The organism is Tenacibaculum sp. 1B UA (assembly GCF_033978845.1).
Taxonomy (GTDB): domain Bacteria; phylum Bacteroidota; class Bacteroidia; order Flavobacteriales; family Flavobacteriaceae; genus Polaribacter.
Genome location: NZ_JAKVUA010000005.1, coordinates 1 through 57,671 on the forward strand (window position 1 = coordinate 1; position 57,671 = coordinate 57,671).

The 57,671-nt window shown below is 31.6% G+C and carries 51 protein-coding genes, 1 tRNA gene and 1 other RNA gene (1 of these 53 running past the window's edge); 26 read left to right on the forward strand and 27 right to left on the reverse strand.

Features of this window, described 5'->3' with window-relative positions:
• Positions 1–114 precede the first annotated feature (114 nt).
• On the forward strand, positions 115–693 hold the full coding sequence (locus MK851_RS05840; RefSeq protein WP_320242275.1) for a YdeI/OmpD-associated family protein: 579 nt from the start codon (positions 115–117) through the stop codon (positions 691–693).
• A gap of 71 nt (positions 694–764) precedes the next feature.
• Here MK851_RS05840 and MK851_RS05845 read toward each other — a convergent pair whose 3' ends face one another.
• Positions 765–1,217 (reverse strand): carboxymuconolactone decarboxylase family protein, encoded by a 453-nt coding sequence (locus MK851_RS05845; RefSeq protein WP_303507984.1) that lies wholly within the window; start codon positions 1,215–1,217, stop codon positions 765–767.
• Positions 1,218–1,346: 129 nt separating this feature from the next.
• Positions 1,347–2,327, reverse strand: a complete 981-nt coding sequence (locus MK851_RS05850; RefSeq protein WP_320242277.1) for a GlxA family transcriptional regulator — start codon at positions 2,325–2,327, stop codon at positions 1,347–1,349.
• Positions 2,328–2,462: 135 nt separating this feature from the next.
• On the opposite strand from MK851_RS05850, the gene MK851_RS05855 reads away from it, so the two are divergent.
• The 4 genes from MK851_RS05855 to MK851_RS05870 are packed head-to-tail and all read left to right on the forward strand — an operon-like array spanning position 2,463 to position 4,095.
• Complete coding sequence (locus MK851_RS05855) at positions 2,463–2,966, forward strand: DinB family protein (protein WP_320242279.1); 504 nt, start codon at positions 2,463–2,465, stop codon at positions 2,964–2,966.
• 5 nt (positions 2,967–2,971) lie between these two features.
• Positions 2,972–3,379: a VOC family protein gene (locus tag MK851_RS05860; protein WP_320242281.1), complete on the forward strand. Its 408-nt coding sequence runs from the start codon at positions 2,972–2,974 to the stop codon at positions 3,377–3,379.
• A gap of 44 nt (positions 3,380–3,423) precedes the next feature.
• A complete protein-coding gene (locus tag MK851_RS05865) occupies positions 3,424–3,846 on the forward strand; it encodes a VOC family protein (RefSeq protein ID WP_303507980.1) in 423 nt (140 codons plus the stop codon).
• Between the two features lie 15 nt (positions 3,847–3,861).
• The gene (locus MK851_RS05870; protein ID WP_303507979.1) at positions 3,862–4,095 is read left to right on the forward strand and encodes a hypothetical protein; all 234 of its coding nucleotides are present in this window, start codon (positions 3,862–3,864) and stop codon (positions 4,093–4,095) included.
• Between the two features lie 71 nt (positions 4,096–4,166).
• Here the strand turns inward: MK851_RS05870 and MK851_RS05875 are convergent.
• From MK851_RS05875 to MK851_RS05885, 3 genes are all read right to left on the reverse strand, one after another.
• Positions 4,167–4,240 (reverse strand) — tRNA-Arg (locus MK851_RS05875).
• Positions 4,241–4,316: 76 nt separating this feature from the next.
• The gene (locus MK851_RS05880; RefSeq protein WP_320242283.1) at positions 4,317–4,550 is read right to left on the reverse strand and encodes a putative signal transducing protein; all 234 of its coding nucleotides are present in this window, start codon (positions 4,548–4,550) and stop codon (positions 4,317–4,319) included.
• A gap of 12 nt (positions 4,551–4,562) precedes the next feature.
• On the reverse strand, positions 4,563–4,715 hold the full coding sequence (locus tag MK851_RS05885; RefSeq protein ID WP_320242285.1) for an SsrA-binding protein: 153 nt from the start codon (positions 4,713–4,715) through the stop codon (positions 4,563–4,565).
• 605 nt (positions 4,716–5,320) lie between these two features.
• On the opposite strand from MK851_RS05885, the gene MK851_RS05890 reads away from it, so the two are divergent.
• A complete protein-coding gene (locus MK851_RS05890; RefSeq protein WP_320242287.1) occupies positions 5,321–6,262 on the forward strand; it encodes a calcium/sodium antiporter in 942 nt (313 codons plus the stop codon).
• Positions 6,263–6,335: 73 nt separating this feature from the next.
• Here the strand turns inward: MK851_RS05890 and MK851_RS05895 are convergent, their stop codons facing one another.
• Entirely contained in the window at positions 6,336–7,346 is a 1,011-nt protein-coding gene (locus MK851_RS05895; protein ID WP_303507975.1) for a glutamine synthetase beta-grasp domain-containing protein, read from the reverse strand.
• 178 nt (positions 7,347–7,524) lie between these two features.
• Here MK851_RS05895 and MK851_RS05900 point away from each other — a divergent pair, with 178 nt between their 5' ends.
• The 8 genes from MK851_RS05900 to MK851_RS05935 all read left to right on the forward strand — a co-directional run bounded on the left by MK851_RS05900 (position 7,525) and on the right by MK851_RS05935 (position 16,894).
• Positions 7,525–9,708, forward strand: a complete 2,184-nt coding sequence (locus MK851_RS05900) for a glutamine synthetase III (RefSeq protein WP_320242290.1) — start codon at positions 7,525–7,527, stop codon at positions 9,706–9,708.
• Between the two features lie 409 nt (positions 9,709–10,117).
• Entirely contained in the window at positions 10,118–11,026 is a 909-nt protein-coding gene (locus MK851_RS05905) for a hypothetical protein (RefSeq protein ID WP_320242292.1), read from the forward strand.
• Between the two features lie 69 nt (positions 11,027–11,095).
• Complete coding sequence (locus MK851_RS05910; protein WP_320242295.1) at positions 11,096–11,551, forward strand: hypothetical protein; 456 nt, start codon at positions 11,096–11,098, stop codon at positions 11,549–11,551.
• A 3-nt stretch (positions 11,552–11,554) separates the two neighbouring features.
• Positions 11,555–12,292: a CsgE family curli-type amyloid fiber assembly protein gene (locus MK851_RS05915; protein WP_320242297.1), complete on the forward strand. Its 738-nt coding sequence runs from the start codon at positions 11,555–11,557 to the stop codon at positions 12,290–12,292.
• Positions 12,293–12,304: 12 nt separating this feature from the next.
• Positions 12,305–12,721, forward strand: coding sequence for a curli assembly protein CsgF (locus MK851_RS05920; RefSeq protein ID WP_115900361.1), 417 nt, complete (start codon positions 12,305–12,307; stop codon positions 12,719–12,721).
• A 31-nt stretch (positions 12,722–12,752) separates the two neighbouring features.
• Positions 12,753–14,099, forward strand: coding sequence for a CsgG/HfaB family protein (locus MK851_RS05925; RefSeq protein WP_320242301.1), 1,347 nt, complete (start codon positions 12,753–12,755; stop codon positions 14,097–14,099).
• Positions 14,100–14,110: 11 nt separating this feature from the next.
• Positions 14,111–15,610: a carboxypeptidase regulatory-like domain-containing protein gene (locus tag MK851_RS05930; protein ID WP_303507970.1), complete on the forward strand. Its 1,500-nt coding sequence runs from the start codon at positions 14,111–14,113 to the stop codon at positions 15,608–15,610.
• Between the two features lie 105 nt (positions 15,611–15,715).
• Positions 15,716–16,894, forward strand: a complete 1,179-nt coding sequence (locus MK851_RS05935) for an AIR synthase related protein (RefSeq protein WP_320242304.1) — start codon at positions 15,716–15,718, stop codon at positions 16,892–16,894.
• A 46-nt stretch (positions 16,895–16,940) separates the two neighbouring features.
• Here the strand turns inward: MK851_RS05935 and MK851_RS05940 are convergent, their stop codons facing one another.
• Entirely contained in the window at positions 16,941–17,372 is a 432-nt protein-coding gene (locus MK851_RS05940) for a hypothetical protein (RefSeq protein WP_320242306.1), read from the reverse strand.
• Positions 17,373–17,450: 78 nt separating this feature from the next.
• On the opposite strand from MK851_RS05940, the gene prfA reads away from it, so the two are divergent.
• Both prfA and rpsU read left to right on the forward strand, forming a co-directional pair.
• Entirely contained in the window at positions 17,451–18,527 is a 1,077-nt protein-coding gene (prfA, locus tag MK851_RS05945; RefSeq protein ID WP_115900368.1) for a peptide chain release factor 1, read from the forward strand.
• A gap of 301 nt (positions 18,528–18,828) precedes the next feature.
• Positions 18,829–19,017, forward strand: a complete 189-nt coding sequence (gene rpsU, locus MK851_RS05950) for a 30S ribosomal protein S21 (RefSeq protein WP_115900369.1) — start codon at positions 18,829–18,831, stop codon at positions 19,015–19,017.
• 89 nt (positions 19,018–19,106) lie between these two features.
• Here the strand turns inward: rpsU and MK851_RS05955 are convergent, their stop codons facing one another.
• From MK851_RS05955 to ssrA, 3 genes are all read right to left on the reverse strand, one after another.
• A complete protein-coding gene (locus MK851_RS05955; protein ID WP_320242310.1) occupies positions 19,107–19,556 on the reverse strand; it encodes an RBBP9/YdeN family alpha/beta hydrolase in 450 nt (149 codons plus the stop codon).
• A 202-nt stretch (positions 19,557–19,758) separates the two neighbouring features.
• Entirely contained in the window at positions 19,759–21,900 is a 2,142-nt protein-coding gene (locus MK851_RS05960) for a S46 family peptidase (RefSeq protein ID WP_320242312.1), read from the reverse strand.
• 257 nt (positions 21,901–22,157) lie between these two features.
• Positions 22,158–22,552, reverse strand: a transfer-messenger RNA (tmRNA) gene (gene ssrA / locus MK851_RS05965).
• Between the two features lie 230 nt (positions 22,553–22,782).
• Here ssrA and MK851_RS05970 point away from each other — a divergent pair.
• Positions 22,783–23,991 (forward strand): NAD(P)-dependent oxidoreductase, encoded by a 1,209-nt coding sequence (locus MK851_RS05970; RefSeq protein ID WP_320242314.1) that lies wholly within the window; start codon positions 22,783–22,785, stop codon positions 23,989–23,991.
• A gap of 40 nt (positions 23,992–24,031) precedes the next feature.
• Positions 24,032–24,253, forward strand: a complete 222-nt coding sequence (locus MK851_RS05975) for a DUF3820 family protein (protein WP_303507964.1) — start codon at positions 24,032–24,034, stop codon at positions 24,251–24,253.
• On the opposite strand, the gene MK851_RS15660 is transcribed toward MK851_RS05975, so the two are convergent.
• The 4 genes from MK851_RS15660 to MK851_RS05990 all read right to left on the reverse strand — a co-directional run bounded on the left by MK851_RS15660 (position 24,215) and on the right by MK851_RS05990 (position 27,047).
• Positions 24,215–24,607, reverse strand: coding sequence for a DUF2809 domain-containing protein (locus MK851_RS15660; protein WP_413788384.1), 393 nt, complete (start codon positions 24,605–24,607; stop codon positions 24,215–24,217). The two genes, MK851_RS05975 and MK851_RS15660, sit on opposite strands and share 39 nt — an antisense overlap.
• A 62-nt stretch (positions 24,608–24,669) precedes the next feature.
• Positions 24,670–26,052, reverse strand: a complete 1,383-nt coding sequence (creD, locus tag MK851_RS05980; protein ID WP_320242317.1) for a cell envelope integrity protein CreD — start codon at positions 26,050–26,052, stop codon at positions 24,670–24,672.
• A gap of 57 nt (positions 26,053–26,109) precedes the next feature.
• Entirely contained in the window at positions 26,110–26,406 is a 297-nt protein-coding gene (locus MK851_RS05985) for a transcriptional regulator (protein WP_320242319.1), read from the reverse strand.
• A gap of 32 nt (positions 26,407–26,438) precedes the next feature.
• Positions 26,439–27,047, reverse strand: a complete 609-nt coding sequence (locus MK851_RS05990) for a hypothetical protein (protein ID WP_303507961.1) — start codon at positions 27,045–27,047, stop codon at positions 26,439–26,441.
• A 78-nt stretch (positions 27,048–27,125) separates the two neighbouring features.
• Between MK851_RS05990 and MK851_RS05995 the strand changes: the two genes are divergently transcribed.
• Positions 27,126–27,494, forward strand: a complete 369-nt coding sequence (locus MK851_RS05995) for a DUF1801 domain-containing protein (RefSeq protein ID WP_320242321.1) — start codon at positions 27,126–27,128, stop codon at positions 27,492–27,494.
• Here the strand turns inward: MK851_RS05995 and MK851_RS06000 are convergent, their stop codons facing one another.
• On the reverse strand, positions 27,495–28,445 hold the full coding sequence (locus MK851_RS06000; RefSeq protein ID WP_320242323.1) for a transglutaminase domain-containing protein: 951 nt from the start codon (positions 28,443–28,445) through the stop codon (positions 27,495–27,497). It abuts the gene before it with no gap.
• Between the two features lie 39 nt (positions 28,446–28,484).
• Complete coding sequence (kdsA, locus tag MK851_RS06005; protein ID WP_303506835.1) at positions 28,485–29,303, reverse strand: 3-deoxy-8-phosphooctulonate synthase; 819 nt, start codon at positions 29,301–29,303, stop codon at positions 28,485–28,487.
• Positions 29,304–29,371: 68 nt separating this feature from the next.
• Between kdsA and MK851_RS06010 the strand changes: the two genes are divergently transcribed.
• From MK851_RS06010 to MK851_RS06020, 3 genes are all read left to right on the forward strand, one after another.
• On the forward strand, positions 29,372–30,370 hold the full coding sequence (locus MK851_RS06010) for a M28 family peptidase (RefSeq protein ID WP_115900395.1): 999 nt from the start codon (positions 29,372–29,374) through the stop codon (positions 30,368–30,370).
• A 170-nt stretch (positions 30,371–30,540) separates the two neighbouring features.
• Positions 30,541–32,025: a S8 family peptidase gene (locus MK851_RS06015; protein ID WP_320242328.1), complete on the forward strand. Its 1,485-nt coding sequence runs from the start codon at positions 30,541–30,543 to the stop codon at positions 32,023–32,025.
• A gap of 101 nt (positions 32,026–32,126) precedes the next feature.
• Positions 32,127–32,642 carry a DUF4136 domain-containing protein gene (locus MK851_RS06020; protein WP_320242330.1) on the forward strand — a complete coding sequence of 172 codons (516 nt, stop codon included), beginning with the start codon at positions 32,127–32,129 and terminating at the stop codon, positions 32,640–32,642.
• Between the two features lie 209 nt (positions 32,643–32,851).
• Here the strand turns inward: MK851_RS06020 and MK851_RS06025 are convergent, their stop codons facing one another.
• The 4 genes from MK851_RS06025 to MK851_RS06040 form a co-directional block, all read right to left on the reverse strand.
• Complete coding sequence (locus MK851_RS06025) at positions 32,852–33,925, reverse strand: phytase (protein WP_320242332.1); 1,074 nt, start codon at positions 33,923–33,925, stop codon at positions 32,852–32,854.
• A 2-nt stretch (positions 33,926–33,927) separates the two neighbouring features.
• A complete protein-coding gene (locus MK851_RS06030) occupies positions 33,928–36,675 on the reverse strand; it encodes a TonB-dependent receptor (RefSeq protein ID WP_320242334.1) in 2,748 nt (915 codons plus the stop codon).
• A gap of 273 nt (positions 36,676–36,948) precedes the next feature.
• Positions 36,949–37,422: a hypothetical protein gene (locus tag MK851_RS06035; protein WP_303506823.1), complete on the reverse strand. Its 474-nt coding sequence runs from the start codon at positions 37,420–37,422 to the stop codon at positions 36,949–36,951.
• A 42-nt stretch (positions 37,423–37,464) separates the two neighbouring features.
• On the reverse strand, positions 37,465–43,581 hold the full coding sequence (locus tag MK851_RS06040; protein WP_320242337.1) for an alpha-2-macroglobulin family protein: 6,117 nt from the start codon (positions 43,579–43,581) through the stop codon (positions 37,465–37,467).
• A gap of 197 nt (positions 43,582–43,778) precedes the next feature.
• Here MK851_RS06040 and MK851_RS06045 point away from each other — a divergent pair, with 197 nt between their 5' ends.
• Positions 43,779–45,134 carry a UDP-N-acetylmuramate--L-alanine ligase gene (locus tag MK851_RS06045; RefSeq protein WP_320242514.1) on the forward strand — a complete coding sequence of 452 codons (1,356 nt, stop codon included), beginning with the start codon at positions 43,779–43,781 and terminating at the stop codon, positions 45,132–45,134.
• Here MK851_RS06045 and MK851_RS06050 read toward each other — a convergent pair.
• The 7 genes from MK851_RS06050 to trkA all read right to left on the reverse strand — a co-directional run bounded on the left by MK851_RS06050 (position 45,115) and on the right by trkA (position 55,301).
• Positions 45,115–46,182 (reverse strand): nucleotidyltransferase family protein, encoded by a 1,068-nt coding sequence (locus tag MK851_RS06050; protein WP_320242339.1) that lies wholly within the window; start codon positions 46,180–46,182, stop codon positions 45,115–45,117. The two genes, MK851_RS06045 and MK851_RS06050, sit on opposite strands and share 20 nt — an antisense overlap.
• Positions 46,172–47,293, reverse strand: coding sequence for a hypothetical protein (locus MK851_RS06055; RefSeq protein WP_320242341.1), 1,122 nt, complete (start codon positions 47,291–47,293; stop codon positions 46,172–46,174). The genes MK851_RS06050 and MK851_RS06055 overlap by 11 nt, the downstream gene beginning before the upstream one ends.
• A 66-nt stretch (positions 47,294–47,359) precedes the next feature.
• Positions 47,360–47,539 (reverse strand): hypothetical protein, encoded by a 180-nt coding sequence (locus MK851_RS06060; RefSeq protein ID WP_303506816.1) that lies wholly within the window; start codon positions 47,537–47,539, stop codon positions 47,360–47,362.
• A 24-nt stretch (positions 47,540–47,563) separates the two neighbouring features.
• A complete protein-coding gene (locus tag MK851_RS06065; protein ID WP_320242343.1) occupies positions 47,564–51,502 on the reverse strand; it encodes a T9SS type A sorting domain-containing protein in 3,939 nt (1,312 codons plus the stop codon).
• 101 nt (positions 51,503–51,603) lie between these two features.
• Positions 51,604–52,173: a phage tail protein gene (locus MK851_RS06070; RefSeq protein ID WP_303506813.1), complete on the reverse strand. Its 570-nt coding sequence runs from the start codon at positions 52,171–52,173 to the stop codon at positions 51,604–51,606.
• Positions 52,174–52,455: 282 nt separating this feature from the next.
• The gene (locus MK851_RS06075) at positions 52,456–53,955 is read right to left on the reverse strand and encodes a TrkH family potassium uptake protein (protein WP_320242346.1); all 1,500 of its coding nucleotides are present in this window, start codon (positions 53,953–53,955) and stop codon (positions 52,456–52,458) included.
• The gene (trkA, locus tag MK851_RS06080; RefSeq protein WP_303506811.1) at positions 53,955–55,301 is read right to left on the reverse strand and encodes a Trk system potassium transporter TrkA; all 1,347 of its coding nucleotides are present in this window, start codon (positions 55,299–55,301) and stop codon (positions 53,955–53,957) included. The genes MK851_RS06075 and trkA overlap by 1 nt, the downstream gene beginning before the upstream one ends.
• Before the next feature lie 167 nt (positions 55,302–55,468).
• Here trkA and radC point away from each other — a divergent pair, with 167 nt between their 5' ends.
• The 3 genes in view from radC to MK851_RS06095 are tightly spaced (at most 29 nt apart) and all read left to right on the forward strand, a layout consistent with a single transcriptional unit that may run on beyond the window.
• Positions 55,469–56,155: a RadC family protein gene (gene radC, locus MK851_RS06085; protein WP_320242348.1), complete on the forward strand. Its 687-nt coding sequence runs from the start codon at positions 55,469–55,471 to the stop codon at positions 56,153–56,155.
• Between the two features lie 29 nt (positions 56,156–56,184).
• Positions 56,185–57,492 carry a polysaccharide deacetylase family protein gene (locus tag MK851_RS06090; protein ID WP_303506809.1) on the forward strand — a complete coding sequence of 436 codons (1,308 nt, stop codon included), beginning with the start codon at positions 56,185–56,187 and terminating at the stop codon, positions 57,490–57,492.
• Positions 57,485–57,671 carry the start of a YjjG family noncanonical pyrimidine nucleotidase gene (locus tag MK851_RS06095; RefSeq protein ID WP_303506808.1) on the forward strand. Its footprint extends 503 nt past the window's final position, so only the first 187 of its 690 coding nucleotides appear in the window; its start codon is at positions 57,485–57,487; the stop codon falls past the right edge of the window. The genes MK851_RS06090 and MK851_RS06095 overlap by 8 nt, the downstream gene beginning before the upstream one ends.

Here is a 57,671-nt window from a genome sequence, read left to right on the forward strand (position 1 = left end):
TAAATTCTTCATCAAATCTGACCTAAATAATAATTATTTATCGAAATTAGAGGTGTCCTAAAAAGGGGAAGCCTACAAAGTTATATATTTAAAGTGAACACAAATAAAGTTGCAATGGAAAAAGTAGATAAGTATATAGAAAACATAAAAAAATGGAAGGAAGAAACAATGTTGCTACGTCAAATTTGTTTGGACAGTGGTCTTGAAGAAGATTTTAAATGGAAGCATCCTTGTTATACTTTTCAAGGAAAAAATATTGTGTTAATTCATGGTTTTAAAGATTATTGTGCATTACTTTTTTATAAAGGAGCTCTGTTAAAAGATACTGACGGAATTTTAATTCAACAAACAGAAAATGTACAATCAGCTCGTCAAATTAGGTTTGCAAAGCCAGAAGAAATTATAGATTTAATATCAACTATCAAAGCATATATATTCGAAGCTATAGAGGTTGAAAAAGCAGGTTTAAAAGTAAAAACTAAGAAAACCTCAGAGTTTGAAATGGTAGATGAATTTAAAGAAGTATTACAAGAAAACCCAGACATACAAACAGTTTTTGAAGCGCTAACCCCAGGTAGACAAAGAGGGTACTTATTGTATTTTTCTCAAGCTAAACAATCAAAAACACGTTTGTCAAGAATAGAAAAGTCGATACCGAAAATGATTGAAGGAAAAGGACATAATGAAAGATAATAAAGCTACCTAAATTTAGGTAGCTTTATAGAAACTTAGATGAAAACTAGATAAATTAATATTATTGCGTATTACAAAACCTTAGAGATAGCATGAAACATTTGTGTTGATACTGCGATACGATTCCAAATATTAATTTCTCCTATTTGTATAATAATTTGTGCTATTTCATTATCACTAAAATAACTTTTAAGCTTTTGGAAGGTTTCCTCTGTTAATCCATTATTGCTTATTTGTGTTATTTCATCAGTAGCAGCTAATAAAGCTTTTTCCTCTTCAGAAAATAAAGGCGATTCTCTCCAAGCACTCAACGCAAAAATTCTGTTTTGTGCTTCTCCGTTTTTTAGAGCCTCCACAGTATGCATTTCTATACAGTAAGCACAAGTATTAATTTGTGAAGCTCTTATTTTAATAAGGTTTTTACTTTTTTTTGAAAGCGTTGTTGTTTCAAGGTATTTGTAAATTTCTAAGATTGCATTATAGGCATTAGGCTCTAGTTCTTGAATGTTTAGTCTTTGTTTCATAATTTTAAATTTTATAAACCAAAGGTATTATTCCTTGTAAAGTTAAAACTTAAGCCAGTTTAAGAAGCATAATACAATGTGGAATCATAAATTTTGTAGGTAGAAAGTATCAAGAACATTTTTAAAATTTTAAACATAAATTGCTTTGCGATATTTGTTAGCATATTCAGAAGGAGTCATGTTTGTAACCTTCTTAAAAACCTCTCTAAACCCTTTAGGGTCATTATAACCAACTTCGTACATTATTTCGTTAACCGTTTTATTACCTCTTTCAAATTCTTTTTTAGCAGCTTCTATTTTAACACGTTGTACATATTTCATTACAGTATTGGCAGTTGCTTTTTTAAAACGTCTTTCAAAAGTTCTACGACTTACAGCTATTTTTTTAGAAAGCTCATCAACAGTTATTTTTTGCTGATAATTTTGTTCAATATGTTCTTGAATTTTTAAAATATCTTTATCGTTATGAGATTTCTGACCTTTAAAAATAATAAAAGGAGACTGGCTATTACGGCTAATATCTATTTCAAAAATTTTAGACGAGAGTACAGCCATTTCACGTCCTGCAAACTTTTCAACCAAATAAAGATTTAAATTTAAAGAAGAATAAGCTCCACCACTTGTGTATAAGCCGTTTTCATCAGTAATAATTCTATTATCAACAAGATTAACATCAGGAAACATTTTTCTAAATTCATCAGTAGCCAACCAATGCGTTGCACAATCTTGACCGTTAAGCAATCCTGTGCTGGCTAATAAAAAAGCACCTATACAAAGACTTGCTACTTCAGCCCCGTTTGCATATTGTTTCTTAATCCAAGGAATAAAAGCACTGTTTTTTGAAATTATTTGAGCATAATCTCCATGAATGGCAGGAATAATAATCAAATCTGTTTTTTGTACATCAGTAATTGTTGTGTTAGGAATAATATTAAATACCCCGTTACTTAACCTAGCTTTTTTGTGTGTGCCAACAAGATGTGTTGTAAACATTGTTTGCTTGCCTGATTTTAATAAAGCATCATTAGCCATGGTGAACATCTTATAAGTAGCCTCTAAATTACTCAAACTAGAGTCACCTTCAGGTACAAGAATAGAAATATGTTTCATAAGTCATTTTTCAAGAGATTAAACCATTTCAAATATAAGATAAGCTATTGTCGCAATCAACCCGTGGTATTGTCGGGAACATACCTTTGGAGTATGGATAAGACCTTTTATCTTTGGTAATCAAATAATTAAAGTATGGAGAAAGAGGTTTTAAGTGAGTATTATATCACAACTAAGGAGTTATTAAGGTTGATTTCATCGTTAACTGAAGAAGAGCTGAATAAAAAAACAAAAGAAGGAGATTGGACAGTAGCGCAAGTAGGAGATCACCTTAATAAATCTTATGCTTTATCAGAAGTTTTGACAGGAGAAGTAAAAGAAACTAAACGTAGTCCAAATGAAAAGTTAAAAGAAATACAACGCTTGTTTTTGAATTTCGATATAAAAATGAATTCACCTAAAGAAATTATACCAACCGAAAAGTTCATTAACAAAGAAATTTTGTTGACGGAGTTAAAAAGTAAAATACAATGGATGAACGATTTCTCAAAGAATGCAGATTTATCAAAACTTTGTTTAGACTTTAAAATTCCTGAATTAGGGGCGTTTACGCGACTTGAGTGGATAGGGTTTAATACAGTACATACGCAGCGTCATATTTATCAAATAAAACAAATTATTAAGAATTTTAAATTCTAAAATGAATGAAAATATGGGCAAACTTAGGAGTAGAAAATATAGAACGTACACAAAAATTCTATAAGAGATTAGGTTTCATTCTCAATGGAACTCCTACGAACGAAATAGTAAGTTTTTTATTTGGTGAAGATGAGTTTGTAATCCACTTTTTTAAAAAGGAAAAGTTAAAAGAAAGCTTTGAAGGTGAGGTAGCAAATCTTAATAGCAGTAATGAAATAATGTTTACACTTTCGGCTAAAAGTAAAGAGGAACTTAATGCATTAATAGAAAAAACAATAAAAGCAGGAGGATATATCCGTTTTGACCCTAGAAAAGACAAGAAAAAGTTTTATGATGATAATGGCTATTATGTTTGTGTGTTTCAAGATTTAGATGGGCATTTGTTTAACCTGTTTTGTAATTTGAGTAGATAATAAAAGAAAAAATTAGAATAAAAATAACCTTAAAAACAAGAAAAATGAAAGTAAATCCTTATTTAAATTTTGATGGAGATGCAGAACAAGCATTCAATTTTTATAAATCAGTATTTGGTGGTGAATTCATTGCAAATATGAAAATGAGTGACGCTCCAGATGTAGAAAAATTACCAGAAAATGAAAGAAATCGTACAATGCACATTTCGTTACCATTATCAAAAAATACTATTTTAATGGGATCTGATACCGTACCTTCAATGGGACATAAGCTAAATAAAGGGAATAATAATTACATTTCAATTCACCCTGAAAGTCGTGAAGAAGCAGATCGTTTGTTTAACGGCTTATCTGTAGGTGGAAAAATTGAAATGCCTATGGAAGATCAGTTTTGGGGAGATTATTTTGGTAGTTTTGTAGATAAGTTTGGTGTTTACTGGATGATTAATTACAACGAAGCGGTATAATTAACTTTTAATTTAATGGTAGAAGTCTTTAAAACATCTGTACAATCAGTTGAAGAGGAAACACTCCTTTTGGATAAGCTCCAAAGGGAGTTTTCTTACTATAAAATAAATTTTGATTTAGAAGATTGTGATAATATACTTCGTATAGAGTCTATAGGTAACATAATTGATCTTAACCCAATTATCAAATTAGTAAGATATTATGGATTTGACATTGAAGTACTGGAAGATGTGGTTGTAAAAGACTAAACAGTAGTAGAAAGTTAGTGTGTAAATTTATGGAAAAGCAAAACCCTGTTAGATATCTAACAGGGTTTTTGTGACCTCGGCAGGATTCAAACCTGCAACCTCTTGAGCCGTAATCAAGTGCACTATTCAGTTATGCTACGAGGCCGTTTTGCGGGTGCAAATATAAGAATGTTTTTTAAATTGTAAAGCAAAAAAAATAATATTTTTTTACCTTTTTTAACTTATTTGTCTTCTGCTATTTCTTCTTTAAAACTATCAATAGTGTCCTGAGCTTTTTCAAGATCTGATTCATAGATAAATACGTCAATAGAATTGCCTAAAGTTCCGAAACCAGCAACCCTTCCAGATTCTTTATTATCTTTAATTAAGCATGGAACTTTAATCTCATCAAGTAATTGATTTAATCTGCTTACAAAGATTTGAGATCCTGAGAAAACTTTAATATGATTGTTCATAATGGTAAAATTTTAATCCAACGAATTTATTGTAACATAAGCACGCCATCCAATAATAGCCAATTGAAATTTTGATGCTTTCGATATATCCAATTCCTTCTTAGTAAAGGAAGGTAGTAGAGCCTTGTTTAGGTTGGCTAAAAACTTAAAAAAACTTTTTCTCATTAGTAGTTGATTCTATTATCAAAAATAACGAAAAATAATTTGTTATGATGAGAAAAATCAAACTTTACTAAGTTTAAAATGAAAAGTATAGGTTTTAATTAGTTTAATCTTTTAAAAGATAAATTCCAGTAATAAATAAGCAATTTTAATAGTTATTAGAATTAGTTTTAAAGCAAGTATAATCATGTTAGATTCATGTGTTTTTAGTTAGTAAATAATGATGAATTCCGGAATTGTTTTTTCAATATATGAGAAAGGAAATATTATTACCAAACTTTTAAATCTAATTTAATTGGATTGGGTTTATATTTAAATCTATAAAAACACTATTAGTTTTAACTTATAGCTATATTGTCTATGTTTTAATTATTAAATGAAATATAAAAATGTCTTATTGGTTGTATTTAATAAGGTTTTAAAGAAGCTTTTTTTGCAAGATTTGAAAAGTAAAGGAAAAAGGATCTTTTAAACAGAAGAGTTTTAGCCTTTTGATTTTTTTGAAGTTTATTAAAGAAAAAAGTATTGGTTTTAAAAGTTGTATTTACACGGTTGTTTATGTTTCAAAACTTCGTTACAAAAGAGTATCTTCGCCCAAAAAATATCTTATGAGCATTCTATATATTATTATTGGTTTAACATTGTTAATTTTAGGAGGAAATTGGCTGTTAAAAGCAGCGGTAGGTTTGTCACTTAAACTACATATACCAAAAATAGTAATAGGTATGACAGTAGTGTCGTTTGCAACTTCAGCACCAGAATTAATTGTAAGCATAAAGTCTGCTTTAAATGGAGCAACAGGTTTGGCAGTAGGTAATGTTATTGGTTCTAATATTGCAAACCTAGCTCTAGTATTAGGTATAACAGTAATACTATCATCAATAGATGTGGAAAAAAGTTTTTATAAAACAGATTGGCCAGTAATGATGATTGCTTCAGTACTACTGTATTTTTTTATAGCAAATGATAAAATAATTCAATTTTATGAAGGAGCTATTTTGTTTGGAATGTTAGTAGTGTTTTTGATTTATTTACTGCGTTTTCAAAAACAAGCGGTTGTTGATGAGGTGCCTGAAGATGATGAAGAGTTACCACTATATAAAATAGCATTATTTTTAGCAATAGGAGGTGTAGGTTTATGGGGTGGTTCAGAGTTGTTAATTAATGGCTCGGTAACTTTAGCAGCAAATTTAGGGGTTAGTGATGCAATAATAGGAGTAACAGTAGTGTCGGTAGGAACAAGCGTTCCTGAGTTAGCAGCATCAATTATTGCAGTATTAAAGAAAGAAAAAGCAATTTCATTAGGAAACTTAATAGGTTCTAACGTATTTAATATTTTAGCTGTTCTGGGTATTACTGCAATGATTACTCCTGTAGAAGTAAAACCAGATGCATATAGCTTAATAAACAATGATATTTATTGGATGTTAGGTGTTTCATTTGCTATACTACCTTTAGTTTTCTTTCCAAAAGGAATGCGTCTTGGGTGGAGGGATGGAATTATCTTATTAGCAACCTATGCAACTTTCATCTATTTAACAATTTCGTAAAAACGAATTAGTCTTGAAATAAAAAAAAAGCCGCTATTAGCGGCTTTTTTAGTTGTGTTGTTGTGTTTGTTAATTATATGTTGGCGCCTTTTACGGTTTCTATAATTCTACCAGCTACTTTATAAGGGTCAGCGTTTGAAGCAGGTCTTCTGTCTTCTAACCAACCTTTCCATCCTTTTTCTACAGTAATAATAGGAATACGGATTGAAGCCCCTCTATCAGAAACTCCATAACTAAAGTCAGATACATGAGCAGTTTCGTGTAAACCAGTTAAGCGTTCATCATTATTGGCTCCGTATACATCCATGTGTTCCTCGGTAACAGGCCTAAATGCTTCACAAATCTTCTCGTAAGTTTCTTGAGAGCCACAAGTTCTTAAAGTAGTGTTAGAGAAGTTTGCGTGCATACCAGAACCATTCCAATCTCCTTTTACTGGTTTTGGATGGTACTCAATATAGTAACCATGCTTTTCAGTTAAACGATCTAATAAGTAACGAGCAACCCAAATTTCATCACCTGCTTTTTTGGCACCCTGTGCAAACAATTGAAATTCCCATTGTCCTGGGGCAACCTCTTGGTTAATTCCTTCAAAGTTTAAACCAGCCTCAATACATAAATCAGCATGTTCTTCAACGAAATCTCTTCCCCAAGTGTATCTTCCACCTACAGAACAGTAGTATTTTCCTTGAGGTCCAGGGAATCCACCACGTGGGAACCCTAAAGGTAAATCAGTTTTGGTATCCATTAAGAAGTACTCTTGCTCAAAACCAAACCAAAAATCATTATCGTTATCATCAATTTTAGCACGTGCATTAGATGCGTGCGGAGTACCGTCAGCGTTTAAAACTTCAGACATTATTAAGAATCCATTTTTTCTAGTAGGGTCAGGATAAATAGCAACAGGCTTTAGTAAACAGTCAGAAGCACCTCCAGAAGCTTGTTCTGTAGAACTTCCATCAAAAGACCAAACTGGACAATCTTCTAATTTACCACTAAAGTCGTCTTCAACCTTAGTTTTACTACGCATGTTTTGAGTTGGTTCATGACCATCTAACCAAATGTATTCTAATTTTGATTTACTCATGATTTTTGTGTTGTTTTAGAGTTAATTATGGGGCAAAATTGAGTATTTTTTGTTAAAGGGCAAAATTTTTAAGGGTATTTTTGTTTAAAATTAACTTTAAATTAATTTAACCCCTATTTTTTAGGGGGTATTTGTTTTTAAAATGTATTTTTGAATATCTAATTTAATACTTTATTATATGTCAACTTTAAGATTCAATGCTTTACAAGAGGTTTTAAATAGAAAAACTGTTGTAGTAGAAGAGAATGAACGTCGTTCAGAATTGTTTGGTAAAAATGTATTTAATCAACAAGCAATGCGTCAATACATGACCAAAGAAGCATACCAAAGTGTAATGGATGCTATTGAGTTTGGAACTAAGATTGATAGAAAAACTGCCGATCAGATTGCAGTAAGTATGAAAGATTGGGCGCTGTCTAAAGGAGCAACACATTACACACACTGGTTTCAACCTTTAACGGGGTCTACAGCAGAAAAACACGATGCTTTTTTTGAAACAGTTGAAGGAGGAGGAGCAATGGAGAAATTTGACGGAGGTCAATTAGTACAGCAAGAGCCAGATGCTTCTAGTTTTCCTAACGGAGGAATTCGAAATACTTTTGAAGCACGTGGCTATACCGCTTGGGATCCAACATCGCCAGCATTTATTTATGGTACTACCTTATGTATTCCCACAGTTTTTGTGGCGTATACAGGTGAAGCATTAGATAATAAGGCTCCATTATTAAGAGCTTTACAAGCTGTTGATACTTCAGCTACAGCGGTTTGTAAATATTTTGATAAGAATGTAAGTAAAGTAAATGCAACTTTAGGTTGGGAGCAAGAATACTTTTTGATTGATACAGCATTGGCAGCTGCACGTCCTGACATTATGATGACAGGAAGAGCTTTGTTAGGGCATGCTCCAGCAAAAGGGCAGCAGTTAGATGATCATTATTTTGGCTCAATACCCACGCGAGTATTGAATTTTATGCGCGATTTGGAACATGAATGTATGTTGTTAGGGGTGCCGGTAAAAACACGACATAATGAGGTAGCGCCAAATCAGTTTGAATTAGCACCGATTTTTGAAGAAGCTAACTTAGCGGTAGACCACAATTCCTTACTAATGGATGTGATGGAAAAAGTGTCGCAAAGACATAAATTCAAAGTGTTATTCCATGAAAAGCCATTTGCAGGAATTAATGGTTCAGGAAAACACAACAACTGGAGTTTGTCTACCAATACAGGAGTTAATTTATTGAGTCCAGGTAAAACTCCGATGAAGAACTTACAGTTTTTAACCTTTTTTGTGAATACTATTAAAGCGGTTCATGATTACGAAGAGTTAATCAGAGCGTCAATAGCAAGCGCAAGTAACGATCACCGTTTAGGAGCTAATGAAGCACCACCAGCAATTATATCAGTTTTTATAGGTTCACAATTATCATCAGTATTAGATGAGTTAGAAAATGTAACAAAAGGAAAGTTATCACCAGAAGAAAAAACAGATTTAAAATTGAATATTGTAGGTAAAATTCCTGAAATATTACTAGATAATACAGATAGAAACAGAACTTCACCTTTTGCTTTTACAGGAAATAAGTTTGAGTTACGTGCAGTAGGTTCATGGTCTAACTGTGCAGGACCTATGACGGTTTTGAATACAATTATAGCAAGACAGTTAAATGAGTTTAAAGATGAGGTTGATAAATTAATTGATACCAAAAAACTAAAAAAAGATGAAGCTATATTTAATGTATTAAGAGAATATATTAAAGCATCAAAAAGTATTCGATTTGAAGGAGATGGGTATGGAGAAGCATGGGAAAAAGAAGCAAAGAAAAGAGGTTTATCGAATAACAAAACAACTCCTGAAGCATTAAAAGCAAAAATTTCTAAAAAAGCAATTTCTCTTTTTGAAGAAATGGGAGTGATGAATAAGGTTGAGGTAGAAGCACGTCATGAAATTGAACTAGAAGAATATTCAAAGAAAATACAAATTGAAAGTAGAGTATTAGGTGATATTGCAAGAAACCATATTATACCTATTGCTATTCAATACCAAAATACCTTGATAGAGAATGTAAGAGGGCTGAAAGAAATTTTTGGAAATAATTTTGAAAGGTATGCAAATGAACAAATCGATTTAATTCAAAAAATATCAAATCATATTGCTGAAATAAATTCAAAAGTTGAAGATATGATTGAAGAGCGTAAAAAAGCCAATAAGTTAGAAGGACAAAAAAATGCTGATGCGTATTGTAATAAAGTAAAACCTTATTTTGATGATATTCGTTATCACTGTGATAAATTAGAGTTGATGGTAGATGATAATCTATGGCCATTAACTAAATATAGAGAGCTTTTATTTACTAGATAAAGTAGCTTATTTTAAAGAAGAAAATTCATTTTTAAAAAAAGGGGTTTTCCCCTTTTTTTAAAAAAAAGAAGGATTAAGAAATACAAAGCCAAAGACTACGTTTATAGCGTGTTTTTGGCTTTTTTTATTTGTTTTTTTTTAAGTAAAGAAATTTTGAATGGTTTTTGAAGCTAAAAAAATCGTATATTAGCTATGTTTAAACAGACAAACTATATATAGTTTCTTACAGTTTTATTTAAACTGATGGATGTAATCACGGTTATCAAACTAACCTTTACATTTTACCCCATAATTTTATCTTACCCTTATTTACTTAGCATTCTCCCACAATAAGCATCGTTAGTATTTGTATGCTTGTCGTAGATAGAGTATGCTAAAAATCAATTAATGTATTTTAAAATTATCTATTATGAAAAATTTTTTATTAGCGGCTATTTTTTTAGCTTCAGGAACAGTTTTCGCACAGTTCGCAAACCCATTACCAACACCAAAAGCTAATTGTTTGGGGTGTTCAGTACCACAAGTAGGGCCTTCTTATGGAGATAGAGGAGCAGCAATAAACACGAGTTACGTAGATCAAACTGGAGTTATGAATGACGTAAGTGTAGTTCAAACTGGAGTAGGTAACTTATCTAACATCGATCAAGATGGTCAAAATCAAGGATTTTCTGGAGGTTTAGGAAACGAAGCTACTGTATACCAAAGAGGAAGAAAGAATGAAGCCGATATTAAGCAACATGGTGACTATAACACTGGTTTTGTAAATCAAGTAGGATATAAAAACTATACACAACAAGATGTAGGTGTAGGTTGGGCAGAAAATAACAGAGCATATGCTTACCAAACAGGACGTCAGAATACTTCTATTCAAAAACAACGTTATGATAATAATGTAGCTATTGTAGCACAATCTGGTAGAAGAAATTTAGCTCACCAAGATCAAAGCACAGGAACTAATGGGGCGCCGGGTAGTGTAGCAGGTATTTTACAACTTGGTAACTATAATAAGGCTAAACAAGTACAAAGAGGTAGCTTTAATATAGATGGAATTGCTCAATTTGGAAACGCAAATATGGCTTCTACTACTCAAACATCAACTGGAGGTATAAACATTTCTGGTATAGCACAAACAGGTTATGGTAATGAAGCTTGTGTTGATCAAAACGCTGATGTTGGTATTAACTTAAGTTTAATTGGTCAGTTTGGTGTAGAAAACCATGCCTCTGTTATTCAAGACGCGCAAGGTTCAGGTAATGCTAGTTTTATTGGTCAAGCAGGTTATATGAATAAAGCCTGTGTTGAACAAACAGGACTATAATAATTTATTAACTAATAAAGTTAAGGGAAGAGAGAAAAACTCTTTCCTTAACTTACTAAAGTAAAGATAATGAAAGAGGTGAAAATAATATTGTTTGTAATGTTGGTTACTATTAATCTGGCTATTATGTCGCAGCAAAAGACATCTACATATTTTGTATCTGTGCCTCAAATAGGAAATGATGTTTCTTTTATAGTACTAGAGAAAAATATTAATTCATTAAATGGTTTACAAAATTTTAGTAATGTAACTGCTAATCAAAATTATTTATCAATAAATCAAATAGGAATAAATAATGTAGCGGAATTAAAAAGTGGAGCGAGAGATGTGCAATTAGTAGGGCAAAAGGGTAAAAATAACTATTATAGTTTTATAGATTATTACAACACTTCTCCCACAAAAATGGATATCCTTCAGCAAGGAAATGCAAATTCATTACAGGTGTATGGAACAAACTCTTTAATGGAAAATGTAAAAATAATTCAAAAATCTAATTATAAAACAATTATAGTTAGGAACTATTAAAAGATGTTAAGTTTTATTTTTTTTAGAAGCGATTTAAAATATATTACTCTGTTGTTGCTTTGTGTATCAGTGGGTTATACTCAAGAAATAAACGATGTGAAAGCCAAAATACTTGTCCTTAAAAAAGATAATTTTATAGTAGTAAAAGCACAAGCTGAAAATGAAGGAGTGTTGTTTAAAGATGAGCTTAACTACAACTTATTAGTACTAAAAAAAAATAAAGAAGGAAACTATTCTAACAATAAACAATCAGGAGAATTTTCGTTAAAACCTAATGAGAAAAAAGAGCTTTCATTAATAAGGTTAAGTTTAAATCCTGATGAAGAATTAAAAGCTTATTTATTTGTAAAGCACAGGGAGACATTGATAGATAAAGATACGCTAGTAATAGTGCCCAAAAAGATAGGTGTAATAAAAAAGGAAAAAATAGACGAATCTAATTTTGTATTAAAAGGATTGGTTATTGAAGAAGCAATAACAAAAATAGGGAAAGATTTTTATGATTTTTTTTACCAAGAGTATCTGCTCTCAGGCTTAAAATATCCTTTTATTATAAAAATAAAAGAGAAACCAGGATTAAGAAGAACTACAGTTTTAATTATTGAAGCTGATGATAAAAAGATTTTTGAGTTCATGACAATGCCAGGAGAAGATTTTCTTAAACGAGCTGTTAAAGCATCTTTAGTAAGATTAAGCAGTTACTCAAAACAGAGAAATACATTATTAAGTTATAAAATTTAAATAAAGTAAGTTATGAAAATAGCAACCAAACTTATAACAATTGTTTTATTTTTAATAAGTTCATTTACTTTTTCACAAGAACTAGTTTATAAACCAATTAATCCATTTTTTGGAGGAAATAATCCATTCGGATATCAGCAAATTTTGGCATCAGCAAATGCACAAAACGATTTTCAAGAAGAAGCACAAGATCCTTTTCAGCAACCTTCAGACTTAGAAAATTTTACCAATAGTTTAAACAGGCAACTGTTAAACTCATTATCTCAAGATTTATTTCAAGAACAATTTGGAGATCAAGGATTAACTGTTGGAACTTATGTGTTTGGATCTTTAGTAGTTGAAGTAACACCTACAAGCGGAGGTTTATCTGTAAATATTTTAAATACTCAAACAGGTGAACAAACACAAATTATAATACCAAACAATTAACAACAAAACGACTAACCATAACTTAAATTTTATGAGAAAATTACTATTCAAATTACTATTCTCTTTAAGTTTTATCTTGTTTTCTAGTTGTGGAGCATACCTAAATCAGCCATTCCAAACAACGAATGCTAGAATAGGAGAAAACACCTCTTTACAAAACGATTTAATTAAAAATATTCTACCTGTCGAAAAAGTAATCGTAGGAGTTTATAAATTTAGAGATCAAACAGGACAATATAAGCCGACTGAAAACGGCTCTACATTTAGTACCGCGGTAACGCAAGGAGGTACATCAATTCTATTAAAATCATTAGAAGAATCAAAATGGTTTACTCCAATAGAAAGAGAAAATATCGCTAACTTATTAAATGAACGACAAATAATAAGGTCGACAAGGCAAGAATATCAGGGAGTTAATTCCACAAAAATGCCGCCATTACTTTTTGCTGGGATTATTTTAGAAGGAGGTGTGGTTTCTTATGATTCTAATATTATTACAGGAGGTTCAGGAGTCCGATATTTTGGAGCGGGAGCATCTAATCAATATAGAGAGGACAGAATAACAGTGTATTTAAGAGCTGTATCTACATCAAACGGACAAATCTTAAAAAATATTTATGTGTCAAAAACAATACTCTCTCAAGGTATTTCAGCAAATTTATATAGGTATGTTTCTTTAAGAAGATTGTTAGAAGTAGAGACAGGGGTAACCAAAAATGAACCTATGCAATTAGCTGTAAAAGAAGCTATAGATAAAGCAGTCGAACAGTTGATTATAGAAGGTGTTGTAGATGGTTTATGGGCTCCTAAAGGAGGAGAACCAGTTGTCAGCCTTTTTAAAAAGGAATATCTAAAAGAAAAAAATGAAGCAGATAATACTTTACTTTTTAATAGAAAGCAAGAAACAAGAAGAGAGAGAAACTCAATGAGTGTAATGGCTGGAACTTCGATAATTTCAGGAGACTATTCGAACCCAGTTGCAAGATTTGGATTTGATTTAAAATACAGATATTTCTTTGAGAACCCACGATTTAGTTTTGGAGGAAGTGTAGGACGGTTTTCATTAGAAAATGAACGATCTTTTAAAAATACATTTCTTACCTCTAGTATATTCTTAGAATATAACTTACTTCCTTATGATAAGTTAACACCTTACGTGTATGTTGGTGTAGGTTCAGTTTTAGAGGAGAATCTTGATAATCCTATGTTTAAATTTCAATACGGAATAGGATTAGAATATTTAATAACCAATAAAATAGGGGTAGCTTTTTATGGAGAAAATTACCTTTTAGGTTCGGATAATCTAGATAAGTTGGTTAGGGGGAAAAGGAATGACTTTATTTGGAGGGTAGGAGTAGGTTTAAACGTTTATTTTTAAGAAGCAAAGCAATGAAAAATATAATAAAAATAACAATACTTTTAATTTGTGTAACCTTATTTAACTGTAGTGAAGATACTGTAGGTTTTGTGGAATTTGGTACAATTAAAGGACGTGTGGTAAAAAAGAGAAGTTTTGAACCTATAGCAAACGCAAAAATAGCACTATCGCCAACCAATAATACAGCTTTTACTGATGAAGAAGGTTACTTTTTAATGGAAGATATACCTGCACAAGAATATTCGGTAAGCGCTACTAAAGAAGGTTATTTAACAGGTTTTCAGCCTGTAGGTTTAGATGCTGGCACAGAAATTAATATAGTTTTTGAGTTAGATATAGAAACAGCATTAAACGATCCGCCAACAACACCAGAACTTAGAGCTCCAACTAATGGCGTAGAAGATTTAAATAATATGGTAGAACTAAGTTTTAAATCTACTGACCCTGATGAAGATGAAGTAACATACAGGATAGAAATTAAAAACGACTTTAATAATGATGTTATATCTTTTGAAAATGTAAAAGACACTTTATATACAGTTTCCGATTTAAAATTTGGAGTAAAATATTTTTGGCAAATAGGAGCATCAGATGGCATTAATGCTGAAGTATTAAGTGCAGTAAGTACATTTAAAATTACATCAACACCCAATAACAGGTATTTTTATACACGACAAGAAGATGGTAATAATGTAATATATTCTGGAGATTTTATCAATGAAGCTTCTGTAAATGAATTATTGTTAACATTACCAACAACAAACTCTTGGAGACCAAGAAAAAACTCAGCAGCAAATTTGGTTGCCTTCTTACGAACAGACAATAACGAAACTCATATTTATACAATGAAAACAGATGGTTCAGATGTTAAAAAAGTTACATCCAATGTTCCTGTAGTTGCATTTGATTTAAACGAAGTTGATTTCTCGTGGTCTTCAAACGGAGATCGAATTATATATCCGCATTACGATAAATTATACTTGATAAATAAAGATGGAAGCGGTTTACAGCAAATATACCAAACAGTTGATGGTAGTTACATTACTGAATGTGATTGGAGTAATGATGAGTCTAAAATAGCACTGAAAACCAATAACACAAGTGGGTATAATACACAAATCTATACGATTGATATGGCAGGAAATATAATTGACACTGTTTTAACAGGAATGCAAGGAGCTGTAGGAGGAATTAATTTTACAATAGACGGAAGCTCGCTGTTATACACAAGAGATATTTCTGGATATGAATCAAGTAATTATAGGCAACTAAACAGTCATATGTTTTTATATGAGTTTGCAACGACAGAAGTTACTGATTTATCAGAAGGAAAAGCTGATGGAACAAATGATTTAGACCCGCGTTTGTCACCAAATGAAGCCGAAATAATTTTTGTAAATACATCAAATGATGAGATTTCTGAAAAAACAATTTATAAAGTGCCTTTTAATGAAGGTACTACCACAAGAACAGCGTTATTTATAAACGCCACAATGCCAGATTGGGAATAAAGAGAAACGAACTATAATTAAAGAGCGAGCGTGTAAAAAACGTTCGCTTTTTTCTTGATAAAAGCGTAATAAAACCTAAATTTGCAGGCAACAACAACACAACACATGAGTAACGAAGTATCTAAACGCTACGCACAACGCGGAGTATCGGCATCTAAAGAAGATGTACACAACGCTATCAAGAACATTGATAAAGGATTATTTCCAAAAGCTTTCTGTAAAATTGTTCCAGATTATTTAACAAATGATGATGATTATTGTTTAATTATGCATGCAGATGGAGCAGGAACAAAAAGTTCTTTAGCATATATGTACTGGAAAGAAACAGGAGATATTTCTGTATGGAAAGGAATTGCCCAAGATGCTTTAATCATGAATATAGATGATTTATTATGTGTAGGCGCTACTGATAATATCATGTTGTCATCAACTATCGGACGTAATAAAAGTAATATTCCAGGAGAAGTTTTATCGGCGATTATTAATGGGACAGAAGAATTAATTGCTGAGTTGAAAGAGTTTGGGGTTACCATCCATTCAACAGGAGGAGAAACTGCTGATGTAGGAGATTTAGTACGTACAATAATCGTAGATTCTACTGTAACAGCTCGTATGAAACGCGCGGATGTGATTGATAATGCAAATATCAAAGCAGGTGATGTTATTGTTGGTTTAGAATCGTTTGGACAAGCAACATATGAGAAAGAATATAACGGAGGTATGGGAAGTAACGGGTTAACTTCTGCACGTCATGATGTATTCCATAAATACTTAGCAGAAAAATATCCAGAAAGTTTTGATGCTTCAGTACCGTCAGATTTAGTGTATTCAGGAAATACAAAATTAACAGATACGGTAGCAGATTCACCAATTGATGCTGGTAAGTTAGTGTTGTCACCAACAAGAACCTATGCGCCAATTATCAAGGAAATTTTATCGAAATTTTCTTCGGAAGAAGTGCACGGAATGATTCACTGTTCAGGTGGAGCACAAACAAAAATTTTACATTTTGTGGATAATTTACATATTGTAAAAGATAATATGTTCCCAATTCCACCATTATTTAAAATGATACAAGAGCAATCAAAAACAGATTGGAAAGAAATGTATCAAGTTTTCAATTGTGGTCACAGAATGGAATTATATGTGTCTCCAGAAATAGCAGAAGAGATTATTAAAATTTCAAAATCGTTCAATGTAAATGCACAGGTTGTTGGTAGAGTTGAAACTTCTGATAAAAAGAAATTAACAATCAAAAGTGAATACGGAACTTTTGAATATTAATACAGTGAGATAAAAAGTAAAATCCTCAGAGAAATCTGAGGATTTTTTATTTCATTTTTTCAAACACAAAATCAATCGAAAACTCATCGTTACTAACTTTAGCTTTCAGTAGATTGTTTTCTTTCCAGTATTGTATTGTTTTAGGGAATTCGTTTAGTTTGTTTTCCGCAGTAAAAGAAGTATCTGTTTGTTGGGTAAAAGCAAATAAAGTAGGATTTTCATTTACACCAGTTACTTGTAAAAACAACGAATCGTTTTTAGTAATGATGTGTAGGGTCTCTTTAAATACAGTATCGTTTTTTTGTAAGGAAAAACCAATTCCAGAAAAATCATTTTCCCAAAACTCATAAGTTCTTTTATGAGCTTCGTTATGAACACGTTCCCATTTACCAAACAACCAAGTTGGTTTTTTAATTTTCTTTTCTTGCAGACAAGAAAAAAGTAGTGAACAAGTAAAAAATAAGATTAAAATTCGCATAACAAAAGCCTTAATGAACTAAAGATATGAATAAAATTCGATAAAAAATCGTAAATTCGCACCCCAAGAAAAGATACTATGCTAGATAAATTACAGATAGTTAAGCAACGTTATGATGAGGTATCAGATTTAATCATCCAACCAGATGTTATTTCTGATCAAAAACGTTATGTGCAATTAAATAAAGAGTATAAAGACTTAGGAAAGGTTGTAAAAAAAGCAGACGAGTACGAAACTTTATTAAATACTATAGAAGAAGCTAAAGAAATTATTGCCGACGGATCAGATGCAGAAATGGTAGAAATGGCAAAAATGGAAATGGACGAAGCAAAAACTCGTATTCCAGAATTAGAAGATGAGATTAAATTTTTATTAATTCCAAAAGATCCAGAAGATGCTAAAAATGCAGTAGTTGAATTGCGTGCAGGTACGGGTGGAGATGAAGCAAGTATTTTTGCAGGTGATTTATTTAGAATGTATACTAAGTATTGCGAAAGCAAAGGCTGGAAAGTATCTACAGTAGATTTTTCTGAAGGAACCAATGGTGGATTTAAAGAGATTCAGTTTGAAGTTTCTGGTGAAGATGTGTATGGGACGTTAAAGTTTGAAGCTGGAGTACATCGTGTACAACGTGTACCACAAACAGAAACACAAGGGCGTGTACATACATCGGCAGCAACCTGTATGGTATTTCCAGAAGCAGAAGAGTTTGATGTAGAAATCAATCCAAAAGATGTACGTATCGATTTTTTCTGTTCATCAGGACCAGGAGGTCAATCGGTAAACACTACATATTCAGCGGTGCGTTTAACGCATATCCCTACAGGATTGGTAGCGCAATGTCAAGATCAAAAATCGCAGCATAAAAACAAAGAAAAAGCATTTAAAGTATTACGTTCTCGTTTGTATGATATGGAGTTAGCGAAGAAGCAAGAAGCTGATGCTGCAAAACGTGGTTCGATGGTAACCTCAGGAGACCGTTCAGCAAAAATTAGAACATACAATTATCCACAAGGGCGTGTAACAGATCACAGAATAGGATTAACCTTATACGATTTATCAAATATTGTAAATGGGGATATTCAAAAAATTATAGACGAGTTAATGCTCGCAGAAAATACCTCTAAGTTAAAAGAACTAGGAGAAACTATTTAATTAAAAGGCGTTACTACAATAGTAACGCCTTTTTTAATGTCTCAAATTCTTGTAGAGCCGATAAATAAAACATACCTTTGCAGAATATTAATGTTCTGTCCTTTTTAGGAGAAAATCTACAAGTCTTTATACTATTTTTCTGTTATCACCAGATCCTATAGTCTTCAGTTGCTTTATCAAGCGTTTTCAATAGAATTTTTAATCTAAAATAAATATCATGTAAATCATAGTTCATACTATGTGTAGTATTGCGCTGTAATTTATATGACTTAAAGTATGTCTAATAATAAAACCTTATAGTATGTTAAGAATAGTTGTAAAAGAAGGTGAAAATATCGATAGAGCCTTAAAACGTTACAAGCGTAAGTTTAGAAATGTAAAAGTTTTACAAGAATTAAGAGAAAGAAAGCAATACACGAAGCCTTCTGTAACTAGAAGAGCACAAGTTCAAAAAGCGGCTTATAAAGAGCAGTTATTTAAAGAAGAATAGTAGTATAGCTATATAAAATACAAAAGCGCAACCAATTTGGTTGCGCTTTTTTGTGAAATTAAATAGAGGAAAATTCATCTTATATACATTTAACTTTGCAAGTTTATGTGTCTTTTTATTTCTTCTATCAAAAAAGGAAGTTTAGTAAATCCATCTCTATCTATAAAATGTTTTCCTTCTTTAAGAAGGGTAAATTTAGCCTCTAATTTTTCTGCCATAGTTTTAGAATATTCAAAAGGAATAATATCATCATCAACTGCAGATATTGCAGTTCTAATACTCGTTATTTCTTTTAAGTGACTATAATTTAATTGGGGTTTTACAAATTCAATTAATTCAGGTATGGGTGTAGATTCAATGAATCCTGAAATTAGAAATAAGCCTTTAATTTTAGGTATGTTTAACTTATTTAAGAAGTTTAAAATAGCTATACATCCTAAACTGTGACCAACAAAAATTGTTTTTTCATCTATTTCTGTTACATGACTCTCCATAAAATCAACCCATTCATTTAGTTTGGGGTTTTTAGAGTTGGGCATGCTTAAAATAGAAACTTCAACAGAGTCATTTTTTTAATTCTTTTTAAAATCCTGAAACCAGTTAGAATAAGGAGACGCTGTATATCCGTGAATTACATAGATTTTATATTTGTCCATATTTTTAATTTGTTTCGGTGTGTCATCCTAAAATAAAAAACGCAACCAATTTGATTGCGTTTTTTTGTTTAGAATACTAATTTAACTACTCTATAATAGTTAATTCATCTACAATACGTTTAGCACCAGCGTACTTGTCAATTAACCAAAGTACATATCGAATGTCTACATTAATAGTTCGTTGTAAGTTTTTGTCAAAAATAACATCACCAGCCATTGCTTCAATATTACCATCAAAAGCTAAACCAATTAATTCACCTTTTCCGTTTAATACAGGTGAACCAGAATTTCCTCCTGTAATATCGTTATCAGATAAGAAGTTTACAGGTAATTCACCTTTACTGTTAGCGTATTTACCATAATCTTTTTTCTTATAGATATCTAACATGTCTTTAGATAAATCGAACTCGCTATCGTTTGGTTTGTGTTTTTTAACCATTCCTTTTAACGTTGTGTAATTATTAATACTGGCATCGTTTCTAGGGTCTTTTGGTAAAGCTCTTACTTTTCCGTAGGTTAAACGTAAAGTGGAGTTAGCATCTGGATATTTAATATTACTTAGACCAGACTTACGTAGTCCATCTACTAATAATCTAAATGATTTTTGGTAATCATTTAATGGTTGTACTAAGTTTTCAGGTTGCTCTCTGTATTTGCCTAGTAATTGAGATGATAAGATATATAGTGGATCGTTAGCTAATAACTCTTTGTTTGGGTACTTTAAGAAAGCCGTGGCACGCTCCTTAGATGTAAAAATACTTAATTCAAAAATAGCATCGATATAATCAGTAAAGTCACCGTTTTTAGCGGTTTTAGTTATGATTTCAGGTAATTCATAATTTGCTTTAGCAGCATATAATTTAAGTTGCTCAGCTAAAACCTCTTTTTCTAAAGGTAGATGATAGTTTGTATAATTACTTTCTATAAAGGCATTTAATCTAGGCATTAAATTCTTACGAGCAGCTTCATTAGCATCAATATAAGACTCAAACCCTTTACCTATTCGATATGGTAAAACTGCAAATTTACTAGAACGTAATAATAACATTAAGTAGTTATCATGCTTTGCTTTGTTGTTGGTTAAGTTATAGTAATTATTGATGTTAGTAACTACATTTCCGTAAGTTGCTTTGTTAGACTCTTTGTTAGCCCATTTGTCAAATTTTTTTTCAACTTTACGTTTAGCCTCAGCAGTTTTATGAGCTGTTAAAGCATCAATCATACCCTGTCTATTTTTCCAGTAATTGGCTATACCAGCATATTTAGATGCATACATCAAGTTTATTGAAGCATCTTTATCCATGTATTTTTTCATTACATCCATACTCAATTTAGATCCTTCTACCCAAGCAGGATATGCGTAATTTACGTTTTGCTCAATTCCTTCTGCAGGCATCCAACGATTTGTTCTACCAGGGTATCCTAAAATCATAGCAAAATCATTTTCTTTTACACCTTTAATATTAACAGGTAAATGGTACTTTGCTTTTAATGGTACGTTATTTTCAGAATATTCAGCAGAGTTTCCTTCTGCATCCGCATATACTCTAAATAAAGAAAAATCTCCTGTATGACGTGGCCATTCCCAGTTATCAGTGTCTCCACCGTATTTACCAACTTTATCAGAAGGTGTACCTACTAATCGTACATCTTTATAATCTTCGTATACAAAATAGTAATATTCATTTCCTTGGAAAAAAGAACGTACAGAAACAGTGTATTTTCCACCTTCACTATTTTCTTGTTCTATTTTTGCAATTTCTTTGTTAATAGCAGCTTCACGTTCTTTTTCTGTCATAGAATCGTTTACTTTAGCTAAAATACGTTTAGAAACGTCATCCATTCTCACAAAGAATCTTACAAAAAGACTTTCTGGTTTAAGCTCGTCTTTTAATGTTTTAGCCCAGTACCCGTTTTTAAGGTGATTTTGCTCTTCTGAAGATAATTCTGCAATAGCATTATAACCACAATGGTGATTTGTAAGTACTAATCCATTATCAGAAATAATACTAGCTGTACAACCACCGTTAAATTGAACGATAGCATCTTTAAGGCTTTGGTTGTTGATACTGTAAATTTCTTCTGCGGTTAGCTGAAGTCCCATTTTTTGCATATCACGTTCGTTTAAACGTTTAATATGCATTAAAAACCACATTCCTTCATTAGCGAACAATGAAGCAGGTAGCAAGGTTAAAAAAGCAATTAAAAAAAGACTTGTTTTTTTCATAATATAATTTGAATAATAAAAAATTAAGTTGATTTTGTTTTTTAGTTTAGAATATCTTCTTTTAAAAAAACATTAAGTTCTTTAATCAATTAAAGAATCAGCTCGTAAAAATACTCAATAATTTATTTTGTATAAGGAAGTAAACGTTAAAAAATATAAGGATACGTATGTTAATTTTAACACAATAGATAGCGAAGAAACGAGCTTTATAATTTTTAAAAAAATATCCCTTACAAAATTAGGCTTGTAAGGGATTATTGTGGAGACGCCGAGAATCGAACTCGGGTCCAAACAAGTAGCTCAAAGGCTTTCTACATACTTAGTTTTTGTTTAATTTTCGATTAAGACCTGACCAAAAACTGCCCAATCTTAACTTATCTTCTTTAGTTTCGAAAACCTATCGAAGCGCTAAGTTTTCTATGTTTACTTTTACGATGCCCAAAAATGAAACGCCGTAAACCAAGGCTTTTCGTGGACATAAAGCTTGCGCACCTTGTGCGCCGAGGCTAATCTTACTATTAATTCAGATTATGCAGCTAAAGCGTAGTTATCTTCGCCGTTTAAATGGTTGAAATAAGTTTAACGAGTTATCATTTCACTCCTCGGTATGCTTACATTTTCACTAATCTTGCTGTCAAAACCAGTCGTCCCCAATATGTCAAAGATGCTATAAGTACCCTTGCAAAAAATATACCAAATAATCTTTGTAATTCTATGCAATTTCGTTTAGCAGTAATATAAAGCAATACTGTCGAAACAAGAGGATGCAAATATAAAAAAATACTACTTGTACAATCATTTTAAAACAAGTATTTTCGCTGTAATTGTTATAAACTATAACATTATATGTAAAATTGTTTAATTTTAATACAAAGGTCAATTATGAAATTCGGAATTATTAAAGAACGTAAAAATCCACCAGATAGAAGAGTTGTGTTTTCTCCAGAAAAATTACAAGAGTTTAAAGAACAGTTTACTCAGGCTGAAATAGTGGTAGAAAGTTCTGATATCCGAGTTTTTTCTGATGAGGCTTACACAAAATCAGGTTTTGCAGTAGCAAATGATGTTTCTGACTGTGATGTGTTATTAGGAGTAAAAGAAGTTCCTGTAGATAATTTAATTCCAAATAAAAAATACTTTTTCTTTAGTCATACCATTAAAAAGCAGCCATACAATCGTAAGTTGTTAAAAGCAATGCTTGATAGAAATATAGAAATGTTTGATCATGAAACCATTATTGAAGAAAATGGAGCGCGTTTAATTGGTTTTGGTCGTTATGCAGGTTTGGTAGGTGCTTATAATGGTTTTAGAGCGTTAGGCATACGTGAAGGATTGTTCAACTTACCCAAAGTAGAAACGTTACCTGATTTGGATGCTGTAAAAGCCGAATTAGATAAAATTAGCTTACCTAACATAAAAATATTGTTAACAGGAACAGGAAAAGTAGCCAAAGGAGCACAAGAAATATTAGATCATCTAAAAATTAAACAAGTAAGTGATGCTTTATATTTAACAACTGAGTTTACTGAGCCTGTATATTGTATAGCAGATGTTATGGAATATGCAAAACGTAAAGACGGTAAAGTAGGAGATAAGTTTGAGTTTTATAAAGATCCAACTGGGTACGAAAGTAATTTTATGGCGTATGCTAAACAAACTGATTTCTTTATAGCGGGACATTTTTATGGTGAGGGCGCTCCATATTTATTTACACGTGAAGACGTAAAACACCCTGAGTTCAGAATAAAGTATGTAGCAGATATTTCATGTGATATTGATGGACCAGTAGCTACAACATTACGTGCATCAACAATTGCTGATCCTATTTATGGTTATCATCCAGAAACGGAATCAGAAATTGATTTTAAAGACAAAAAAGCTATCACAGTAATGGCTGTTGATAACTTGCCTTGTGAATTACCAAAAGATGCAAGTGAAGGTTTTGGAGAAATGTTTTTAGAACATGTAATTCCTGCTTTTTACAACGATGATAAAGACGGAATTTTAGCGCGTGCAAAAATGACAACAAATACTGGTAAATTAACCGAACGTTATGCATATTTGCAGGATTACGTAGACGGAAAAGAATAATACAATTTAACTCCCGCTTCGGCGGGATTTTTTATTTAAAATGATACCAGACAAACAGTTTTTAATTGACACAGCTAATATGAAAATGCCCTTTGGTAAATATAAAGGAACCTATTTAATAGATATTCCTGAATATTATATTGTATGGTATAAAAATAAAGGATTTCCTCAAGGAAAACTAGGGACTATGATGTCACTAGTGTATGAATTACAATTAAATGGGTTAGAAGATATTCTTAGAAAAATACGTAGAATATCTTAATTTAAAGCTACTTTCTATAAGTAGAACGATAATAATTCCCAATGTATAAGCTACTAAATCACCAATACTAAAAGTGGCGCCAAATATTATAACAGCCATACGATTATTCTCCAAACCAAGAAGCGCTAAAAGAGGAGTTAATTGTAAAAACTCTACTATATAAGCAAAAAGTAAGACTGAAAGGCCGATAGTTTTATTTGATAGGTTAAAGAATGACTTCACGAAATAAAAAAGAAGGATAACTACTAAAAAGTCACCAAAAGTGTGCCTTATAAATCCTGAAGTTTGAGCTATTAGAATTTCTAGTATTAAAAGAAAGATAAAAGCTAGAAAGTATTTCGATTGAAATTTCATGTTTGTGTTTTTAAAAGCAAACTACCATATAGTATGATAGTTTGCTCATTAATTATAGTTAATTAACCGTTTTGCCAGTCTATTTTTCTTGAAGCATACATCACTGAGGCTAGAATTATAAATAATCCTATACTACCCACTAATAAAGCATAATTTTCTAGTTGAATAATTACAAAAATAAAGGCATATAATGTGGTAAGAGATGCTCCGATAAATAACGGAAACTTAATGCCTTTTAAAATTGATTTTGAATACAATGCAATTAACAATACGACGGCTATAGAAGCAATTAAATATGCCTTTAAAAAACTACTATGTTCAGAAATTGATATTAGTAATGTATAGAACATAGTTAAGGCAACACCAATCATTAAATATTGAAATGGGTGAATGGATATTTTACTCATTGTTTGAATTAAAAAGAAGATTAAGAACGTAAGTCCAATCACTAAGAATCCATATTTAGCCGATCGTTCACTTTTTTGATATTCGTCTACAGGAATCATAAAGTTTACACCAAAAGCATATTCTTTTAAGTTTGGAATTCCATTAAAAGATTGTTGAGAAAAAGGTCTGTTAATATCTAATATTTTCCACTTAGCATCAAAACCATTATCAGAGATTTTATCAGAATTAAAAGGAAGATATTCTCCAATAAAATTAGCAGTTTTCCAGTCAGAGTTTATATGAACGGATGTCTCTTTTCCAATAGGAATAAAACGAATTTGTTTACTTCCATTAATGCTTAGCGATAGGCTAAAGTTTGTATCTGATTTTTTAGGAAGGTCTTCTTCATTTAAAAACTTACTTTCTAATTTATGAAGGTTTAAATAGTTGTAATATGCTTTTTCGTTATTATTATCCTCATATTTAGAGGTAAAAGCGTAAGTGTTTTTATGCAGTTTTATTTCAACTAAATTATTAACTCCTTTTAGATTAGAAGTTTTTATAATTAATCGAGATTTATTCCAAAGTATATCTTCTTCATTAATATCTTTTTCACTAAAATCAGGTTTTGTAAAGTTTCCATCAATGTTTATTTTACTATTATACACAGCCGTTTTATAAATACCACGTTTTTTCTCTTCAGGATTTATAGAGGATTTGATATTTAATTCCTTCGGAAAAAAGTAAGCATATCTAATTTTTTCCTCAACCTCAGTTCGTGTTTCCTTTGTTTTTTGATTTCTAACAAATTTTTCTTTATAAGTTTTGTATGGAACTTTTAAAATAGGACCGTATAACAATACCTCTTTTCCCCATTTTTGATTGATTTCTTGAACTACTTCTTGTTGTCTGTTCATTCGCTCAACAATTAAGCTCTTAATAAAGGATAAAGGAATCAATAAGATGAGAATTAAAAATCCAATCATGAGCATTCTAGCAGTGATTGATGTTTTTACCCACTTTCCGAATCTTCCATTTTGTTTGTTTAGTGTTTCCATAGTTTATTGTTTTAAAAGAACTTTGAATTTCAAAGTTTAATTGTAAAAAAATTAGTGTTATTTATTTTTAATCAGCCTTTCTAAGGCTTCAATATGTTTTTTAAATTCCTGTTTACCAAGCTCAGTAGCATAATATCTAGTATTGGGTTTTCTGCCAATAAATTGTTTTTCTATCCTAATAAATTCAACTTTTTCTAAAGCTTTAGTGTGGCTTGCCAAATTACCATCAGTAGCACCTAATAATTCTTTTAGGGTAGTAAATTCAGCATATTCATTTACCATAAGAACAGACATAATTCCCAGTCTAATTCTATGATCAAAAGCTTTATTTATATTTAAAATAATGTTTTTCAAAAAAGATAAATTTTAAAGTACGAAAATAGTTCTTATTTTCTATCGTGTTTAAAATACATAAGTGTACCGTAAACAATATGCATGATTCCAAACCCTATAACCCAAAACCAAAAACCATAACCAGGTAACATTGCAGCAATAAGTCCTAAAACAACTTCAGTATAGCCTAAATACTTAATGTCTCCTACAGTATATTTTGAAGCATTAATCAGCGCTAAGCCATAAAAAAGTAACATTAATGCACCTGTTTGTCCATATTTTTGATGCCCTAGAATGATAATGATATAGATTGCTCCAGAAACCAGAGGAATAAGGAAATTTAATAGTAATCTTCTTGTGGTGGCATCCCAAATTTTTTCTCCATTCTTTTTAGCTTTTCTTGTGGTTAAAAAGATAGCTGTAGCAATACTTAAAAAGCCAACTAACAATAAATCAAAGATGACCATTTGGAAAATTTTTCCATCTAACATCAAATAACCGTTTGAGTTGTTGTTAACCAACCAATATGCATAAGCAGCTCCAATTAAGGCATATATTCCTGCTAAAATACCAGACAAGCCGCTTAATGATATAAATCGAGAGGATTTACTCATTAGGTTTTTAATTTCTGATATGTCTTTTAAATAATCTTCTGAACTCATTTTTAAAGAACTTTGAAAAACAAAGTAAAGCTAATTTTGAGAAACAACCAAATAAAAAATTAATGTATTTTTGAAAGCATGAAACCAGCCGAAGAATACATACTTAAACAACCAGAACCATTCAAGTCTATTTTACTACACTTACAAGTATTGATAGAAAGTAATTTTGAGGATTTAGAATTAAAATATAAGTGGAAAATACCAGTATATTATATCAATGGGAAGCAATTGTGCTACATGAATGCATCCCATAAAAAAAGTTTTGTAGATGTTGGATTTTGGGCAAAAGGTATTTTAGAAGATTTTGATATTTTTTTAGTTTCAGAAGGAAGAGCAGTTGTAAAATCACTTCGTTATTCATCAGTAGAAGAAATTAACGAAGAAATACTACTACAAGTCATAGAAGAAGTAGCAAAACACAATCATAAAGGTTTTTGGAGGAAATAATTACTGAATTAAAAACTCAAGCATAACTTCTTTGTCAATAATCAAAAATAGTTGTTTACTTTTTTCAAGATGAGTTGTCGTGATTGTAGTAATATTATTTTTTGTTAACACTTTATCTGGTTTTACAGCATATCGGTATCCACTATATCCAAAGGAAACTGATTGATTAGGACGTAAATTTTGAATTTTTAACTCAATAGTAGAGTTTCTATCTAATATTCCTTTGGAAGGAGTTATTAACTCTAAATCTGATTTTAAGAAAGCAGCATCGTAAATTGGTTGATTGTAAAAGTCTTTTTTGTCCATTCTACCAATTCTTAATTGCCAAAGTTTTTTTTCAGGAAAATGTGTTTTAAAGTATTTTTCTTCAGGAATGTTGTAGTAATAAGGATTAAATAAAGGTTGCCATCTGTTGTTATTTACAACACCCGAAGCCCACGTAACATCAACATAAACCCATTTGTTATTCAGTTTAACAGCGTTCCAAGCATGATTTGAGTTGGTTTTAGGATTAGCTATATCGTTTGAGGAATTTCTGATATATCCTTTTATAACTTCATTCTCAATTTGAAGCATAGAGCATATTTTGGCGAAAGTTTGCGCATATCCTTCACAAACAGCTTTTCGAGTTAATAAAGTTTCATTGACAATACCGTCTTTTATTGCCTGTAGTTTTTCTAATTTTTCTTGCTCATTCCTGTATCTAAAAGAAATTCTTTTGTTTTTAGGATGATAATATGCATCTAAATCATACTGTATGTTATGAGCAAGCCAATAAAAGGCAGCTTGTACTTGCTGTTCTTTAGTTTTAAAATCGCTTGCTATTTGCTGAGCTAGATTTTCTACTTTACTAAATTTCGGGTAGCTATTTACTTTCTCTTCAATTAAAGAAAAGTCTTGTGCACTTACGATAGTAGTAGCTAGAAAGAATAAAAAAAGAAGTTGTTTCATATATAAACTAAAAACGATTGTATGAAACAAAAACTGTGCCTATAAATTATTAATAGTTTTTCTAATGGTAACCAAGTTGGTTAATAAACCCTCTAAATAATCAAGATGTAACATATTAGCACCATCACTTTTAGCATTGGCAGGGTCAAAATGAGTTTCGATAAACAATCCATCAACATTATTAACAACACCAGCACGAGCAATAGTTTCAATCATATCAGGACGTCCACCTGTAACACCGCTTGATTGGTTTGGTTGTTGTAACGAATGGGTAACATCTAATACAGTAGGAGCGTATTGACGCATGGTAGGAATTCCGCGGAAATCAACAATCATATCTTGGTATCCGAACATCGTTCCTCTGTCAGTTATCCACGCTTTTTTATTTCCTGCATCATGAACTTTTTTTACTGCATGTTGCATGGCTTCAGGACTCATAAATTGTCCTTTTTTCAAATTCACAACTTTACCAGTTTTTGCAGCAGCAACTACTAAATCGGTTTGACGAACTAAGAAAGCAGGAATTTGTAATACATCTACATATTGAGCTGCTTTTTCAGCATCAGAAACTTCATGAATATCGGTTACAGTAGGAACATTAAAAGTTTCAGAAACTTTACGTAAAATTTTTAATGCTTTTTCATCACCAATTCCTGTAAAACTATCAATTCTACTACGATTCGCTTTTTTAAAACTTCCTTTAAATACATAAGGAATTGCTAATTTATCAGTAATGGTAATTGCTCTCTCAGCAATTCGCATCGCCATATCTTCACTTTCAATAGCACAAGGGCCAGCAAGCAAGAAAAAATTGTTTGAATCAATATGTTTTATATTTGGAATATCAGTTAAAGTCATCCTTAAAAAGTTTTAAACAAAATTAAGAAATTAAATTGGCTATATTTAGGCTTTTAAATAAATAAAGAATGAAAAAAGTTTTATATCCATTAGCACTTGTAAGTGTATCAGTTTTACTGTCGTGTAAGCAAACTAAAAATACTAGTAACGAGGTTGCTATGAATACTGTTGAAGTAACTCAGAAAAAAGAAAGTAAAGAAGAGTTAATTGACTCTGTTTTGGTAAGAAAACACTTATATACACTTGCTTCAGACGAAATGGAGGGTAGAAAACCAGGCACAGAGGGAATGGAAAAAGCAACTCAGTATATAGAGAATGAATATAAAAGAATTGGTTTAAAGACTTTTGATACATTAACTACCTATCGTCAAAACTTTGAATATAAAGGAATTAAGATGAGTAACATTATAGGCTTGTTAGAAGGAAAGTCTAAAAAAGATGAATTTGTTATTGTATCAGCTCATCACGATCATTTAGGTGTAAAGAAAGATGGAGAAGGGGATAGAATTTTTAACGGAGCAAATGATGATGCTTCAGGAGTTACAGGCGTATTATCTTTAGCTGAATATTATGCTAAAAAGGGAAATAATGAGCGTAGTATTTTGTTTGTATGTTTTACTGCTGAAGAAATGGGATTGGTAGGTTCTGAATACTTTGGTAAAGGAATTGATGCGAGTAAGTTTGTAGCTGGAATTAATTTAGAGTTAATAGGAAAGCAACCTAAAACAGGACCAAAAACAGCATGGTTAACTGGTTTTGATAAATCAGATTTTGGTAAAATAATTCAGAAGAATTTGGAAGGATCAGGATATAAGTTGTTTCCAGATCCATACCCGAAATTTCAATTGTTCTTAAGATCGGATAATGCTTCTTTAGCACGTTTAGGTGTACCATCTCATACATTTTCAACCACTCCGATTGATATCGATGCAGACTATCATAAGGTAACAGATGAAGCTGAAACCTTAAATATGACTGTATTAACAGAAACCGTAAAAGCGGTTGCTAGAGGAACTCAAAGTATTATTGAAGGAAAAGATACACCCACTAGAGTAAAGATGGAGTAAACGTTTTGAAAACTTAATGTAAAGAAGGAGCTATAGGCTCCTTTTTTTATTGGAATTGTATGTTTGGTTTTATTAAAGTGTTAATTATGTATGGGTTAAATTTATTAAAGTGTTAAAATTGTATTAAAATTTTACTATATTCGAAAAGTTTAATTTAAATCCCTTCAGAAATGAAAAAAATACTTTTAAGTCTAACAGTTGTTTTAACTATGATCTCATGTTCTAATAACGATGAAACATTAGATATAAAACAAGATCAAGGTTTACTTACCAAAAAAGAAATCAATTCAAAAATCAAGGAATCTTTACAAAAAACAGGAGATTTTAAATGGATGTCTCAAGACACTCATACAATATGGAGTGCGGTGAATCATGGAGAAAATATCTTGACTATAGGCTACGGTACTTCAAAAAATAATTATGCTAGGAGTGAAGAAAGTACTAATATAAAAGACGAGCTAATAACTTTAGTAAAAAGTTTTGAAACAACTTCTGCTAAGGGAGAAACAGAGCTGTATGTAAATGAAAATATTAATGTATTAGATATTAAAGTTACCAACAAGGAAACAATAAATGTCTTATTAAAAGATAGTAGAGTTCGTTATATTGAACCGGGAGGATATAGTTTTTTAGAGTCTACTGCACAAGCTAAGTCAAGTTCATCAGGTTCTTCAGGATGTGGCTATGGTACGGCTAATTTAAGCACCAATGATTATAGAACAGTAGCACCAGGGGCTAAATTACCATGGTCTTTTGATGCGCACAATATTTCACAAGCTTGGAATTATAGTACAGGTTCGGGAGTAACAGTAGCTGTAGTTGATTCTGGTTTGTCACCAGAACAAAAATGGATGAACCAATATTTTAATGATGGATATTCATCAGGAAGAACAGTTCAGAAATATGGAACCTTTGTAGATTCTTGGTGGGCGTGGTCAAATAATTATGATGGCGTAAATGATAAGTGTGGTCATGGAACGAAAATGGCAGCAGTAGCAACCGCACCAAGAAATAATGATAATTTACCTGTAGGGGTTGCTTACAATGCAAACTTGGTAACGTATAGAGCTGTTGAAAATGTGGTAATTGATGATTATCATGAAAAAAGAGGAGTTGTTGAAGCATTAACAGCGTTGGCAAATAGAAGTGATGTAAAAGTTATTTCTATGTCGTTAGGTTCTCCGTTTAGTATTGGTAATGTATCGGATGCAGTTAAGTATGCACACAGCAAAGGAAAGATGATTTTAGCTGCTGGAGGAACTTCTACTTCGTTTACTACTTGGTATGGAGTAATTTTTCCAGCGAATATGTCTGAAACGGTGGCGGTAACTGGTGTTAAAGAAGGACAATATAGTAAGTGTGATGTATGTCATACAGGATCACAAATTGATTTTACGGTACAAATGCAACGTACTAATGGTACAGATAACAAAACTCCTGTATTAAGTTATTACGATGGACAAGCAAATTATGTAGGAGGTTCATCTGTAGCAACAGCAACTACTGCTGGTATTGCAGCATTAGTATGGGCAAAACACCCTTCTTGGTCAAGAGAACAAGTTTTACAAAAAATGAAAGAATCCGCTGATTTTTATCCGAACAAACATTCAGAGTTTGGATATGGAAATATTGATGCTTTAAAGGCAGTTCAATAAAAATCAATTAACTAACCTTAGAAAAAGCCTCGTGTAAACGAGGCTTTTTGTATTTTTATAAGGTATAGTTTTTGATTAAGTACAATGTAAAGAATTTATATATGAAGTATTACAAATATTTTTTTCTGTTAGTTATTATTGGTTGTTCCTCTTCTAAAGTAGTATATGACTACGATAGCCAAACAGATTTTAGTCAGTATAAGACCTTTAATTTTTTTGAAGATGCTGGCAAAGGTTTAAATGAGTTGGATGTAAAAAGAGTCACTTATGAAATAACGGCTGCTTTGCAAGCCAAAGGGATGCAGTTGGCTGAAAAACCAGATATGTATATCAATATTTTATCTGAAGAACGAGAGTCTGTTAATAGAAATACAATAGGTGTTGGCTTAGGAAGTGGAGGAAGAAATGTTGGATTTGGAATTTCAGGAGGTATCCCTATTGAAAGTAGAAAAATAAATCAGCAATTAACCATTGATTTTGTTGAAAGTAAAGACAACCAGTTAATATGGCAAGGAATTGCTACTAGTGAAGTAAGAGAAAAAGCAACACCAGAACAAAAGAAATTACATTTTCAAAAAGTAATTGGTAAGGTGATTAATAATTATCCGCCAAAATAACAGCTACTTTTCTAGCACTTAACAATCTATAAAAACAAAACACTAAGAAGACTTACAAAAAAGACCTTGACGTTTTTGTAAAAACGTCAAGGTCTTTTCATCAAAACATCAAGGTGTTTTTTAAAGACTATGTTTTAAGCTAATTTTATTAGCGTTAAAAAAGCCTCTTGGTTTTACCAAAAGGCTTTTCAAATTACACAACAAATACACTAATTTGACGAATCTAAATGTAGACTTTTAGAAATTTTTTGCCAGTCAATGATTTTAAAATTTTGATGTAAACTGTCCTTACCTTGGGTATTAGCACCATCTTGCGCGATAAAGAATCCTTTAGGGTATTTTGAGCCAAAATTAACAGAAGTTACATCAATTCCGTCCGTATCGTAGGTACCGTCAATAGCACCGTCTTTTAATGAGAAACTACCTAGGTATTGATTGCTAATTCTATCAAAAACAGCATAACTGTTATTTCCTTGTGAGGATAAAATAATATATCCTTTTCCATTTCCAGCATCGTATAAGGTAACACCTTCAAAATCATCTTTCATATTCAAATCTTTGGTGCTGATAACCTTTACACGGTTGTTTAAAGCATTAGGTTCTGCATCGTACTTCCAAAGTGCTTTGTTCTCTTCTCCAATATATACTTTGGCGTGTACATCATCGGCAACAATACCTTCTCCTTGACTTCCTAATAAAAATTCACGGACTAACTTAGCATCAATTTGAGTGTTGCTTTCAAACAACTCCCATTGCTCAACACCGCCTTTTTTACCAACCATAAAAACATAAAACTTGTTAGTTTTAGGACTTTTATACATTCCTAAACCGTATACTTCTTTTAAGTTAGAAGTTATTTTTCTTGCAGCAGCATCTTCTAATTCTCCAGTAGGTTTTACAATCAATATAGAAATAGTATTATGGGTTCTATTACTAGCAGTAACAACCGAAACTTCTTTTCCGTTTAGTGAAAAACCATCACGAATATCAACATTGTTTACACGACCTATTTTATAAGAATACAAGCGTTTTCCATCTAAATTATAAACTTCTAAACCTTCTTTTTTGTTTGTTCCAATTATGGTTGATTTTGTTATATCAACAGGGTTTATCCACACACACGGATCATCAGCAGCATCGTCAAAAGAAGTAACGGGTTCTGTTTCAGCGTCAGCAACTAAAGCTACTACTGGTTTGGCTTGTGAGTTTTGATGGACTATTTTTTCAACTTTACAAGCGCTTAAAATAAGGCAAGTAAGTGTTATTTTGTATAGATTATTCATTCTTAAAAATTGTATTTTAAACCGGCGTTCCAGTTATAGTTATAAAACTCAGCTTGCATTGTTTGGTGTTTTGTTCCTTGGTAAAAACGTAATTCTTGATTGGTTAAGTTTTTTGCTTCAGCAAAGATTTGTAAGTTTTTGGTAATACGGTACGAAGCATTTAGGTCTACAAACAATTGTTCGTCATAAAACACATCCGTAAAGGTATCATCTCCGTATTCAAAAATATAATCATCAGCAAAGTTTAAAGAGGCTCTAATTGATAGTTTAGAACTTTCATAGGCCAACGATCCGTTAAACATGTTTTTAACAGCACCAGCCAAAGGCAAGCCATCTTCTCTGTCGGCAATACCATCTGTTTTAGAGTCTGTATAGGTATAGTTACCATACACTGTTAAGTTTCTTAAGAAGCCAGGTAAGAAGTTTAATTTACGTTGTAAAGCCACTTCAAAACCATAAATTTCAGCAGTACCTCCGTTAAAAGGTCTTGTTACATCGTAGGTTTCTGTTACACCTCCAATGGTAATTGGTTCTTCAGTAACTGAATTGTAAATAAATTTATCTAAATCTTTATAAAAAACTCCTGCTGATATAATACCTACATTACTAAAATAGTGTTCAAACATTAAGTCAAAGTTCATTGCTTCAGTAGGATCTAAATTAGGATTTCCATACTCAGCTTCAATATCATCACTATTAATATTCCTATAAGGAACCAAATCAAAATAGTTCGGTCTTGCAATAGTATTTGTCCAAGCTGCTCTAACAATGGTGTTTTTATCAAGGTTGTATTTAGCTTGTAAGTTAGGTAGCCAGTTTGTGTAGTTTCTAGTTCCTGATGTTTTAGTTACGTCGCTTAAATCATCAGCAGTTTCAACATCAATAGCAAAACCGTTATAATCTATTGTTGTTTTTTCAACTCTTACACCAACTATAAAAGAAAAGTTGTTACCTAAGTTTTGTTGTAACATTCCGTATGCAGCATAAATGTTTTCATTAGCATCGTAGTTTTCAGGAACAAATTCATCTAATACAAGTTCACCTCCTTTTAAGTTTAAACTTCCTAAAAATTCTTTTGAAACAAAAAGCCCTGATTTATAATCATCGCCTGCTAAATAACCATTAATAGTATAGTCTTTAGTAGTAGTGGTATTCATGGTTAGAAATTGATTTTCTAAATCATACTCATAAAAGCTATTATCTCTTACTTTTTCTTTGTACTTGTGCTTAAACCCAAACTTTAATGAGTTTTTGTAAGCTCCTGTAGTATTAATAGGAATTAAAACATCAACATTAGAACTAATTTTACGCTCTTGTGTAAATCCCTGCTGTTGTGTTATTTCATTGTATTCAAAAGTTGAAGGATCGTTAAAATCGTTATTTGTTGGTCGTAATACAGGGAAGTTTGTTCGTGAGAAGTCTTGCATAACTTCAATGTCATCGTTTTCAAAACTGATATAACGTTCGTCTGGACGTTCTTCTTTTGCTTTGGCTGTTCCCGTTTTCCAGTTCAATTTAATGTTTCCAAAAATAATGTGTTCTCCACCTACAGATATATTGTAAGTACTCTGACGCTCTAAACGTGTGTTGTCGTTTGTATCATTGTTGATACCTCCTTTAGTTTGACGACGTACTTCAGCTTTTGATACTCCTGTAGCATCTGGTTCATCTATTTTTCTAAAACGTACTCTATAACGGTTTTCATAGTCGTTTCTCTGATTGTACATAGACTTAAAGAAAAGCGTATTGTTGTTGTCAGGTGTCCAGTCTAAGTTGGCGGAAACACTCATTCTATTTCTTTTTACATCGTAACGTCTAATATCGTGTTCACCAATGTATGTTTTGTTATTTTCTTTTTCCCATTCAAACTCAACATTATCTGAACCATAATCGTTAGAGTTGTATGAAGCATTGATTACATAGCCTAGTTCGTTTTTAAAAGCTCTATTGGCAACTAATGCAGAAACATTATAGTTAGGCGTATTTCTTACAGGGTTTTGTCCGTAAGAACCAGCAACGAAAGCTCTAAAAGTGGTAGGAGCAGAACGTGTAACTAAATTAACAGAGCCACCAATAGCGTCTCCTTCCATATCTGGTGTAACAGCTTTGTTAACCTCAATGGTTTGAATCATGTCTGAAGGAATTAAATCCATTTGAACTCTACGGTTATCTCCTTCGGCAGACGAAATTCTGTCACCATTTAAAGTTACCGAGTTTAATTGAGGGGCTAATCCGCGAATAACTATATCTCTAGCTTCTCCTTGGTCGTTTTGCATAGAAATACCCGGAACACGTTTTAAGGCATCACCAATATTGGCATCAGGAAATTTTCCTACTTGATCGGCAAAAATAATGTTGGTTATATTCTCTTTGTTTTTTTGTTGATTTAAGGCTTTTGCCTGTCCTTTACCAATACTTCCTTTAATAACAACTTCATCCAATCTATCTATTTTAGGTAGTAAGGAAAAGTTTTTAGATTGAATATTGTTTGTAAGTGTAATGGTTTCTGTTAAGGTTTGATAGCCTAAGAAAGATATTTGAACTTCGTAATTTCCTATAGGAATATTTAAAAGTTCGTAGTTTCCATTAAAGTCGGTGGAAAATCCAACTTGTAAAGAAGGAATGCTTATTGTAGCTCCAGGTAAAGGTTGATTTGTTTCGTCTAAAACTCTTCCTTTTAACCCCGATTTGCTTTGTGAATATCCTAAAATACTTATAAAGCAAAGCGTAATTAGTATTAATTTTTTCATTTTGAAATCTTTAGTGAAATTATCCATGGCGAAATTATTTATGATAACTAGCAACCAGATTTCAAATTTGTTAGTAAACAATTATTAAAACTTATATATAAAGTTTACAAAGTGTTAATAGGTTAATGTTTTTATAATATTTATGTGTTTTTTATTTAATGTAAAAGTTACTTTGTAAAAACATTGGTAATAAGTGTTTAACTCAGAGGGTTTACAATAAAAAAACCTCTAAAGTTACTTTAGAGGTTTTTATAAATTTTATTGTTATCTTTTTTAGAACTGGTAACGGATACCTAAACCGAAGTCAGAGTTAAAGTCTTTATAGTAATCACCGAATCCTATGTCAGGTCTGTAATCTAAAGAAATCATTAAAGGGATATCAAAACTATATTCGATTCCAATTACACCAGAAACAAAAACGTATGTTTCTGACACATTTACATTCTTTGCATTCCAGTGACCTAAACCACCACCAGCACCAGCGAACCAGTTAAAACGATTTTCTAATTGCCATACCCATTGGTATAAAGCAGTAGCTTTAAATCCATCATAGCCACTACCATTTCTTAAACCTAAATCAAGTTCTAAACGATTGTTATCGCTTAATCTACGTTGGTAAGAAATTTCAGCTCCAAAACCATCATTGTCTCCTAAACGAAGACCAATAGCGTTGTCAGAAATTTCTTGTGCATTTGCAGTGAAAAATGAAATGGTTAAAAAACCGATGAATAAAAAGAATTTCTTCATAATTTTTAATTTAGTGTTTTGTGAATGCTAAGATAAATTATTTTACTTAATTAGTAGTCTTTCTCCTTTTGAATGACTACTAAACTCGGGAGCATACATACTTTGAATAGTTGTGATTCCATTACTAAAGTTTCCTGAATTATTTACACGTACATCATACTCAAATACATATACCCCTTTAGGTAAACGATCAAAAAAGAAATTTGTTGCAGCATCTTTTGTACTTTCATAATACCCTAAACCATCTTGCCATTTGTATTGTGATAATACGTTAATCGGTTCAACTCCGCTTGCTCTCATATCTTTCATGTGTACAAATTCCATATCTCTATCCGAACGAAGTTCAATTCTAACAGTTATTAAATCTCCTACATTTAATTGTGTGTTTTTTGTAACTTCTTGAAGTTGTTTACCCATATAAGTATTTACTTTTTTAAATAGTTTTTTCTTTAACTGTAGTGGAGTTTTTGCTGAAGTGATTTTATCTAAATCTTCAAAATATTGCCAATACAATCCACCCCAAGCAATACCTTTTCCTTTTTTAGTAATACTCACCGTACTCATTTCTGGAGTTATTTCAGAACCGCTCCAAGAGGTTTTAAAATAGCCAGTACCAGCTTCAACCTTTGTATCTTCTAATTTAGAAGGATTGATGGTTTTATTTCCAATTTTCACATCTACCATATCAGTTACCGAAATCCAATCACTACCTTGTAATAGTAAAGCATATACAGCTTCGGTAGTTGCTTTGGTAGTTTTCCAACGATTGGTTTGCTTATTTTTTAGTAACCATATTTTTAGGTTGTCAATAGTTTGAGTGTCATCTTCAATTTCTGAAAAAGCTTCAATTAACAACGACTGTGTTTCAATAGGTGCTTGATGCCAGTACCAACTTGGTTGATTTTCTTTCCAATACATTCCTAACTCATCAGAAGTAATACTGTTCTCTCTTAAAGATTTTAAAATTTTATTAGCAATTGATGTATTACCATTTCTAAACTGTATTAGGGCAATTTGTCCTTTTCCGTATAAACTAAACTCTTTCCAGTAAGTTGTTGTTTGATTTTTGTAGTATTCAATAGCGGTTTTACTTGTACTATTAACATTGATATCTTTATAAAAAGAACGCATGTATAAATACTGAATGATAAAGTAGTTTAGGTGGTTTTGTTCTAAATACTTAGTGTATTCTTTTTGCCCTTTTTCAGCTTTAATACGTTCAGCACTTTCTAATAACTTCTTGTGTGTATGTTCAACTTCAGTATCTAAAAAGTGGATAGCATCTACAAGCATTTTCTGTAAAGAATCATCTTTATTATCAATACCTAATTTTTGTAAATGTCCAAAACCAGTAGCAATATGATTCGTGATATAAATATTAGGATTATCATTCCCTTTAAACCAAGGGAACCCTCCATTGCTTAACTGCATTTGCAGTAGTTTATTAATAGCGTTTTGTTGCTCGTTGTTCATTTTGTTTAAATCAAATAACAAAGCAATACGCTTCTTTTGTTCTGTCTCTGATTGAGCATCACGTAACCAAGGAGTCTCTTGGATAATCAATGATTTTAACTCTTGATTCTTTTCTAAGTTGCTCAATAAAGCATCTGAAGATTTCCAAGCATTGAACACCTCTTGTATTCTTGGATTTGAATTTGCAATATGACTAGCGAGTGTGTTTGCATAATAACGAGCAAATGTTTGTTCACTACACTCGTACGGGTATTCCATTAAATACGGTAAAGCCTGTACAGCGTACCATGCAGGGTTTGAGGTAACTTCTAACGTTAATTTATGGTGACTGAGCGTAGTCGAAGTCTGATTTTTTAGTTTATCTAATGTGAATGTTTTGGTTTGATTTGAACGAACCCACATAGGTAAGGTTTCAGTAACTAACATTCTGTTAGATAAAACAGGCAATACATTTTGTTCTCCATCAGAAAAATCTCCTGCCTTGGCAATTACTTTATATTGAATTGCTTGATAAGTATCAGGAATTGATAAATTCCAAGATACATTCGTGTTTCCGTTAGCATCAACACTAAAAGCCTGGTTTTTAGAAGAATTACTTAACAGATTGATTTCTTTTCCTGTAATAGCATCAGTTAATACAAGTTGCGCTGTACCTTCTAAGTTTTTATCAGAGATATTAGCAATTTTAGAGCTGAATGTAATTTGATCTCCTTCTCTTAAAAATCTTGGAGCATTAGGCATTACCATTAATTCTTTTTGAGTAACAGTAGTTAATGTTTTGGTCGCCGATTGCAATTCTTTTGTGTGTGCTAATAACTGCAACTTCCATCGTGTTAAAGCTTCAGGAGTCGTAAAACTAAAAGTAATATTTCCTTCTTTATCGGTTTGTAAATGAGGATAGAAAAAAGCAGTTTCTTGTAGGTTTTTACGAATTTGTACTCCGTCTAAAGAAACTTTTTCTTGTTTAGGTTCTTTTTTAGCTAGAGCAGTAACAACCATTTCATCTAGTAAGTTTTCTTGAGTATCTAAAAGTTCTTTCTCTTCAACAATCATTTCTACTTCTGGAGAAGGTTGCATTTTAGCGTTCATAGCTAAGCCTCTTAAACGAATATTTCTATTCATTCCGAAGTAAAACCCAAACCAATTCAATTGGTCATATCGTTGAGTTTTAAAGGATGAAGGATAGTTATTATTAAAAACTCTGAATCGTTCATTACCAAAACTCTGATAAGCATTTGCGTTACCACTATAAGAGTAATATGTAGAGGTAGAGATAGGGTTAAAGCTCCAATTATGTGGTTTAAATTCATCTAAAGAAGCATCGTACATACTTGCAAGCATCTCTGCTGCTACTTTGTTGTTTTTATCGTTTTTAATGGTAAAACTCCATGTTTCTTGAGTTCCAGGTTGTAGTTTGTCTCTAAAAGTATTGGTTTCTATACTAATGGTTTCTTGTTCGTTTGGAACCGAAATAGGAATTATCCCACTTACAAAACTATTGTAATTCACAAAATAGTATTTAATAACAAACCCGCCAATATCTTGTTTCGTAACAGGAATTTCAATTGTTTTGATTTTGTTATTTAAATGAATAAGCTCTGTGTTTACGATGGTATGATTCTTTTCTATTTGAACTATAACCGTAACATCTTTAGAAGCAGAACCAATTTGTAACTCAGCAATGTCATTTGGTTTGTAAGTTGTTTTGTTTGTGTTATATGTGAATAACTGATTGTCGGTTACACTTTTTTCTTTGTTATCAATTATTGTAAAGAGAGTTTTGTCTGTAACATTTTGTCCAAATTTATCTTTAGAACTTAATACGGTTATGTATTTACCAGAAGCCCATTTTTTATAGTTATTAAGTGTAATTTTTTTAGATTCTTCTGTATTGAAGTTTTGCTCAAATACTAATTTTCCTTTTTTCCAATTTTGAGGGTTTTGCTCTTCCGAAGTGTAAGCTTCATGAGGAAATAAGTTTCTAAACTCACTTTCTGAAATGTCTTGATAATCTGGAGTATCCCAAGGTCTTTTACGTAACGGGTTTTTAGGTGCTTGTAATTTGTATGTTTTAATGCTTCCTTTGGCAGGAACAAGCTCACCGTTTAAGTTTTTACTTGATATTTCAATTGTTGTTTCCTTGTCTGATTTATGTATTGTTGAAGGAGTTTGTACTGTAGCAAGTAATGCATGATACCCAACTTTTACAATAGTGGTTGCTGAGCGAGTTTCTCCATTAACATCGGTAACATCAGCTGTGATTTCATATTCAAAAACAGGTAAGTTTTCTTTGTTCACACTTTCATCGGGTAAAGCTTTGAAAGTAATTGAAAAGTTACCTTGTGCATCAGTTGTTAATTCACCGTGTGTAATTTCTTGTGCTTCTGAAGTAAACTGAGGTTTACGCCAGTACCACCAAATAGGATATTGTACTTTACGATGTACGCGATATACTACTTTAGCATCTGTAATAGTTGAACCAGCAAAAGCTTTTGCAAACCCGTTTACGGTAATATTATCATGTAACTTATAGGTTTTTGTTACAGGTTTAAATTCTGTTTTAAACTTAGGACGTTTATATTCCTCAACTGAAATACGAGTGATATAATCTTCTCTCTCAAAATCAAAATCTATAGTCTTATAAAACCTGCTTTCTTGTTTTTCACTTTTATCAATAGAAAACCAATATTCACCAGTTAACCCTGTATTTGGTAGTATAATTTCCCCTGAAGCAGATCCGTATTCGTTTAGCTTAAGTTCTAGTGTTTTTACTGCTTCACCGTTAACATTATTTAATGTTACTTGTACAAATTCACTAGTAAAAGGTGTTGATTTGTTCTCTTTTTCTTGAACAAAAATAGTTTTAAAGTATACGGTTTGCCCTGGTCGATAAATGCTTCTATCTGTAAAAATAAAAGGCTTTATAGAGGTATAACTATCATTTGCAGTTGGAGAGGCTTGTTTTTGGTATTTATTCAGGTAATAGTTACCAAAAACTGCTGAATCGTTTTTGTGAGTTACAATAACGTACACATTACCATAACTAGCATCACTTTTAAAAGAAGCAAATCCGTTTTTATCAGTTGTTAGTTTTTTATGAATTGTTTTTCCATATCTACGCTGTTTGTTTTGTAATAATAATTCAGCATTTTTAATTGGTTTCCCATTGATTCTATCAATAACTTGGTAGGTTTTTACACCATCATTATTGTTTTCAACCAAAACTAAATTGGTTGCTTGTAAATGAGCAGTAGCATATAAACTAGTAGCATTAAAAGTAGCGTTTTGGTGTGCTATAATTAAATAATTCCCTTGAGTTAATTCGGGAACTACTACCTCAGTTGTATGTGACAAATAATCTTTTTCGTTACGTAAGTTACTATTCCATGAAGTAGTTTTTGCAAGCTTTTTTATAAAGTTAAAACGTTCTTCTTCTTTGTAAATTTGTTGAAGTTCATCTAATTGTTTATGATCAATTTTATAAGCAGAAAAGTACAGTTTATCGATATTGTTATAAGTAACTAGTAACCTAGAGTAAGATTGGATTGGTACAAATTTTTCAGAAAGAATACTGAGTGATGTAGCTGTAATTTGTTGTTGTAAAGCTTCACATTTTTCAGCAGCTAAGCTTTTAGGAAACTGCTCAATAACCTTTTTACAGATAGCAAGTGCTTCTCTGTTTTTAAAACGAAACTCTTTGCTTTTTTTAGTTTTATAAGATCCAGCTTGTTGATTATAAATTCTAGCTATTTCATAATTATACAATCCAGAAACTTCATTGTTCTTGTAATTATTAACTGATGTTTTTAGTGTTTGTAACAATAACTCTTGTTTGTTATTTAAAGTTATATGCTGCTTAACAAACTGTAATCGTTGAATATCAGCATCCACAAGCGCATTAAGATTCTTGTTTTTTAAATGAAAGTTAATTAATTTTTGATAGATTTTTAAGGCATTAAACTGTAATGATACATCATCTTTTGTAGTAAGGTTTAATGCAGAAAACTTATCAGCTTCACTTAAGTATAAAGCGTTATCAATTTTAAATTGATAAGTAGGTTTTGTAATGTTAGTTTCTGTGGTTTTATAAAACTCTAAGGCATTGTGCGCTAAAAAATCAAATAGGGTAGGGCGGTATTTTTTAGAGTCTTTTTCTGTTTGAATAATATCTTTAAAGGTATAAATATCAGTTTTTTGTAGTGCAGATTCATTTTCTAAAGAATTTTGATAGTGACAATGAATTTCTGCAAACAGCGTATTTAAGTCCCATGTTCTAAAATCATTTCCATCTACTTTTTCTTGTGTTTGGGTACGATTGTAAAATTTCCATCTATTTTGATTAAAATATTGCCAGTATAAGTTAGCTAATACATTTTCTAATACATTTTTAGTCGGAAAATTATGTTGATTAATTTGTTGTTTAAACTCATTAATAATTTTTAATTGTGCATTTTCTTCTAAAGTTAGAGCATACTTACTTTTATAAAACAACGATTTTATAATTTGAGGAGCATTGTTACTTTTTTCAGCTTTATCGTAAATAATGTTAACTATTTTTAAAGCAGATTTTGGTAGGTTTTCAGCTTCAAACTTGTGCACCTTTTCCCAAAGGTTGGTATAGTTTTCTTGGGAGTTTGCTAAGGTTGAAAATAAAATCATTAGTAAAATGGGGGTTATTCTTTTCATTTATCTATATTTTTTGATGATAATCATAAATTTATATGAACAAAACACTTAAAAACAGTAGTTTTTTACAAGTTAAAGTTTGTAAAGATACTATTTGAGTGAGTTAACATAGCTATTTAATGAGTTTCGATTTAAAGATACTTAAAATTCTCGCTTGGTTTTGTATTTTTGACGCTTACATTACAGATAACAACACTATGAAAATTCACTTTATAGCTATCGGAGGTAGCGCAATGCATAACCTAGCAATCGCATTACAACAAAAAGGATACCAAATAACAGGAAGTGATGATACGATTCATGATCCTTCAAAAACTCGTTTAGCAAATAAAGGTTTATTACCGAATGAGTTTGGTTGGTTTCCAGAAAAAATAACCACTGATTTAGATGCTGTTATTTTAGGAATGCATGCAAAAAAAGATAACCCAGAGTTATTAAAAGCGCAAGAACTTGGAGTGAAAATTTATTCATATCCAGAATTTTTACATGAGCAATCTAAAGATAAAACTCGTGTGGTTATAGGTGGTTCTCATGGAAAAACAACGATTACTTCTATGATTTTACATGTGTTGAATTATCATGATAGGGAAGTGGATTATATGGTAGGTGCACAGTTAGAAGGTTTTGATACTATGGTGCATTTAACCGAAGAAAACGAGTTTATTGTTTTGGAAGGAGATGAGTATTTGAGTTCTCCTATAGATATGCGCCCGAAGTTTCATTTATACAAACCAAATATTGCATTGTTAAGCGGGATTGCTTGGGATCATATTAATGTATTCCCAACGTTTGAAAATTATGTTGAACAGTTTTCAACCTTTACAGATTCTTTGACGAATGGAGGAATTATGGTGTATAATGAGGAAGACGAGGTGTTAAAAGAAGTTGTTGAAAACTCTAATCACCCGATAAAAAAATATCCTTATAAAACCCCAGATTATTTTATTGATAATGGAATTACTTATTTAGAAACAGCTGAAGGTAATTTACCGTTAGAAATTTTTGGAGAGCATAATTTACAAAACTTGGCAGGATCAAAATGGATTTGCCAACACATGGGAATTGATGAGGATGAGTTTTATGAAGCAATAGCTAGTTTTAAAGGGGCAAGCAAGCGTTTAGAAAAAATTGCTGAAAACCCTTCAACTGTTGTGTTTAAAGATTTTGCCCATTCACCATCAAAAGTAGAAGCTACTACAAGAGCGGTTAAAAATCAATATTCAAATAGAACTTTGTTAGCATGTTTAGAGTTGCATACTTATTCCAGTTTGAATGCTGAGTTTTTATCAGAATACAAAGGAGCTCTAGATAAAGCTGATAAAGCAGTAGTTTTTTATTCTCCCCATGCAGTAAAAATTAAACAGTTAGAAGAAGTTTCTGAAGCGCAAATTGCCAAAGCTTTTGAACGAGATGATTTGATAATTTATACAAAACCAGAAGAATTTAAAGAGTTCTTATTCAATGAAAACCTTGAAAATACGGCCTTGTTATTAATGAGTTCTGGAAACTACGGAGGTTTAGATTTTGATGAGGTTAAAGCTTTGGTTGATTAAAAAATCTATCAAATAGATATTTTCTGTATTCTTTTACATAAAAAGACTTTAGAATAACTGAGAAGCGGTGTTTGTATAAAAAGTATAATTCCCACTTTTTTTTGTTAGCAGCACTTTTTTTAGGGTTATTCATAAAGAAAAGTACTTTTTTGATATACTTTTTAGTCTTATGTGTTTTGGTATATTCTAGTGATTGAGGAGAGTTAAATATGTAATTAGTAACTGAAAGAAAGTTTTTTAAACTATTGGACTCTGAATGGTCAAAATTACTTAAAGTTGTTTTAACAGAAGTTTGTTTAGATAATAAATAAAGATCATATGAATTTCTTAGAGATATAGTTTTAGTCCATTGACCTTTATCGTTAATTTGTTTATTAAAGCAAGTTAAGAGAACTTGATTATTATAGGAAAGAACCGTGGCGTTATTAACCAGTTTAGTTACACTTTTTTTTATAAAATTAAAGTCAAATCCTTTTTCATTAGAAATCATTTTATAGTGAACTTCAATTGCAGCAATTTTCCCTTTTTTAGTTATTTTTGGATAGTGTCTATTTAAGACTGTATTATCTAAATAGTCGGGAGTTTTTTTGTGGTATCCGTTTTTTTTGAGGATATTAACAGTAAGGTTAAACAGTTCAGGCTTGACCAAAAAATCAATATCACCTACCATGCGTTCGGCAATATCTTGGTATAATCCTTCAAGTAAATTACCTGTTCCTTTTAAAAAGATAGGAGTGATGTTGTTTGAAACCAAAAGCTTATTAATTTCTTTAGCTTCTGTTATAATACTTTGATTACGTTCTCTGTTGAGGTTAGTAATATGTTGCATGTATTCAACTAAGTTAGTAGGAAGATAATGTAAAAAATGAGCACGTTTTAAGTTGCAGTATAACGCAGGAAAAACATAGTGAGCTGTACTCACTTTAACAACAGCATCCCAATCTACTAAATCGGCTTCTATTTTTTCTTTAACTAATTTATAATTAACTTTTTCATGAGTAATGGTTAAGCACTTAGCCACAAAAAATAAGGTTTCTTTATAGCTCATCAGTGAATATTTTTGAAACTGTAGAAATCATTTTTTTGTTGTTTGAATAGGTCAATTGGTAACAAGGTAGTTTTTCAAACCAGTTTAGAAAAATTTTTACGTTTTGTGGTAATGGAGATAACCAAGAGTCAGGAACTAACTGTTCAAAAGCTGTAATATTTGAAATTTTGTTAATAATTAAATCGCTGTTTTCTTGATATTTGATAAAAATCAAAGCTTTACAAGGACATTTTAAAGAATAATTATGATTGTTAGTAGGTAAGTATCGAACAACTTTATTCAATCTTTTAAAATGATATTCAGCAGACATTTTTAGTTCAGGATATAACGGAAGTAAAGTTTCTAAGCTATTTTTTTTAATAGAGATTGCAGAAGGGAAGCTGTGTACATTTAAAGAGGTGTCAATAGGAACAAAATCATCGGCTAAACAAGTAAAATTGCTAGCTTGTAACAACGCTAGCGAAGTACTTTTCCCGTTTCCAGAATCTCCTAAACACAAAATAGTATTGGTACCATTGCTAGCTGCTGAAGCATGAAAAACACCCATCCACTGATTTTCGTCTTTTTGATGGATTTTTTGCACTAATTCCATAGAAAATTTCCCTTGAAAATAATGTATTTCTTTTAGACTCCAAGTATCGATAATAATATCATCTACAGAAAAAGAAATAGCATTATCATTACTAAAGACTTCAAATTTATGATTGATATTTTTGGTTTCTTCAGTTTCTAAATGAGCAAATTTTGGATGAATTAGAGAAATTTCTATGTCAGAAGCATATTTTACTTCTAAAATTAGATCCTTGATTTTATAATATTTTATTGAAGCAAAAGATGTTGGTTTAATTACAGTAAGAAGTTTGCTTTTACTGTTAGTTTCTTTTGAAGAGATAAGTAAAGTCTCAATATCTATAACTAAAGCGAATGCTTCTTTATAGGTAATATCAATTTGCTTAGTAATCTGGGTAGTTATCTCTTGCTTATCAACGTTTTGGTTTAAAAGAGAAAGTATTTCAGCCACAAGAGGGGCTACAACAAGATATTCATTATTATCTTGAAACCAAACAATACTTTTATTCTCTATGTTTCGTTTAATTATTTTATTTATCATGATTGACTAAAAATAGAAAACCTCGATAATTTTATCGAGGTTTTTTGAAAAAATATTTTAAGGTTTTTAAAAGCCACCTCCTGGTGCTTCTGGACTTTGTGCTTGTGCTTTTTGAGGATTTAAAATCATGTAAGTTCCTAAAGCCGTTAAAGCAGCATATTTACTATAACCGCCAATTTTTTTTAAGGCTTCTTTACGAGTGATATTTTTAGAGTCTGTATCAGTCTTTTTTATGTTTTTCTTCATAATTGCTCGATTTTTATAGCTTACTTATTTTAAGATTATTTTTTTAGTGATTTCTCCTAAGTCAGAGTTTAATTTTACAATATACACACCACTAGATACCTCAGAAAGGCTTATTTTGCTTACTCCGTTAGAGGTTATGTTTTTATTTAAAATTTCTTTCCCTAAAATTGAATAAACTGTTACATTGGCTTTAGTTTGTAATCCTACAATGGTAACTTCATTATTAGAAGAACTATATATACTAATATTATCTAATGAAGGATTAATAGGAGGTGTTTCAAGTTTTTTAGAGCTAGTATGTAAATAGAATTGACCAATACCGTTTGTGTCATTCGCAAGAGTAATGGTATAGGTCTCTTCTGATAAATTGGTGAAAACTCTATTTGTTCTATCTTCTAAGTATATTTTAAGATTAGCTGGTAGGTTTTTAGAAGTAACCGAAAAAGTTATTTCTTTACCTGCTTTCCCTTTAATACCTACTGGAATAATCATGTTTTCATGATCGGTGTTTGGTAATGTTTGGATAGCTAAATTTTTACCTTGATTGTTAGTAAGTAGTTCTGTAAATACGGCTAAATCAGAAGAGTCTTCTCCAAACATTTTTGAGTCGTAACCTTTATCGTATCCAGTGGTTTTACTAGATGCGTAAAATACTTTTGCAGACCTTTTGACTTCTTTGTTATTAACTGATAATTCAAGAGAAGGAATAGGTTCTTGCCTCATAAAAGTATCAGTGTTTTGATGACTTTGATTGGCAGAAGAAAACGTAATATTTCCATTTGCAGCTGCTTCAACAAAGAAAGCCTGACCTGGAGCAATTTCTATATCATCTATTGCATTTTTGGTGATGTATTGTGTACCATCCCATAGCCAAATAACTTCATCTGTAAGTATAGCAGTATTTGCAGCTGTAAAACTAGCAGAATTAATATAAGATGTATATGGGTTCCCTATAAGGTTATAGTTTGTTCTACTACCTGTTGTGATTCCTTTACTAACGTTAGAAGTGTTTATTGTTCCAGTAACTGAAACATCTCCAGGGGAAGCTAATTTAATAGAAACACCTGTTCCACTAGTCACTGTTCCCGTACTACTACTTTGTATATATAACCATGCAGGTCCTGTAATATTACTATAAGGAGCCAGTCCTAAGTTACCACCCGTTCCAGAAGCTAAGGTGTGGTTGGCAATAATATCTTGAACCGTTTCTCCAACAACAGGAGGTGATACTAAGTACCAGTTTGTAGTTGGTAAACTTCTTTTATAAGTTACAGTACCAGTAACAGTACTTTGTGGTATAAAAGAAGCTCCGTTATGAATAGTTAACGAATTAAATGTAACTGCTGATGAAGCAGTAGGGTAGTTTGTTAGTCCAGAAGGAATAACAATATCTGTATTTGTTGATGGAATGACATTAAGATCCCAGTTTGAAGCAGTATTCCAGTCGTTATTTGTAGTCCCTGTCCAAGTAATGGTTTGTAAACCTACCAAAACAGCAGTTGTACTCCCCACACTGTTTAATGTTAGGTTAACATCATTAGAAGCAGCATCTTTTAAAGTACCACCATTAGCAGCTAATGTACCAATAGTAATACCGTCAGTGTCTAAATCACCTGCTTGTACTGTATATCTAAATAGTAAGGCATTCGTTCCGCTTCCACTTTGGTAAGTCGCTTGTCGGATAGTAGCACCTATAGTAATAGCTATTTGAGGAGTGCCTCCTGCTGTATTTACGGAGACATTTTCATCAAAATTAACGGTGAAGTCTAGGTTTTGCCCAGTTAAATACGTTTCATTAGCAGGAACGTTAACACTTGTTACTGTTGGTACAACTGCATCTACCAATACACCAGTTGTGGTTCCTACACTGTTTAATGTTAGGTTAGCGTCATTAGAAGCAGCATCTTTTAAAGTACCTCCATTTGCGGTTAATGTACCAATAGTTATACCGTCAGTATCTAAGTCACCTGCTTGTATTGTATACCTAAAAAGTAAGGAGCTCGTTCCACTGCCACTTAGGTAAGTTGCTTGACGTGTGGTAGCTCCAATAGTGATAGCTATTTGAGAAGTTCCCCCTGTAGTGTTTACGATTACATTTTCATTAAAGTTAACGGTGAAATCTAAGTTTTGACCTACAATATAAGTAGCATTTGCAGGCACATTAACACTTGTTACAGCAGGAGCGACCGCATCGACTAATACAGCAGTTGTTACTCCAATGCTATTTAATGTTAAGTTAGCATCATTATTAACAGCATCTTTTAAAGTACCACCATTTACAGCTAATGCACCAATGGCGATACCGTCAGTGTCTAAATCACCTGCTTGTACTGTATATCTAAACAGTAAGGCACTTGTTCCGCTACCATTTTGGTAAGTAGCTTGACGTGTAGTAGCTCCAATAGTTATGGCTATTTGAGGAGTTCCTCCAGCTGTGTTTACTATTGTGTTTTCATTAAAGTTAACTGTAAAATCTAAGTTTTGTCCTGAAATATAAGTTGAATTTGCTGGCACATTAACACTCGTTACGGTTGGAGCAACAGCGTCTACTAATATATTAGTAGTTGTCCCCACACTATTTAATGTTAGGTTAGCATCTTTACCTCCAGAATCTTTTAAAGTGCTTCCGTTAGCAGTTAATGTCCCAACAGCTATACCATCAGAGTCTAACTCACCTGCGAGAACTGTATGTCTAAAAACTAGAGCGTTTGTTCCACTACCACTAATGTATGTTGCTTGACGTACAGTAGAGCCAACAGTAATGGCTACTTGAGGAATTCCTCCTGTAGTGTTTATTGTTATGTTTTCATTAAAATTAACTGTAAAATTTAAATTTTGACCAGTAATGTAAGTAGCATTGGTAGGTACGTTAACACTTGTCACGGTGGGTGAAATTGCACTTGAAATAACGGTAGTTGTATTATCTGTGTCAGTATCTGTACCATCATTTATAACTACTGTAAAAGTAGTAGTCTCGGTAGTAGTTGTTCTGTTATCAGTTGGATTGTAAGATAAAGCTCTTAATTTTGTTTGTAAATCAGCTGGGGTGGTACTAGTTATAGTATATGGGCCAGAGCCAGAAAGACCTGTACCTGATAATAAACCTTTTACATTATCATCTAAAGTAATAGTTGCAGATAAATTGTCTCCATCAGCATCTATAGTTGTAATATTCGAAAAAGGGGCAATTGTACTGTTATCGTTTACAGTTTGACCCGCTGAAGTTCCTCCTATAACAGGAGTTGTATTTCCAATTGAACCTTTTAAAATGATATTATCAAAAGCAAATTCTTCTTGAGAGTCTGGCATTTTAAAACGAACTCTGATTTCAATTGAATTTCCACTTACTGCGCTACCAGTTATTGCATCTAAATTTAAGCTAAAAGTTGTCATAGCAGTATTTACATTACTGGTTTCACCACCTTCCAAGATACCATTTAAATTGTCATCCCTTCTTAGCCCTAAGGTAGGGGTAGGGGTATCACCATCTCCATAAAAAGCAAGGACAGTTGTATAACTACCTCCGTCAATTTTGTAATCAACAATAAAAAAATCATTAATTTCATACCTAGTGGGAGATGTATTAGGAAACGCAACGTCTATATCTATTGATAGGTTTGATTTACTTGTAATGTCAATAGGATCTAATTCAATATATGAATGACCATTATAAAATCCTCCGTCAGTAGTAAAGTTGATATCCTCTCCTCCTATAAAATTGGTAGCATTACCAGTAATACTACCATCAAAAGTGAAGCTACCAACAGTTCCTCTGCTAATTCGATCTGGACCAGAAACAACAAATGTTTGAGAAGGATAGTCAGTTCCTGTATCTGCATTACCTATAGCATAACCATTAAAATCAGTTCCTTCAAAATCTTCAGTATATATTACAGTTTGTGACAATGCAATTGGAACAAATGAAAAGATTATAAAGAAAAGCAATAAAGTAGTTTTTTTCATAATGTAAGTTTAGTTTGTTTATAATAAAGATAACTAAAAAAAGCTAAATCAGATGATTAATTGTGTTTAATCATCTGATAATTAAAGTTGTAAATATGTTTTTAGTTTCTTGAAGGAAAAACACCAACTAATGCAATAATAAAGTTTATAGCTAAATAAGGCTGCATATTATTATGAGGTTGACTCCCTCCTTGGTTTAATGTTGTTGTAGCCGTTGTTACAGAACTAGTGTTCATTTCAGTGTTTGGAGGTTGGCTACTGAATACTTCTGAACCAGTTGAAGACCCACTGGCAATTGAAGAGCCTGTACTTATCGTGTCATCATCACCAGAAGCACTTTGTCCATGTAATTTAGAAGTAGAAGTTGCCACATGATTATGAATAGGCATTTCTAGAATGTTAAGTGTATGTGTTTGTTCTCCTCCTCTTTGACCTAATGGTCTAGGAGAAAGCCCTGGTCCTACGCTACCATCACCAGAATGAATAGGAGCTCTACCACGTAAATCAGGTAAGGCAAAAGTTGTTCTTCCGTCCCCACCGTAGGTGGTGCCTAAAATTGAAAATAAAGCTGAATTTTGAGAAATAGCAAGTAGTTGTCCGTTACAAAAAGCCCAACCTCTTGGAGCAAAGTTTCCTCCAAACATTGTAATTTGTCCTATAAATGGATCCATAAGTAATAAAGTTTAGTAGTTAATAATGTTTAGTTCAACAATTTAGTAAAAAAACAACATATATAATGTAACTGTTTAATTATTTGTTGTTTACGGCTGCTTTTGAAAGTTTGCGAAATTACTAAATGTTGAATGTTTGTTTTCTAAAATCAAATTTAAAGACAAACAGAACTAAACTTTAATTCTATTGTTTAAGCGTGTTTGATTGATATGCAAACGTATATTTTTAAGGTATATACGTTTAAGGAGAAATATTATTTATTGGTAAATGTATTAGCTAAGTTAGTTTTTTCTCCAGAAGAAAGGAGTTAATAAAATTAACACGGTAAATAGCTCTAGACGACCAATTAACATTAGAAAAGAGCAAAACCATTTTGCGCCTGCTGATAAATGGTTAAAATTATCTACAGGGCTTACACTTCCTATGGCAGGTCCAATGTTTCCTAATGAGGAAGCACATGCTCCTAAAGCAGACTTTATATCCAAACCTAAAAGAGCTAAAACAACGGTACCTATTATAAAAATTAACATGTATAACACAAAAAACGAGAGGATATTAAATATAATAGTTTGTTTTACTGCTTTACCATCATAACGAACAGGTATTATAGCATTTGGATGTAGTGATTTTTTAAATTCTAAAAAGCTGTTTTTTAGCATAATAATATGACGAACAATTTTTACACCTCCTGATGTAGACCCAGCTGATCCTCCTAAGAAAAATAAAGAGAAAAATATAGCAGTAACAAAAAAGCTCCACATTGTAAAATCAGCAGTAACAAAACCTGTTGTTGTTACTACAGAAATTACAGAGAATAACGAATGTCTTATAGCGCTCTCTACTTCACCCCATATTTTAGGATGTGCTATACTACTTTGTAAATTAGGGTCTTGTAAAAAGATAATCATTAAAGCAACAATGGTCGATATTCCAATAATTCCGAAGAAATAGTATTTAAATTCTTCACTTTGTATCACTCTTCTGACTTTTCCTTTTAAAGCAAAATAAGTAAGAACAAAATTGGTTCCTGCAATAAACATGAAGAAAATGATTATATATTGAATCAATGGAGTTCCATTCCAGTGGGCTACACTTGCGTTTTTAGTAGAAAATCCACCTGTACTTACGGTTGCCATAGCATGATTAATAGCATCAAACCAAGTCATTCCAGCCACTTTTAGTAGTAAAAATTCAACAGCGGTTAATAATACATAAATTAACCATAATCGTTTTGCCGTATCAGTAATTCTTGGATGTAGTTTATCTGCTGAAGGTCCAGGAGCTTCAGCCATAAAAAGCTGCATTCCTCCAATACCTAATAAAGGTAAAATAGCTATAGTAAGTACAATAATTCCCATACCTCCAATCCAGTGTGTACAACTACGCCAAAACAAAATCCCTTTTGGCATGGACTCAATATCAGTTAAAATAGATGACCCTGTGGTTGAATATCCTGAAATTGTTTCAAAAAAGGCATTGGTAACACTTGGGATACTTTCTGTAAGTAAATAAGGAAGCATCCCTGTAAATGATAAGGTAAGCCAACCTAAAGTAACAATAAGGTAGCCTTCTTTTTTATGGATGTTTTTATTGTCAGGCTTATTAAAAAAAAACAATAAAGAACCTATAGCTATGGTTATGATTCCAGCATTTAGAATTCCAAGTTTGGCGGATTCATCGTAATAAAAACTTATGGGTAAAGTAAGCCACATAAATAAACCATTAAGGATGGCTGTAACTCCTAAAAAACGATAGACTAATTTAAGATTAAGATTTTCCATTATTTGAATAAATCTTCTACAATATTTATGGCTTCGGGTAAACAAAAAACAATAGCTTTGTCACCGCTTTGCATTTGAAAATCACCAAAAGACATTAATGCTTCTCCGTTTCTAATTACGCCACCAATAATAGCTTCTCTAGGAAAACGCAATTCTCTAATTATTTTTTGGGTTACTTTAGCACCAGGATGTACTTCAAACTCAAAAACTTCAGCATCAACATTATGCAGATTAGCTAAAGCTACAATTTCTCCTTTTCTAATATGGCGGAAAATGTTACTTGCAGCAATTAACTTTTTATTAATTAGAGTATCGATACCAATAGTTTGAGAAATATTGATATAGTCCATATTTTCTACTAAAGCAACTGTTTTTTTTACACCTTTAGATTTTGCTACTAAACAAGACATGATGTTTGTTTCAGAATCTCCAGTAACAGCTACAAAAGCATCCATTTCTCTAATACTTTCTTCTTCTAACAATTCTAAATCCCTACCGTCACCATATATTACTAAGGTATTACGAAGGTCTTCGGCAAGTTGTAAGGCTTTGTCTTTATCTTTTTCAATCAACTTCACTTTAAAGTTGTCTTTACAAAGTTTTCTAGCTGTTTTTCTTCCAACACGGCTACCACCCAAAATCATCACGTTTGTAATATCAATATATTCCTTTCCGATAATAGGATACAGTTTGTCAATACTATATTTTGGTACAGAAAAGTATACTTGGTCGTTTATTTTGTACTCAGTATCTCCACGAGGAATAATTGTTTGAGAGGTCCCTTCACGTTTTATAGCAATAGTAATAAAATCTACTAAGCAATATTTTTCTTTAGTTTCTTTAACTGTAAGATCAAGAATAGGAGATTTATACCCAAGTGTTGTCCCCATGATATTAAAAACTCCGTTTTCAAAGGCTACTGTATCGTTAAAAGAAGATTGGTTAAGTAGAGATTTAATTTCTTCAGCAGCTAATTCTTCAGGGGAAATCATAAAATCTACTCCGTAATCTTTGAAATTGATACAAGGGTTGTTTAAAAATTCAGGGTTACTAATTCTAGCAATTGTTTTTTTTACCCCCAATGCTTTACCTATTACAGAAATAGTAAAGTTTGTGTTAGGACTTTCAGTTACTGCTAACAATAAATCTGCTGAGTTAACGCCTATTTCTTTCAATAGTTTTATAGAGGTAGCATCTCCTTTTTTGGTAATAACATCTAAATGATTGTTTAGATATTCTAATTTTTCACCATCAAAATCGACTACGTATGTGTCTTGTGCTTCGTAAGAAAGGAGTTTAGCCAAATGAAAACCTACGTCTCCAGCCCCGGCTATAATAATCTTCATATTAAAAATTAAAAAAGATAAGAGACAAAGATACTGTGCTTCTTTTGGTTGTGCAAAAAATGAATTATATTTATAAATCTATAAGAAAAAGTAATTAACATTCATGGTTAAATAACTGGATTAACATATTGAGTTGTAATGTAAGGCTGTGAAAAAAAAGAAAAAACATGAATAAGATTTCTATTAAATCGTGGGCATTAGATGATAGGCCAAGAGAAAAACTAATGTCTAAAGGAAAAACAGTATTATCAGATGCAGAGTTGATTGCTATTTTGATAGGTTCAGGAAACAGAGAGGAAAGTGCTGTAGCTTTGGCTAAAAGAATATTGTTAACGGTAAATAATGACTTAAATACATTAGCAAAACTATCGGTAGAAGAATTGATGAAATTTAAAGGAATAGGAGAGGCGAAAGCAATATCTATAGTAACTGCTTTGGAGTTTGGAAAAAGAAAACAATTTGAAGAAAGAACAAGCATATCTAAAATAAGCAGCTCTATTGATGTAGTAAAAATTATGCAACCACTTATAGGGGACTTGTATTATGAAGAGTTTTGGGTGTTGTATCTAAACAATTCAAATAAAGTCTTAGCAAAACACCAATTAAGTAAAGGAGGGTTTACAGCTACTTTAGTAGATATACGATTGCTGTATAAAAGAGCATTGGAGCTTTCTGCAATAGGTGTAATTGTTTGTCATAACCATCCTTCAGAAAAACTATCACCAAGTAAATCAGATATTAAAATAACCGAAAAAATTAAACAAGCAGGTATTACTTTAGATATTAAATTGCTAGATCACCTAATAGTTACTGAAAAAGCTTATTTTAGCTTTGCAGATGAAGGAATTTTATAGTCGTTTTACACGATTACTAGTTACTATTTATGATACTTATTTATACCCATAAAGTTACTCCTAGAGTACGTTATATTTTCAAACATATTTTTACTCGTATTTTACAAGTTCAAATTGATTTTACAGGTAAAGTAGAAGAGTTTGTGGCTTACAATGGACCTAAGTTTTCATATACAAATGTGCCTTTAGGAAAAGAATTTTTCGTCCAGAGCAATGAACTACTTTTTCAGCAAGGTATAAAGGATATAGAAATAGTAATTCAAAATTGGGATGAAGTTCCTTGTTTCTTTCCAACTGTTGAAGCTTCTGAAATTCCGTTTGATATTTTTGCTGCTAGCTTTTTCTTAATTTCAAGATATGAAGAATATTTACCACATATAAAAGATAAGTATGGGCGATTTACAGTTGGTGAAAGTATAGCCTATCAAAATGGATTTTTAGAAAAACCTATGGTAGATATTTGGGCATATAAGTTTTTGGAAACCTTAAAACAAAAATTCCCAGACTTTAAACATATAACAAGAGAATATCAATATATTTCTACAATAGATGTTGATAATGCTTATGCATATAAGTATAAGAGTTTTATAAGAACTATTGGAGGATTTTTAAAAGATGTTTCTCAATTTAAGGTTTTTACAATTTGGGATCGATTTACAGTATTTTTCAATCTTAAAAAAGACCCTTTTAATACATTTCAAAAAATTATTGAGTTAAAGAAAGCTCATAATGTAAGAACCATATTTTTCTTTTTAATAGGCGACTATACTACATTTGATACGAATGTGTCCGCCTCCAAAAGAAAATTCAAATTGTTAATAAAAGATATGGTTGATTATGCTCGCGTAGGGTTACATCCGTCATATTACACAATGAATGATTCTGTAATGTTAAAAAAAGAAAAAGAACGTTTAGAAACGATAACTAATATACCTGTTAAACGTTCAAGACAACACTACTTACGAGTATCTTTACCAGAAACGTATCAGCAGTTAATAGATTTAGAGATAGATGAAGATTACTCAATGGGATATGCAACACATGTAGGGTTTCGAGCAAGTACTTGTACTCCATTTTATTTTTACGACTTAGATTTTGAAATTCAAACACCTTTAAAAATATTTCCGTTCGCATTGATGGATACGACATTAAATGATTATATGAAGTTAACACCAAAACAGTCGTTAGGAAAAATTAGAGATTTAAAGAATGAAGTAAAGGCAGTAAATGGTACTTTTATTACAGTATTTCATAATGAAAGCTTGAGTAACTATTTAAGATGGAGAGGGTGGAGTAGGTTGTATAATTCAATGCTTAAAATAGTAGGAAATGTTTAGAGAAGAAATGGAAATAAAACATTTATTTTTTGATTTAGATCATACATTATGGGATTTTGATAGAAACTCAAAACTTACTTTTCAACAAATTTTTGAAGAACAAAATATAACCATCCCAATACATAGTTTTTTAGAAGTGTATATACCTGTAAATTTAAAATATTGGAGGTTATATAGAG

Coding starts and splice junctions, on each gene's coding strand:
- MK851_RS06035 (WP_303506823.1), bottom strand. CDS start 37,422: ATGAAGAAATTCTTTTTATTCATCGGTTTTTTAACCATTTCATTTTTC.
- MK851_RS06065 (WP_320242343.1), bottom strand. CDS start 51,502: ATGAAAAAAACTACTTTATTGCTTTTCTTTATAATCTTTTCATTTGTT.
- MK851_RS05920 (WP_115900361.1), top strand. CDS start 12,305: ATGAAAATAGCAACCAAACTTATAACAATTGTTTTATTTTTAATAAGT.
- MK851_RS06055 (WP_320242341.1), bottom strand. CDS start 47,293: ATGATAAATAAAATAATTAAACGAAACATAGAGAATAAAAGTATTGTT.
- MK851_RS05870 (WP_303507979.1), top strand. CDS start 3,862: ATGGTAGAAGTCTTTAAAACATCTGTACAATCAGTTGAAGAGGAAACA.
- radC (WP_320242348.1), top strand. CDS start 55,469: ATGAATAAGATTTCTATTAAATCGTGGGCATTAGATGATAGGCCAAGA.
- MK851_RS06040 (WP_320242337.1), bottom strand. CDS start 43,581: ATGAAAAGAATAACCCCCATTTTACTAATGATTTTATTTTCAACCTTA.
- MK851_RS05865 (WP_303507980.1), top strand. CDS start 3,424: ATGAAAGTAAATCCTTATTTAAATTTTGATGGAGATGCAGAACAAGCA.
- MK851_RS05880 (WP_320242283.1), bottom strand. CDS start 4,550: ATGAACAATCATATTAAAGTTTTCTCAGGATCTCAAATCTTTGTAAGC.
- MK851_RS05845 (WP_303507984.1), bottom strand. CDS start 1,217: ATGAAACAAAGACTAAACATTCAAGAACTAGAGCCTAATGCCTATAAT.
- MK851_RS05995 (WP_320242321.1), top strand. CDS start 27,126: ATGAAACCAGCCGAAGAATACATACTTAAACAACCAGAACCATTCAAG.
- MK851_RS06090 (WP_303506809.1), top strand. CDS start 56,185: ATGATACTTATTTATACCCATAAAGTTACTCCTAGAGTACGTTATATT.
- MK851_RS05925 (WP_320242301.1), top strand. CDS start 12,753: ATGAGAAAATTACTATTCAAATTACTATTCTCTTTAAGTTTTATCTTG.
- MK851_RS05960 (WP_320242312.1), bottom strand. CDS start 21,900: ATGAAAAAAACAAGTCTTTTTTTAATTGCTTTTTTAACCTTGCTACCT.
- MK851_RS05990 (WP_303507961.1), bottom strand. CDS start 27,047: ATGAGTTCAGAAGATTATTTAAAAGACATATCAGAAATTAAAAACCTA.
- MK851_RS05895 (WP_303507975.1), bottom strand. CDS start 7,346: ATGAGTAAATCAAAATTAGAATACATTTGGTTAGATGGTCATGAACCA.
- MK851_RS05905 (WP_320242292.1), top strand. CDS start 10,118: ATGAAAAATTTTTTATTAGCGGCTATTTTTTTAGCTTCAGGAACAGTT.
- MK851_RS05900 (WP_320242290.1), top strand. CDS start 7,525: ATGTCAACTTTAAGATTCAATGCTTTACAAGAGGTTTTAAATAGAAAA.
- creD (WP_320242317.1), bottom strand. CDS start 26,052: ATGGAAACACTAAACAAACAAAATGGAAGATTCGGAAAGTGGGTAAAA.
- MK851_RS05955 (WP_320242310.1), bottom strand. CDS start 19,556: ATGCCCAACTCTAAAAACCCCAAACTAAATGAATGGGTTGATTTTATG.
- MK851_RS05975 (WP_303507964.1), top strand. CDS start 24,032: ATGATACCAGACAAACAGTTTTTAATTGACACAGCTAATATGAAAATG.
- MK851_RS06030 (WP_320242334.1), bottom strand. CDS start 36,675: ATGAAAAAATTAATACTAATTACGCTTTGCTTTATAAGTATTTTAGGA.
- MK851_RS15660 (WP_413788384.1), bottom strand. CDS start 24,607: ATGAAATTTCAATCGAAATACTTTCTAGCTTTTATCTTTCTTTTAATA.
- MK851_RS06070 (WP_303506813.1), bottom strand. CDS start 52,173: ATGGATCCATTTATAGGACAAATTACAATGTTTGGAGGAAACTTTGCT.
- MK851_RS06075 (WP_320242346.1), bottom strand. CDS start 53,955: ATGGAAAATCTTAATCTTAAATTAGTCTATCGTTTTTTAGGAGTTACA.
- MK851_RS06020 (WP_320242330.1), top strand. CDS start 32,127: ATGAAGTATTACAAATATTTTTTTCTGTTAGTTATTATTGGTTGTTCC.
- MK851_RS06050 (WP_320242339.1), bottom strand. CDS start 46,182: ATGAGCTATAAAGAAACCTTATTTTTTGTGGCTAAGTGCTTAACCATT.
- MK851_RS05970 (WP_320242314.1), top strand. CDS start 22,783: ATGAAATTCGGAATTATTAAAGAACGTAAAAATCCACCAGATAGAAGA.
- MK851_RS05840 (WP_320242275.1), top strand. CDS start 115: ATGGAAAAAGTAGATAAGTATATAGAAAACATAAAAAAATGGAAGGAA.
- MK851_RS06000 (WP_320242323.1), bottom strand. CDS start 28,445: ATGAAACAACTTCTTTTTTTATTCTTTCTAGCTACTACTATCGTAAGT.
- MK851_RS05930 (WP_303507970.1), top strand. CDS start 14,111: ATGAAAAATATAATAAAAATAACAATACTTTTAATTTGTGTAACCTTA.
- MK851_RS05860 (WP_320242281.1), top strand. CDS start 2,972: ATGAAAATATGGGCAAACTTAGGAGTAGAAAATATAGAACGTACACAA.
- MK851_RS06060 (WP_303506816.1), bottom strand. CDS start 47,539: ATGAAGAAAAACATAAAAAAGACTGATACAGACTCTAAAAATATCACT.
- MK851_RS05935 (WP_320242304.1), top strand. CDS start 15,716: ATGAGTAACGAAGTATCTAAACGCTACGCACAACGCGGAGTATCGGCA.
- MK851_RS06045 (WP_320242514.1), top strand. CDS start 43,779: ATGAAAATTCACTTTATAGCTATCGGAGGTAGCGCAATGCATAACCTA.
- prfA (WP_115900368.1), top strand. CDS start 17,451: ATGCTAGATAAATTACAGATAGTTAAGCAACGTTATGATGAGGTATCA.
- MK851_RS06015 (WP_320242328.1), top strand. CDS start 30,541: ATGAAAAAAATACTTTTAAGTCTAACAGTTGTTTTAACTATGATCTCA.
- MK851_RS05915 (WP_320242297.1), top strand. CDS start 11,555: ATGTTAAGTTTTATTTTTTTTAGAAGCGATTTAAAATATATTACTCTG.
- trkA (WP_303506811.1), bottom strand. CDS start 55,301: ATGAAGATTATTATAGCCGGGGCTGGAGACGTAGGTTTTCATTTGGCT.
- MK851_RS06010 (WP_115900395.1), top strand. CDS start 29,372: ATGAAAAAAGTTTTATATCCATTAGCACTTGTAAGTGTATCAGTTTTA.
- MK851_RS05885 (WP_320242285.1), bottom strand. CDS start 4,715: ATGAGAAAAAGTTTTTTTAAGTTTTTAGCCAACCTAAACAAGGCTCTA.
- kdsA (WP_303506835.1), bottom strand. CDS start 29,303: ATGACTTTAACTGATATTCCAAATATAAAACATATTGATTCAAACAAT.
- MK851_RS05940 (WP_320242306.1), bottom strand. CDS start 17,372: ATGCGAATTTTAATCTTATTTTTTACTTGTTCACTACTTTTTTCTTGT.
- MK851_RS05850 (WP_320242277.1), bottom strand. CDS start 2,327: ATGAAACATATTTCTATTCTTGTACCTGAAGGTGACTCTAGTTTGAGT.
- MK851_RS05890 (WP_320242287.1), top strand. CDS start 5,321: ATGAGCATTCTATATATTATTATTGGTTTAACATTGTTAATTTTAGGA.
- MK851_RS05910 (WP_320242295.1), top strand. CDS start 11,096: ATGAAAGAGGTGAAAATAATATTGTTTGTAATGTTGGTTACTATTAAT.
- MK851_RS05855 (WP_320242279.1), top strand. CDS start 2,463: ATGGAGAAAGAGGTTTTAAGTGAGTATTATATCACAACTAAGGAGTTA.
- rpsU (WP_115900369.1), top strand. CDS start 18,829: ATGTTAAGAATAGTTGTAAAAGAAGGTGAAAATATCGATAGAGCCTTA.
- MK851_RS06025 (WP_320242332.1), bottom strand. CDS start 33,925: ATGAATAATCTATACAAAATAACACTTACTTGCCTTATTTTAAGCGCT.